Origin of the sequence: Streptomyces venezuelae ATCC 10712 (genome assembly GCF_008639165.1) — a bacterium.
GTDB classification, from domain to species: Bacteria; Actinomycetota; Actinomycetes; order Streptomycetales; family Streptomycetaceae; genus Streptomyces; species Streptomyces venezuelae.
This window is the reverse complement of the sequence record NZ_CP029197.1, coordinates 6,077,513-6,134,839: the sequence shown is the minus strand read 5'-3', so window position 1 is coordinate 6,134,839 and position 57,327 is coordinate 6,077,513. Positions and strand designations below refer to the sequence as shown.

The 57,327-nt window shown below is 70.9% G+C and carries 65 protein-coding genes (2 of these 65 only partly in view); 46 read left to right on the top strand and 19 right to left on the bottom strand.

The features are described from left to right. The 16 genes from DEJ43_RS28350 to DEJ43_RS28275 all read right to left on the bottom strand — a co-directional run. Positions 1–153, bottom strand: partial view of an MSCRAMM family protein gene (locus DEJ43_RS28350; RefSeq protein WP_015036831.1) — the 5' portion only. Its footprint begins 825 nt before the window's first position; the window shows 153 of its 978 coding nt (coding positions 1–153); its start codon is at positions 151–153; its stop codon lies beyond the left edge, outside the window. Positions 154–209: 56 nt separating this feature from the next. Further along, the gene (locus DEJ43_RS28345) at positions 210–1,043 is read right to left on the bottom strand and encodes a hypothetical protein (protein WP_015036830.1); all 834 of its coding nucleotides are present in this window, start codon (positions 1,041–1,043) and stop codon (positions 210–212) included. Between the two features lie 13 nt (positions 1,044–1,056). Then, positions 1,057–1,935 carry an SPDY domain-containing protein gene (locus tag DEJ43_RS28340; protein WP_015036829.1) on the bottom strand — a complete coding sequence of 293 codons (879 nt, stop codon included), beginning with the start codon at positions 1,933–1,935 and terminating at the stop codon, positions 1,057–1,059. Then, entirely contained in the window at positions 1,932–3,437 is a 1,506-nt protein-coding gene (locus DEJ43_RS28335; RefSeq protein WP_015036828.1) for an ATP-grasp domain-containing protein, read from the bottom strand. The genes DEJ43_RS28340 and DEJ43_RS28335 overlap by 4 nt, the downstream gene beginning before the upstream one ends. Next, a complete protein-coding gene (locus DEJ43_RS28330) occupies positions 3,434–4,708 on the bottom strand; it encodes an MFS transporter (RefSeq protein ID WP_015036827.1) in 1,275 nt (424 codons plus the stop codon). Before DEJ43_RS28330 ends, DEJ43_RS28335 begins: the two co-directional genes overlap by 4 nt. A 70-nt stretch (positions 4,709–4,778) precedes the next feature. After that, positions 4,779–5,204 carry a hypothetical protein gene (locus DEJ43_RS28325; RefSeq protein ID WP_015036826.1) on the bottom strand — a complete coding sequence of 142 codons (426 nt, stop codon included), beginning with the start codon at positions 5,202–5,204 and terminating at the stop codon, positions 4,779–4,781. Further along, positions 5,201–6,046 carry a winged helix-turn-helix transcriptional regulator gene (locus DEJ43_RS28320; RefSeq protein ID WP_015036825.1) on the bottom strand — a complete coding sequence of 282 codons (846 nt, stop codon included), beginning with the start codon at positions 6,044–6,046 and terminating at the stop codon, positions 5,201–5,203. Before DEJ43_RS28320 ends, DEJ43_RS28325 begins: the two co-directional genes overlap by 4 nt. A 32-nt stretch (positions 6,047–6,078) precedes the next feature. Next, on the bottom strand, positions 6,079–6,474 hold the full coding sequence (locus DEJ43_RS28315; RefSeq protein WP_015036824.1) for a hypothetical protein: 396 nt from the start codon (positions 6,472–6,474) through the stop codon (positions 6,079–6,081). Continuing rightward, positions 6,475–6,894 carry a hypothetical protein gene (locus DEJ43_RS28310; protein WP_015036823.1) on the bottom strand — a complete coding sequence of 140 codons (420 nt, stop codon included), beginning with the start codon at positions 6,892–6,894 and terminating at the stop codon, positions 6,475–6,477. Further along, positions 6,891–7,331: a hypothetical protein gene (locus DEJ43_RS28305; RefSeq protein WP_015036822.1), complete on the bottom strand. Its 441-nt coding sequence runs from the start codon at positions 7,329–7,331 to the stop codon at positions 6,891–6,893. The genes DEJ43_RS28310 and DEJ43_RS28305 overlap by 4 nt, the downstream gene beginning before the upstream one ends. A 141-nt stretch (positions 7,332–7,472) precedes the next feature. Beyond that, on the bottom strand, positions 7,473–8,180 hold the full coding sequence (locus DEJ43_RS28300; RefSeq protein WP_015036821.1) for a hypothetical protein: 708 nt from the start codon (positions 8,178–8,180) through the stop codon (positions 7,473–7,475). Positions 8,181–8,200: 20 nt separating this feature from the next. Further along, complete coding sequence (locus tag DEJ43_RS28295) at positions 8,201–8,890, bottom strand: hypothetical protein (protein WP_041664278.1); 690 nt, start codon at positions 8,888–8,890, stop codon at positions 8,201–8,203. Between the two features lie 16 nt (positions 8,891–8,906). Further along, positions 8,907–9,290: a hypothetical protein gene (locus tag DEJ43_RS28290; protein ID WP_015036819.1), complete on the bottom strand. Its 384-nt coding sequence runs from the start codon at positions 9,288–9,290 to the stop codon at positions 8,907–8,909. Next, positions 9,287–9,766: a type II toxin-antitoxin system RelE family toxin gene (locus DEJ43_RS28285; protein ID WP_015036818.1), complete on the bottom strand. Its 480-nt coding sequence runs from the start codon at positions 9,764–9,766 to the stop codon at positions 9,287–9,289. Before DEJ43_RS28285 ends, DEJ43_RS28290 begins: the two co-directional genes overlap by 4 nt. Then, the gene (locus tag DEJ43_RS28280) at positions 9,763–10,389 is read right to left on the bottom strand and encodes a DUF4913 domain-containing protein (RefSeq protein ID WP_233447995.1); all 627 of its coding nucleotides are present in this window, start codon (positions 10,387–10,389) and stop codon (positions 9,763–9,765) included. Before DEJ43_RS28280 ends, DEJ43_RS28285 begins: the two co-directional genes overlap by 4 nt. Positions 10,390–10,515: 126 nt before the next feature. After that, positions 10,516–11,271 (bottom strand): DNA-methyltransferase, encoded by a 756-nt coding sequence (locus DEJ43_RS28275; protein ID WP_015036816.1) that lies wholly within the window; start codon positions 11,269–11,271, stop codon positions 10,516–10,518. Positions 11,272–11,774: 503 nt separating this feature from the next. Here DEJ43_RS28275 and DEJ43_RS28270 point away from each other — a divergent pair. The 44 genes from DEJ43_RS28270 to DEJ43_RS28055 all read left to right on the top strand — a co-directional run bounded on the left by DEJ43_RS28270 (position 11,775) and on the right by DEJ43_RS28055 (position 53,633). Next, positions 11,775–12,899, top strand: coding sequence for a C40 family peptidase (locus DEJ43_RS28270; protein ID WP_015036815.1), 1,125 nt, complete (start codon positions 11,775–11,777; stop codon positions 12,897–12,899). A gap of 156 nt (positions 12,900–13,055) precedes the next feature. Continuing rightward, the gene (locus DEJ43_RS28265) at positions 13,056–13,358 is read left to right on the top strand and encodes a DUF6112 family protein (RefSeq protein WP_041662993.1); all 303 of its coding nucleotides are present in this window, start codon (positions 13,056–13,058) and stop codon (positions 13,356–13,358) included. Beyond that, positions 13,358–14,047 carry a hypothetical protein gene (locus DEJ43_RS28260; RefSeq protein WP_015036813.1) on the top strand — a complete coding sequence of 230 codons (690 nt, stop codon included), beginning with the start codon at positions 13,358–13,360 and terminating at the stop codon, positions 14,045–14,047. Before DEJ43_RS28265 ends, DEJ43_RS28260 begins: the two co-directional genes overlap by 1 nt. A gap of 26 nt (positions 14,048–14,073) precedes the next feature. Beyond that, a complete protein-coding gene (locus DEJ43_RS28255) occupies positions 14,074–15,426 on the top strand; it encodes an SCO6881 family protein (RefSeq protein ID WP_015036812.1) in 1,353 nt (450 codons plus the stop codon). A 108-nt stretch (positions 15,427–15,534) separates the two neighbouring features. Then, positions 15,535–16,983: an SCO6880 family protein gene (locus tag DEJ43_RS28250; protein WP_411572298.1), complete on the top strand. Its 1,449-nt coding sequence runs from the start codon at positions 15,535–15,537 to the stop codon at positions 16,981–16,983. A 49-nt stretch (positions 16,984–17,032) separates the two neighbouring features. Continuing rightward, positions 17,033–17,446, top strand: a complete 414-nt coding sequence (locus DEJ43_RS28245; RefSeq protein WP_015036810.1) for a DUF6238 family protein — start codon at positions 17,033–17,035, stop codon at positions 17,444–17,446. A gap of 30 nt (positions 17,447–17,476) precedes the next feature. Next, positions 17,477–18,991, top strand: a complete 1,515-nt coding sequence (locus DEJ43_RS28240) for a VirB4 family type IV secretion system protein (RefSeq protein ID WP_015036809.1) — start codon at positions 17,477–17,479, stop codon at positions 18,989–18,991. Between the two features lie 74 nt (positions 18,992–19,065). Then, positions 19,066–19,848, top strand: a complete 783-nt coding sequence (locus tag DEJ43_RS28235) for a ParB/RepB/Spo0J family partition protein (RefSeq protein WP_015036808.1) — start codon at positions 19,066–19,068, stop codon at positions 19,846–19,848. After that, the gene (locus DEJ43_RS28230; RefSeq protein ID WP_015036807.1) at positions 19,845–20,357 is read left to right on the top strand and encodes a hypothetical protein; all 513 of its coding nucleotides are present in this window, start codon (positions 19,845–19,847) and stop codon (positions 20,355–20,357) included. Before DEJ43_RS28235 ends, DEJ43_RS28230 begins: the two co-directional genes overlap by 4 nt. A gap of 51 nt (positions 20,358–20,408) precedes the next feature. Then, a complete protein-coding gene (locus tag DEJ43_RS28225; RefSeq protein WP_015036806.1) occupies positions 20,409–21,227 on the top strand; it encodes a hypothetical protein in 819 nt (272 codons plus the stop codon). A 143-nt stretch (positions 21,228–21,370) separates the two neighbouring features. Further along, positions 21,371–21,730, top strand: a complete 360-nt coding sequence (locus tag DEJ43_RS28220) for a hypothetical protein (protein ID WP_145953721.1) — start codon at positions 21,371–21,373, stop codon at positions 21,728–21,730. A 21-nt stretch (positions 21,731–21,751) separates the two neighbouring features. Further along, positions 21,752–22,330, top strand: a complete 579-nt coding sequence (locus DEJ43_RS37595) for a hypothetical protein (protein WP_015036804.1) — start codon at positions 21,752–21,754, stop codon at positions 22,328–22,330. Between the two features lie 172 nt (positions 22,331–22,502). After that, positions 22,503–22,784, top strand: a complete 282-nt coding sequence (locus DEJ43_RS28215; RefSeq protein WP_306663886.1) for a hypothetical protein — start codon at positions 22,503–22,505, stop codon at positions 22,782–22,784. Beyond that, on the top strand, positions 22,781–23,509 hold the full coding sequence (locus DEJ43_RS28210) for a hypothetical protein (RefSeq protein WP_015036802.1): 729 nt from the start codon (positions 22,781–22,783) through the stop codon (positions 23,507–23,509). The genes DEJ43_RS28215 and DEJ43_RS28210 overlap by 4 nt, the downstream gene beginning before the upstream one ends. Continuing rightward, entirely contained in the window at positions 23,506–23,925 is a 420-nt protein-coding gene (locus DEJ43_RS28205; protein WP_015036801.1) for a YjeF N-terminal domain-containing protein, read from the top strand. The genes DEJ43_RS28210 and DEJ43_RS28205 overlap by 4 nt, the downstream gene beginning before the upstream one ends. A gap of 103 nt (positions 23,926–24,028) precedes the next feature. Continuing rightward, entirely contained in the window at positions 24,029–24,979 is a 951-nt protein-coding gene (locus DEJ43_RS28200; RefSeq protein ID WP_041662990.1) for a hypothetical protein, read from the top strand. Continuing rightward, entirely contained in the window at positions 24,976–26,151 is a 1,176-nt protein-coding gene (locus tag DEJ43_RS28195; protein WP_015036799.1) for a hypothetical protein, read from the top strand. The genes DEJ43_RS28200 and DEJ43_RS28195 overlap by 4 nt, the downstream gene beginning before the upstream one ends. 63 nt (positions 26,152–26,214) lie before the next feature. Then, positions 26,215–27,486, top strand: a complete 1,272-nt coding sequence (locus DEJ43_RS28190) for an MFS transporter (protein ID WP_233447994.1) — start codon at positions 26,215–26,217, stop codon at positions 27,484–27,486. Between the two features lie 37 nt (positions 27,487–27,523). Further along, positions 27,524–27,745, top strand: a complete 222-nt coding sequence (locus DEJ43_RS28185) for a hypothetical protein (RefSeq protein WP_041664269.1) — start codon at positions 27,524–27,526, stop codon at positions 27,743–27,745. A 193-nt stretch (positions 27,746–27,938) separates the two neighbouring features. Next, complete coding sequence (locus DEJ43_RS28180; RefSeq protein ID WP_041662989.1) at positions 27,939–29,081, top strand: AAA family ATPase; 1,143 nt, start codon at positions 27,939–27,941, stop codon at positions 29,079–29,081. Further along, a complete protein-coding gene (locus DEJ43_RS28175; protein ID WP_015036795.1) occupies positions 29,078–30,877 on the top strand; it encodes a vWA domain-containing protein in 1,800 nt (599 codons plus the stop codon). The genes DEJ43_RS28180 and DEJ43_RS28175 overlap by 4 nt, the downstream gene beginning before the upstream one ends. 224 nt (positions 30,878–31,101) lie before the next feature. Continuing rightward, complete coding sequence (locus DEJ43_RS28170) at positions 31,102–31,566, top strand: hypothetical protein (protein ID WP_041664268.1); 465 nt, start codon at positions 31,102–31,104, stop codon at positions 31,564–31,566. Positions 31,567–31,694: 128 nt separating this feature from the next. After that, positions 31,695–32,114 (top strand): hypothetical protein, encoded by a 420-nt coding sequence (locus tag DEJ43_RS28165; protein ID WP_015036793.1) that lies wholly within the window; start codon positions 31,695–31,697, stop codon positions 32,112–32,114. Next, entirely contained in the window at positions 32,111–32,965 is an 855-nt protein-coding gene (locus DEJ43_RS28160) for a hypothetical protein (protein WP_015036792.1), read from the top strand. Before DEJ43_RS28165 ends, DEJ43_RS28160 begins: the two co-directional genes overlap by 4 nt. 727 nt (positions 32,966–33,692) lie before the next feature. Then, the gene (locus tag DEJ43_RS28150; RefSeq protein WP_041662987.1) at positions 33,693–34,433 is read left to right on the top strand and encodes a hypothetical protein; all 741 of its coding nucleotides are present in this window, start codon (positions 33,693–33,695) and stop codon (positions 34,431–34,433) included. A gap of 40 nt (positions 34,434–34,473) precedes the next feature. Next, positions 34,474–34,875, top strand: a complete 402-nt coding sequence (locus DEJ43_RS28145; RefSeq protein ID WP_078508759.1) for a hypothetical protein — start codon at positions 34,474–34,476, stop codon at positions 34,873–34,875. Continuing rightward, on the top strand, positions 34,760–35,311 hold the full coding sequence (locus DEJ43_RS38715) for a hypothetical protein (RefSeq protein ID WP_015036788.1): 552 nt from the start codon (positions 34,760–34,762) through the stop codon (positions 35,309–35,311). Before DEJ43_RS28145 ends, DEJ43_RS38715 begins: the two co-directional genes overlap by 116 nt. Further along, positions 35,308–36,132, top strand: coding sequence for an SPDY domain-containing protein (locus DEJ43_RS28135; protein ID WP_015036787.1), 825 nt, complete (start codon positions 35,308–35,310; stop codon positions 36,130–36,132). Before DEJ43_RS38715 ends, DEJ43_RS28135 begins: the two co-directional genes overlap by 4 nt. A 26-nt stretch (positions 36,133–36,158) precedes the next feature. Next, positions 36,159–36,977 carry an SPDY domain-containing protein gene (locus DEJ43_RS28130; RefSeq protein ID WP_015036786.1) on the top strand — a complete coding sequence of 273 codons (819 nt, stop codon included), beginning with the start codon at positions 36,159–36,161 and terminating at the stop codon, positions 36,975–36,977. 201 nt (positions 36,978–37,178) lie between these two features. Further along, positions 37,179–37,592 carry a hypothetical protein gene (locus tag DEJ43_RS28125; RefSeq protein WP_015036785.1) on the top strand — a complete coding sequence of 138 codons (414 nt, stop codon included), beginning with the start codon at positions 37,179–37,181 and terminating at the stop codon, positions 37,590–37,592. Next, positions 37,589–38,338: an SPDY domain-containing protein gene (locus DEJ43_RS28120; protein WP_015036784.1), complete on the top strand. Its 750-nt coding sequence runs from the start codon at positions 37,589–37,591 to the stop codon at positions 38,336–38,338. The genes DEJ43_RS28125 and DEJ43_RS28120 overlap by 4 nt, the downstream gene beginning before the upstream one ends. A 34-nt stretch (positions 38,339–38,372) precedes the next feature. After that, the gene (locus DEJ43_RS28115; RefSeq protein ID WP_015036783.1) at positions 38,373–40,169 is read left to right on the top strand and encodes a type IV secretory system conjugative DNA transfer family protein; all 1,797 of its coding nucleotides are present in this window, start codon (positions 38,373–38,375) and stop codon (positions 40,167–40,169) included. Between the two features lie 57 nt (positions 40,170–40,226). Next, a complete protein-coding gene (locus DEJ43_RS28110) occupies positions 40,227–40,799 on the top strand; it encodes a hypothetical protein (RefSeq protein ID WP_015036782.1) in 573 nt (190 codons plus the stop codon). Between the two features lie 2 nt (positions 40,800–40,801). Then, positions 40,802–41,521, top strand: coding sequence for an SPDY domain-containing protein (locus DEJ43_RS28105; protein WP_015036781.1), 720 nt, complete (start codon positions 40,802–40,804; stop codon positions 41,519–41,521). A gap of 173 nt (positions 41,522–41,694) precedes the next feature. Continuing rightward, entirely contained in the window at positions 41,695–42,660 is a 966-nt protein-coding gene (locus DEJ43_RS28100; protein WP_145953720.1) for a hypothetical protein, read from the top strand. Positions 42,661–42,901: 241 nt separating this feature from the next. Then, positions 42,902–43,435: a hypothetical protein gene (locus DEJ43_RS28095; RefSeq protein WP_015036779.1), complete on the top strand. Its 534-nt coding sequence runs from the start codon at positions 42,902–42,904 to the stop codon at positions 43,433–43,435. After that, entirely contained in the window at positions 43,432–43,740 is a 309-nt protein-coding gene (locus DEJ43_RS28090; RefSeq protein ID WP_015036778.1) for a hypothetical protein, read from the top strand. The genes DEJ43_RS28095 and DEJ43_RS28090 overlap by 4 nt, the downstream gene beginning before the upstream one ends. Positions 43,741–43,854: 114 nt before the next feature. Next, complete coding sequence (locus DEJ43_RS28085; RefSeq protein WP_015036777.1) at positions 43,855–44,265, top strand: hypothetical protein; 411 nt, start codon at positions 43,855–43,857, stop codon at positions 44,263–44,265. Positions 44,266–44,424: 159 nt separating this feature from the next. Further along, complete coding sequence (locus DEJ43_RS28080; protein WP_071892506.1) at positions 44,425–45,309, top strand: adenine nucleotide alpha hydrolase family protein; 885 nt, start codon at positions 44,425–44,427, stop codon at positions 45,307–45,309. Next, positions 45,306–46,586 (top strand): DNA cytosine methyltransferase, encoded by a 1,281-nt coding sequence (locus DEJ43_RS28075; protein ID WP_015036775.1) that lies wholly within the window; start codon positions 45,306–45,308, stop codon positions 46,584–46,586. The genes DEJ43_RS28080 and DEJ43_RS28075 overlap by 4 nt, the downstream gene beginning before the upstream one ends. Next, complete coding sequence (locus DEJ43_RS28070; protein ID WP_015036774.1) at positions 46,586–47,731, top strand: DnaB-like helicase N-terminal domain-containing protein; 1,146 nt, start codon at positions 46,586–46,588, stop codon at positions 47,729–47,731. Before DEJ43_RS28075 ends, DEJ43_RS28070 begins: the two co-directional genes overlap by 1 nt. Before the next feature lie 13 nt (positions 47,732–47,744). Then, the gene (locus DEJ43_RS38620) at positions 47,745–49,028 is read left to right on the top strand and encodes a DUF317 domain-containing protein (protein ID WP_015036773.1); all 1,284 of its coding nucleotides are present in this window, start codon (positions 47,745–47,747) and stop codon (positions 49,026–49,028) included. A gap of 551 nt (positions 49,029–49,579) precedes the next feature. Continuing rightward, a complete protein-coding gene (locus tag DEJ43_RS38325) occupies positions 49,580–52,645 on the top strand; it encodes a hypothetical protein (protein ID WP_015036772.1) in 3,066 nt (1,021 codons plus the stop codon). A gap of 178 nt (positions 52,646–52,823) precedes the next feature. Further along, positions 52,824–53,633, top strand: coding sequence for an IS5 family transposase (locus DEJ43_RS28055; RefSeq protein WP_051025940.1), 810 nt, complete (start codon positions 52,824–52,826; stop codon positions 53,631–53,633). A 9-nt stretch (positions 53,634–53,642) separates the two neighbouring features. Here the strand turns inward: DEJ43_RS28055 and DEJ43_RS28050 are convergent, their stop codons facing one another. Further along, complete coding sequence (locus DEJ43_RS28050) at positions 53,643–53,945, bottom strand: WhiB family transcriptional regulator (RefSeq protein WP_015036770.1); 303 nt, start codon at positions 53,943–53,945, stop codon at positions 53,643–53,645. Positions 53,946–54,141: 196 nt separating this feature from the next. On the opposite strand from DEJ43_RS28050, the gene DEJ43_RS28045 reads away from it, so the two are divergent. Both DEJ43_RS28045 and DEJ43_RS28040 read left to right on the top strand, forming a co-directional pair. Then, positions 54,142–54,468, top strand: coding sequence for a DUF6087 family protein (locus DEJ43_RS28045; RefSeq protein ID WP_015036769.1), 327 nt, complete (start codon positions 54,142–54,144; stop codon positions 54,466–54,468). A 94-nt stretch (positions 54,469–54,562) separates the two neighbouring features. Then, positions 54,563–55,390 carry an SDR family oxidoreductase gene (locus DEJ43_RS28040; protein ID WP_015036768.1) on the top strand — a complete coding sequence of 276 codons (828 nt, stop codon included), beginning with the start codon at positions 54,563–54,565 and terminating at the stop codon, positions 55,388–55,390. Between the two features lie 236 nt (positions 55,391–55,626). Here DEJ43_RS28040 and DEJ43_RS28035 read toward each other — a convergent pair whose 3' ends face one another. Together DEJ43_RS28035 and DEJ43_RS28030 are read right to left on the bottom strand one after the other, a co-directional pair. After that, positions 55,627–56,505 carry a DUF5655 domain-containing protein gene (locus tag DEJ43_RS28035; RefSeq protein ID WP_015036767.1) on the bottom strand — a complete coding sequence of 293 codons (879 nt, stop codon included), beginning with the start codon at positions 56,503–56,505 and terminating at the stop codon, positions 55,627–55,629. Positions 56,506–57,320: 815 nt separating this feature from the next. Then, positions 57,321–57,327, bottom strand: partial view of a bifunctional 2-methylcitrate synthase/citrate synthase gene (locus DEJ43_RS28030; protein ID WP_015036765.1) — the 3' end only. The gene runs 1,127 nt beyond the window's last position; 7 of the gene's 1,134 nt are visible here — the last part of the coding sequence; its start codon lies off the right edge, out of view; the stop codon is at positions 57,321–57,323.

The following is a 57,327-nucleotide window of genomic DNA, read 5'->3' as shown; positions in this document are numbered from 1 at the left end:
GAGGAGGGCGCCGTCCGGGTCCTTCTTGGTGATCTCGACGGCGCCCGGGGGAATTTCGGGCGCGTTGGCGAAGGCGGTCGGGGCCCAGATCAGAGAGCTGGTCGCCAGGGTGGTCGCGGCGAGGGTGGCCGCGGTACGGCGGGTGGCACGCATGAAGAAGAGGTTCTCCTCGGTCAGGTGTGTGGTGGGGGTCGCGTCGGAGGCGGAGGTCAGTGAGTGCGGGCAGCCGGCGTCGGGCCGGAGGCCCGGACGGCTCGTAAGGGTGGTGGGCTCGCCCGCAGCGGTGTGGAGGTGGCCGCGTGCCGTCGGGAGGCGGCCTGGACGAGGGAGCGCTGCCGGTCCATCGGCAGGCTGGCGATATGTTCGAGGGCTTCGCCTGTGTCGGGGCCGAGGCGGCGGCCGGTGAGCTGGGTGACAGCCGCAGCTTCCGCGAGCATGCCCTGGTCCAGCGGGAGTCCGAGCACGTCCATCACGTAGTAGCGGGCGTTGCACAGGGTCTGGGTGACGGGCAGGTCGTCGTGGGTGCCGCTCTCGGCGAGGTCAAGCACGGCCTGGGTCGCTTCGTGGAGGCGGGTGAGCACGACGGTGTCGGTCGCCCAGAGCGTCGAGTGCCAGCGATCGGTCCACGGGCCGGGTCCGGCGAAACTCCGGGGCGCGGTGAGGACAGGGCAGGAGACCTGAACGAAGGTGACGATCGCGGACCGCAGGCCGGTGAGGTCGGCTCCAGCCCAGGGAGGCAGGCCGTCCTGGTGCCAGTCGCGTATGACGCCGCGCCCGTCACCGGACCTTCGTTCGGCGTCGCGGCGGGTGAACGTGCCGTGCTCGCTGAAGCGGAGGTGTGCGGTGTCCAGGGTGCCGCGCTCGGCGTCGATGACGGCCAGGCGCAGGCCGTCGTACTGACGGTCCATGATCGTGCGGGCGAACTCGATACGCAGGCGGATCGACGAGTCCGTCGGGTTCGCGTAGTAGACGTCGCCGACGACGGTGCCGAACGGAAGAGGAAGGTCGAGCCGGTCGAAGAATTCCTGCGCGTACAGGGGCAAGAGGCTCCTTGGGTCAGCGGCTGGCCGAGCGGCCGGCGGGCGGTGCCGCGGTCGCCGGTGGCCGGGTAGCGGTGCTCCAACGCGGGACGCTGCGCGTGGTGATCGCCGGGGGCTGGCGCTGGACACGCTGGACATCGAGCGGGGTCGGTGCGGGGGGCTTCGGCGAGGTGAGCGGGGTGAGGTTCGCCAGCGCGGCGAGTTCGGGGGCGAGCGCGTCGCGATAGCGCAGGACCGGGGTCGGGTCGAGCAGGGCCTGCGCGGTGGCCGCGATCAGGTGGGCGGGTGTGCGGGAGGTGAAGCGGGCTTCGGCTCGGTGCCATCCGGAGGGTCCGGCCCACAGCAGGACCGTCTCCTCGTCGAGGTCGTCGCTGCCGACGTCGATGGATACTCCCGCGGTGCCGTCCGGGGCCGTGATCTCGACGTGCGGGCCGTGGACACGGCTGGGGCGGCCCCCAGCCCCGAGGGTTGTCGACCCCGGAAGCCGCTGGGTCTTCCAGCCCGCGTCGAGCAGCGGCTGTACTCGTGTTGCCCAGTACGGGGAGGGGGTTTCGATGAAGGGTTCCTGGTCCTTGCGCGCATCCCAGTCGCGTTCGAGGGCGGTGGTGAAGGCGGCGACGATCTCGGCGGGGAACTCGTTGTTGAAGGCCGCCGACCAGCGGGTCGGGGACGAGGCGTCCTCGCTGGCGGAGATCTTGTAGACGTCGAAGTCGTCGCCGTACCAGCCGATGCGGATGCGCTGGTCGGGCGAGGTGATCAGCATCTGGCAGGGGCCGTCCTCCAGGTGGACGGTGGGCCAGTGCTTCACGGGGACGAAGCCCGCGTCGCCGCACCAGTCGGCCCCCGCGAGGTAGCGCGGGGAGACATACACGTCCCCTTCGGGGATGTACGTCATGCGGCGCCTTCCGTCCCAGGGCCGCCGGGCCGGACGGTGAGGGTGATGTGCTGCGCGGTCTCGGCGAGGCGTTCCTCGACCTTGGCGGCGTCATAGCCGGTGACGACGTAGAGGCCGGCGCGGGCGACGTCGACGTCGCCTTCCGGGGGCAGGACAATCCGATCGCCGACGGCGCCGATCCACTGGACGAGGTCGAGCCACCGGGTCCGTTCGGCGAAGGCGCGGTCGATGGAGCGGTGGGTGAGGGTGCCGGAGGTCTCCGGGTAGAGCAGGGTGACCCCGGCGGCGCGCAGGCGGGAGTGCTCCAGGCGGGGGCTGGTGCCGCAGGCGAGGTCGGCGGCGATGTGGGGCAGGTCGAGGCCGGTGGCGAGGCGGACGAGGTGGCCGATGAGGTCGCCGCCGATCCTCGCGTTGACCTCAATGATCCGCGGGCCGGTGGGGGTGAGGCGCATCTCGACGTGCTGAATGCCGTGGTCGATGCCGAGCGCACGGATGGCGGCGGCGGCGATCGGGGCTACCTCGTCGAGCAGCGTGTCGGTGGCGTCGACGGTGTGGCCGACCTCTTCGAAGTACGGCTCGAAGCCGAGCTTCTTGCGAGTGACGGCGACCGCGTGGGTGTGACCGTTCTGCGTGACGCACTCGACGCTGATCTCGGGGCCGTAGAGGTACTCCTCGACCAGGACATCGGTGTTCTGGCCTCCGGCCAGGGCAGCGCCAGCTGCGGCGAAGTCGAATGCGTGGGCGAGGTCTTCGCTGGTGTCGACGCGGATGACGCCGACGCTTCCGGCCTGGCCGGCGGGCTTGAGGACGATCGGGTATCCGATGTCCTCGGCCAGGATGGTGGCCTCCAGCAGGTCGCGGACGCGGCCGGAGCGTGCCGAGGGAACCTGGTGGGCGGCGAAGAGTTGGCGGGTGGCGTGCTTGTTGCGGCAGTTCTCCATCACGGCCGGCGGATTGGTGCGCAGTCCGAGGTCCTCGGCGAGCTGCGCGGTGTGGACGAGCAGGTTCTCGTTCCAGGTCAGGACGCCCGCGATGGTTCGGCGGGCACTGATCGCCTGTCCGGCGACGAGGAGCTGGTCACGCTGGTACGGGTCGGCGACTTCGTGATCGACGACGTGCTCGGCTTCCCAGGTGAGCGGCTTCGGGGTGATGACAGCGACGTCGTAGGCGGCGGCGACCTGCTCCAGGCAGTAGCCGCGGTACACCTCGTCGCCGGGGGCGACGACGAGGACCGTGGGGCGGCTGGTGGTCTGCTGCAGGGAGGTCGGGGGGACGGTCACGGGGAGGTCCTTGTCTTCACGGGTGGTCGGGTGGTGGCGGGTGGCGGCGTCGAGAAGGCGGCGGAGGTCGGTGGCGAGGCCGCCGGGGGCCAGGAGGTGGCCGGCGAGCGTGGTCGCCTCGGCGGAGGTGCGAGCGGCGAGGCGGTCGGTGAGTCCGCGGACGAGGGAGGCTGCGGCGAGGGCCTGGTCGGCGCTGAACCGCGACAGGTGCGGGGTGGTCATGGGGTGGTGGCTGCTCCGGGCTGGGTGGTACGGGGGCTGCGCATGGCGGGCTCGCGTCGCAGGCGCCAGAACGCGCACGCGAGACCGGCGGCCTGAAGGCCGGCGCAGGCGGTCAGCACGTGGCCGAGCGCGGCGGCCGGGGTGAGGGCGACGACGATTCCTGCGAGCGGGAACGGCGTGAGCATCGCGAGGATCGTGACGGCGAGGGTGGCGCCGAAGACGGGCTCGGGGATGAGGTGGGAGCGCAGGGTGCGCAGGACGACGGTCATGCCGCCTTCGCCGGCCATGAGGACGGCGGTCAGGACGAGGAAGCTGGTGTAGTCGCCGGCCTGGGAGACGGCGAGCCCGGCCAGGGCGGCGACGGCGGCGCTTGCCGCGCCCGCTGGCCACAGGCCGAGGCGGTCGATCGCGAACCGGCAGAGGGCGACGGCGAGCAGGGAGGCTGCTGCGGCGGCTGACCAGATCAGGCCGACGGCGGCGCTCGACTGGCCGAGGTGCTGCACGACGATGACCGGGGCGGCGGCCTGCAGGACGCCGGTCGCCATGTTGGAGACGGTCAGGCCGGTGATGAGCCAGGCCAGTGCCGGGATGGAGACCAGGGTCTTCCAGCCGGTGCGCAGTCCGGCGAGTGCGGGCGCCGGTGGCGGGACGAGGCGCGATTCGCGGTGCCAGGGGGCGAGCAGGGCCCCGAGCAGTGAGCAGGCGGCCATCGTCAGCAGGGTGCCGGTGACGCCGACGGCGTGCAGGAGGAACCCCGCGAACGCAGGTCCGGCGAGGGTGGCGGTCTGGTCGATGCCGAGGAGTACGGACTGCACCCGGTGGGCGCGGTCGCCGGCGTCTTTGCTTGCGGTCGCGCCGGCGGTCTCGGCGGCGATGTAGGAGAACTCCGTGACGACTCCGGTGATCGCGGCGAGCGCCATCACCGTGATGGTGGCTCCCGTGCCGCCTGCCTGGGTGGGCAGGATGAACGCGGCGGCCACGACGACCAGGGCGCGCAGGACCGAGGCGATGCGGAAGACCCGCTTGGTGCCGTGCCGGTCCACCACCTGTCCGGCGAGCGAGAACGCAGCGAGGCGGGGCAGCCACTCCAGGGCGAAGGCGATGCCGGTGAGGGTGGCCGACTGGGTGGTGGCCAGCACGATCAGCGGGATGCCGTACGTGGACATCGCGAAGGCGCCGGCGTCGGCCGTACGAGGGAGGTAGATCCGCCGCAGCAGGGAGAGCTGGGGCGGCAGAGCGTGCCGGGGGCCGGCGATCACGAAGTCGGTCATGTGCTTTCGTCGGAGATCAGGAGCGGCGCCCGCCGCAGGCGGGTGGAAGACGAAGAAGGAGGAGGGGCGGCTACCGTGCGCCGCGGCGGGGCGCCGGAAGGCGGGAAGGTCCCGGGGGCGGCTTGGGCGAGCCGTTCAAGTCGGCGTAGCTGTTGGTGAGCAGCCGCAGGAGCTGGATGCCTTCGCCGCGGCGGGCGACGAGCGCGTCGATCTCGCTGCCGAGGGACTGCAGGAGGCCGTCGGTGGAGCCGAGTCGGTAGCGGTCACGGCCCTGCGTCACGGACTGGAGCTGGCTGATAGCCATGTCCGCCCGCTGCAGCAGCGTCTGTTGCAGCTCGTCGACGTTGTCCGCGGTCTCGCGGATCAGGTCAGCGACGGTGGCGAGAGCGGTGCCGGGCTCGTGGGAGCGGAGGACGAGGCCGCGGGCGGCAAGGGCGTCGCGGACGGTCTTCGTCCCCAGGGCCACCACCGGCCGCGGCTCGGCGGCCTCGCTCACCGGCGTACGCCTCCCGCCGGAGGCACCGGTGCCTTGACCGGGCGGGCCACCGGCGGGTGGGAGAAGAGATCGCCGGATTTCCACGATGCCACGGCAGGGGCCGTCCTCAGCACGGCGCCGGCAACCGCCGTCTGCGAGGTGCGCTGGGTCGGCACCGCGGCCGGCCGGGCCGGGGCACGGCGGGCGGTGGGCTGGCCGGTTGCCCAGGCGGTGAGCGCCTCGTAGGCGGGGGTCAGGCCCCGGCCCGCGGCGGTGAGCACGAACTTCCCTTCGTGGTCCCGCGTCACGAGGCGCTTGTCCGACAGGTGCTTGAGCGGGTGGTAGACGGCCGTGGGGTGAGCGTCGACGAGTACGGAAGAGGCAAGGGAAGCGCCGGTGGTGGCACCGCGGTCTCGGAGCGCCCACAGGATCGTGGTGGCGTGCCGTCGCGAGATCAGGTGGAGGGCGTCCTCAATCTCCTCGCCCTTGGCCGCCGGACGGGTCGTGCTCTTCTTGGTGACGGGGTCCTTCACGGTGGGTCGCTCCAGGTGCTTGCTCCCCCACGCGGCGAAGTGGTCGAGCACGGGCAGCAGAGCGATACCCCGGTCGGTGAGCGTGTAGATGACGTGGCGGCGGGTGTGCTCGGTGCGCCGTACCAGGCCGGCGGCCTGCAGATCGCGGACCTTCGGGTGGAGCTGGCCATCGGCCATCCACGGCATCCGCGCCTTGAGGTCGGAGTAGCGGGCGGGCTCTGTGAGGCTCATCAGCACCCAGGCGTTCCACCTCGGCGAGATCGCCTCCAGGGCTTGGACCACCAGGTCGATGTCACGGTGCGCGGGGGCGGGCAGGCCGGATGCGGGCATGGGAGTACTCCTGAGGCGTGGTGGTGGGGTGTTCAGCGGGTTCGCGCGGTGGTCGCGGCCGGGGCAGGCGTCTTGGCGACGGGCGTGGCGGCGGGGGCCGGGGCACGGTAGAGGCTCTGGATCACGGCGAGGGTGAAGCGGGCCTGGTTGTCGCGGGTGGCGACCGATTCGGCGATCCGGCGGCTGCAGTCGAGCAGGTGGCCGGGGGTGGCGGGGCCGATGTCACGGCCCTGGTCGGCGAGCTGCAGAAGCCGTTCGCGCTGGAACTGAATGTTCTTCTCTGCCAGTTCGACGGTGGTCAGTGCGTCGAGGAGGGTGACGAGCATGTTCGGCCGGTCGGTGGTGGCGATAGCGGCGAGCTCGGCCCGGGGCCTGCCGTAGAGGGATTCGATCCGCTCGGCGAGTTGGTCGGCTACGGGGTGGGGCAATCAACGTCCCTTTGCCTGTGCGGCCGTTGTCGTCCCCGCGGGTACGGCTCGGGCAGTGATCGCCGGTTGGTTGAACGTCACTGCGCGTTGGTGCTCCGGCGGTGGTTCGGATCGCAGGAGCTTGTCGAGGACCGTCAGGTAGCCGCGCCGGGCGCAGAGTGCGGCCTGCATCCACTGGGCGTCCATCCGCAGGTCGTCCTCGGACAGCTCGTCCATCGGTCGGTCCGGAGCGCTGCGGTCGTGGACGCGGTCGCGGACCCGGGCCACGTGCTGCTCGGCCACCGCCAGGAACGCGCGTAGTTCCAGGGCTTCGCGCAGGTGCCGGGTGTGCTCGGGGGCGGCGAGGAGCTGGTCGAGCGGGGCCCCGAAGACCTCGGCGAAGCGCTCGTCCCGGCTACTCGGCTTGATGGTGGTGCTCATCGGCGGGTCCTTGCGGATACGGGGGCGGGCTGCGGGACCGGGGTGGTGGTGAGTACGGGTCCGGTTCTCCGGGCGGCGCGGCTGGTGGCCGGCTGCTCGGGCAGGGGGTAGTCCTCAAGGAGGTGTCGCACGGTCAGCGCCCGGCCGTCGCGGATGGTCAGCGCGGTGTCGACGCGCTGCGCGAGCGTCATGACCTGTTCGTCCAACTCGCCGGCGGGGGCGGACTGCAGAGCGCCGAGCAGCTCGTCCTCGGCCGAGGTGAGCAGTCGCTGGGCCTCTTCGAGGTCGTCGTACCAGCGGACGACCGCGCTGGGCAGGAACGAGATCGTGCCGCGGGCGGCGGCCACGGCGTCGCGCAGCTCGTCCACGGGGATGCCGAAGCGGTCCTCGATCTCGCGGGCGACAGCGCGCAGGACATCGTCGGGTTCGTCGGTCACGGGCAGACTCCTCTCCTTGACGTGGACAGGGGGGAAGGTCCGGGAGCTGTCGCTCCGGGCGGGTGATCTCAAGGATCCGGAGAATCCCCGGTTCACCTAACCGGCGATTTGCTGGTACCTTTCGCCGCTCCCGCCGGGTGGTCACCGCTTCCTGCCCCGGGCGGTCGTCGGGCCGGCAGGCTTCGCCGGGGGCTGCGGGGCGGTGGTGGCCCGGGGCCTGGGCAGCGGTGTGCTGCGGTCGTCCAGCCAGGTGAGCGCCGCGTCCGCGGTGTCGAAGGCGCCCTCGCGGAGCTGGTGGGTGTAGGCCCGCAGGTCGGTGGTTTCCAGCAGGATCCGGTAGGGCTGCGGCCCGGTGCGGTCTGCGGCTTCCAGGAGGACGACGGTCTCCTGGGTCGGGTATCCCTCGGCGGTGTAACTCATCACGATCGAGAACTGGTTGCCGTGGTCGCGGAAGCGCTGCTCCAGCCCGGTGGTCATCGTGTCGGCGGGGTTGGTGCCGATGTCCTCGGGTCGTTTGATGGCGGAGGCCGGGCAGTGGCGCTGGATGAGCCAGGACTGGGCGAGTGCGTACAGCGGAAGGCGCGCGCTGGCGAAGGTGAAGGTCCGGGCCTCGGTGTCGCGGGTGAGGTGAAGGGCGAGGAGCTGTGGTTCGCCGGGCAGCCCGTACATGGCGGAGGTGTCGTGGAAGACGAAGAAGCTCTGTCGGCCGTCGGGTGTGTGGTGCTGAGCCAGCGTGTTCAGGTCGGTCTCGCACGGGGCGATGCGGTCGCAGAACTCCCGTTCTACCGCTGCTGAGGCCGGTCGGTAGCCCTGAAGACGAAGGGCGGGTTCGTAGCCGGAATAGGACAAGGGTCTCCTGGGACTTCGGTTCAGCGCGTGCGGGTGGCGGCGTCGGGCCAGGCACCGGGGCGGGGTGCGGGGCGGCTCGTGACACGGCTGGAGGGGCGAGCGGCGAGGGCAGCGCGGCCTGCGTCGGTGAGGGCGACCGGCTGTCCGGCGTGCAGCGGGTGGTTGGTGTCGCGGTGGACGAGCCCGGCCGTCTCCAGCCGGGCGAAGTCATGCTGGCCGATCCTGGTGCCGGAGGCTGTCACGACGGAGAGCCGCTGGGTGAGCAGGTGCTCGCGGAGCTTGGCGCCCTGGCCGATCGCCAGGAGCAGGGCGATGTCGTGGGCTTTCAGGTCGGTGTGGCCGGCCGGAGTGCGGGCGGCGTCCGCTTCGACGGGCTCGAGGACGTCGGACAGCTCCGTCTCGCGAGCGCCGCGGATGCGCACAGCCTCCTGGAGCTGCTTGACCGTTCGGTCGATGCGGTCGAAGAGCGCGGAGTCCATGGGGTACTCGCCGCTGGCGAGGCGCTGGAGGAGCACGCGGTAGAAGGTGACGGACTGCTCGGCGCTGGACAGGGATCGGTGGGCGGCGGCAACGCTCTCGATCTGCTCGTCGAGCAGGCCGCGGTCGTGGTCGCTCCAGAGCCGGTCGACGGTGTAGCCGACAGCCAGCTCGACGCGGTGGTCGAGGGACGTCAGCGCCTTGCGGACGGGCGTCGCCGTGGACCGGGGCACGTTCGCGCGGCCCCGGTCACTGCCGCCGGCAGCCACGCCGCCCCGCAGCGTCCTCGTCACCGGTGCGGTCGACGGCTTCGTAGCAGTCCGGGGAGCAGCTGTCGGGGTCCTCCTCGCAGGAGGACTCCTCCGCGGGAGCGCAGCAGCAGGGGGCGGACAGCAGGACGGCGAGTTCCTGACCGGCTGCGATGCGGTCAATGAGGATCTCGGTGCAGGCGTGGAAGCCATCCGGCGTGATGTCCGGGTGCGGATTGGTCAGGGTCTCCAGCAGGCGGCGTTCCAGCTGCTGGACCTCGATGTAGGTCTCCAGCAGGGCGCGGTGGTGGGGGTTCTCCGGCTCGGCCGGGAGCTCCAGGAGGTTGTCGCCGAAGTGGTCGAGGAAGTTCGGGAAGGCTGTCAACGTATGGCTTTCGTGGTGAGGACGGTGGGCTGGGCGGAGCGGGGAAGGCCGGGGGGCGGGCCGGGCTTCGGGATCTCGCGGTAGGCGTCGATCTGGGGGGAGCGGGTGCGTGCGGCGTGCGCGCGGGCGCCGACCGGACGGTGGTCGATGCCGAGGCGCCGTGCCACGGTGTCGTAGATGTCGTGGTTGGCCCGGGGGCGGACGGCCACGACGTGGATCTCCATGGGGTAGGCCGAGGTCGGCGGGGCCGGCCGCAGCGCGTAGACGATCCGCCAGGCGGCCTGGCGATCGACGTAGAGCTTGCGCAGTCCGGCGAGTTCGGCCGTGAGCTTGCCCCCGTGCCGGTCGGCGTTGACGACCTCCTGGAGCAGCGCGAGCGACAGGTCGCGGATGTCGCTGGGGGCCTGGAGCAGGTCGGTGAGGGCTCGCGGGTCGAAGGTGAGGCCGAAGGCGGGCGGCCGGCCCTCGGCGCTCACTCCTCCGCCTGCGCCGTCTCAGCGTCGCGGGCTACGGCGCGCACGGAGCGGCCGGGGCCGCGAAGGAGGCGGTGGGACGGCCGCTCGGGGTCCGTCTGGCAGGCGGACAGTGGACCGCCGGCGGCCCGGATGGCGGCCATGCAGTGGGTGAGGAAATCCCGGTGCCACACGAAGGGACCGGCCGGTCCGGCCTCGGGGTCCTTGTGCTGCAGGTAGGCCATCCACAGGGCGTGGAGCCAGGCTACGACGTCGAGGTGTTCCTGCCACTGGTCGCACCACGGGGAGGCGGTGGTGACCTCGCTCCCGTAGGTGGGCATGAGGAAGTCCTCCACCCAGTCGGTGAGCAGGTCCAGCTCGCTCTCGTACTCCTCGCCGTCCAGCTCCAAAATCGGACGCGGCTCCGGCGGCATCATCGCCGCGGCCGGCATCGTCGGCAGGCCGAAGCCGGGCAGCGATGCCGGTCCCGGTGCGGCGGCGAGGTGGTCGAGCTGCCGCGCCTGCTCGGCAGAGCGGTCGAGCAGCTTGCGGACAGTGGCCTGGATGCTGTCCAGGTCACCTTCCGGAAGGCGCACCGGGTCGAATTCCCCGGCGGCGCCGAATTCCTCCAGAGGGTCAGGCTCCAAGGAAATCTCCTCCTCCGGCGCACGCGGCAGCCGGAAATTCAATAGCGGGTGACGGGACGGCAGGGCGCGAATGCGCGCAGGCGCGGATAACGAGCCGCCATTAACTCGCGGTTGCGCGCATCCGGGTCAGGCCGTCAGGGTGAGGTTGTCCTGCCCGAGGGTCTGGTGGAGCGTTTCGGTGAGGCGGTCGGAGGCGATCTCGGCGTAGTGCCGGGTCTTCTCGACGCCGATGAAGTCGCGGCCCTCCAGGAGCGCGGCCACGCCGGTGGAGCCGGAGCCGCAGGTGAAGTCGAGGACGGTGCCGCCGGGCGGGGAGATCTTCACCAGCTCGCGCATCACCTCGACCGGCTTCTGAGTGATGTGCTGCCGGGCCTTGCCCGACGGCTGCGAAGCCGAGTAAAGGCCCGGGAGGTAGACGGGGTTGCGGGAGCCGTCGATCGCACCGTTCGACGCCCACACGATGAACTCACACGACTGCTTGAACCGGCCCTTCTGCGGGCGGGCCTGCGGCTTGTGCCAGGCCAGGACGCCGCGCCACAGCCAGCCAGCCGCCTGAATCGCATCGGTGGTGACCGGCAGCTGCCGCCAGTCGGTGAACAGCAGCGCCGTCCCGCCGGGCTTCGTCAGCCGGTGTGCCTCGGTCATGATCTGCGTCAGCCAGAAGCCGTACGAGCGCTGGTCCATGTTCTCGCCGGGGAAGTCCGCCAGCTCATGGCCGGCGTCGGCGGAGGTGTACTTCTGGCGGGCGGTACGGGAGGTGCGTTCCTTCGCGGTCCGCCCGCCGGAGTTGTACGGCGGGTCGGTGATGACCGCGTCCACGCAGTCGTCCGGAAGGCCGGCCAGGACGCCGAGCGCGTCTCCGTGGTGAAGGGAAAAAGGCAAAGGGGTACCCCGATTCGGGTCACGGAAGAAAATGAGAGTCCCGCCTCGCGCTGAATGCGGGCGCCGCGGCGGCGAATGCAGGCCCGGAAGGCCGGCATGCCGAAGGAGAGCGGCGGGCAAGCGGGGGAAGCCACACTGTAGGACACGATTCCCGGTTGACCCCTGCGAGGCGAGAAATTAGGTCAACCGGGAATCGGCACCTACAGTCTGACCACCGCCAGGCCCCAGCTGCCGAACGGCCACCCCTCCCCCTGCCCTTCTGGAGGCACAGCCTTGTCCTGACCCCGCTCCCGACGCCCCGAGGACGCCCGACCGGCGAGAGGCAACTCGCCCCGCGGCTACTCCTCCCAGGCTTCCCGATCACCTCATCCCGGCCCTCGCGCCCTTCTCACCTCGGACCAGCGCGGCCGGACTTCACCTCAAGGACCACTCGTGACACAGCCGTACCCTCCCCTGCCCCGAACACCGAGTAGAGCCCTCATCTCCTCCGGGGGCGCAGCGGATTGAAGGGCATAGCCGCAGCCGTCGGCGTCGTCGTCCTCTCTCCGCTCCTCCTGGCCGGCGCAGCCGCCACGGCGGCTGCCGCCAGCAGCTCCGCTTCCCGCGCCACTCAGTGCGACGTCGGCAACACGGTCGACGCCAACGCCGTCGCCCAGCAGGTCGCAGGCATCCTCGGCGGCTCCGGCGCCACCCCCGGCATCCAGATCGAGGGCCTGGAACTACCCGCCGAGCAGATCCCTCACGCCAAGACGATCATCGCCACCGGGATCGCCATGAAGGTCCCCGAGCGCGGCCAAGTCGTCGCCCTCGCGACCGCGATACAGGAATCCCGCCTGCGCAATCTCCGCTACGGCGACCGCGACAGCCTGGGCCTGTTCCAGCAGCGGCCGAGCATGGGCTGGGGCACCGCCGAGGAGATCCTCGACCCCGTCCACGCCTCCACCCGCTTCTACGAGGGACTCCTCAAGGTCGCGGGCTGGCAGCAGATGACGATCACCCAGGCCGCCCAGGCCGTCCAGATCTCCGGCTATCCCGACGCGTACGCCCAGTGGGAGTCGCTCGCCCGTGCTCTGCAGGAGGCGATCGTCAAGACCCTCCCTCAGGGCGCAGGCGACAGCGGGGCTCCGGGCGGCCCGGCGGGTGGCGGCTGCCGACCCGGCGAGGACGGATCGCGGTGGGGCGAGATCCCCCAGGGCACCGTCCCCGCGGGCTACAAGATTCCCGCCGACGCCTCCCCGAAGGCCCGCACGGCGATCGAGTGGGCGATGCACCAGCTCGGCACCCCGTATCAGTGGGGCGGTACCTGCAAGGACTCCCACGGGCCGGATCCGATGGGTCGCTGCGACTGCAGCTCCCTGATGCAGGTCGCCTATTCGAAGGCCGGCGTCACCCTGACCCGCACCACGTACACCCAGGTCAAGGAGGGCGTCCCGGTCCCGGCGAACGCGCTCAAGCCCGGTGACCTGCTCTTCTCCCGCGGCACCGCCGCCGTCCCCGAGCACGTCGGGATGTACATGGGCGCGGGTCTCGTGATCAACGCGCCGAAGACCGGGCGCCCCGTGCGGATCGAGAAGGTCGCCGACTGGCAGATCCTCGCCGTCCGCCGCATCCCCGCCCTCGCCTCCTAGCGCTCCCCGCCCGCTTCCCGGGCCACGGGCCGCTTCCCCCGGCCGCCGCGAGCCGCATGCCGCCGCGCGCCTTCCCCTCTTCCTCTTTCCCGCTGGGCCATCTGGCCTGCGCTCGCAAGGAGTTCGACCATCCCCACCCTCGCTCACCTCCAGCAGATAGCCGACCGCGTCACGTACCTGGCCTACGACCCCGGCGTCTCCCCGAAGGGCGGCTTCCTGCCGGGCCTGGACCTGCTGCGCAACGTCGTCAGCTCCATCAACATGGCCGCGATCATCGCCGTCGTCGGCGCACTCGCCGTCTCCCTCGGCGTGTGGGCCTGGGGCCACCACACCGGTGGTCACCAGGCCGAGGCCAACGGGAAGAAGGGTGCCCTCGTGTCCGCGGGCGCCGCGCTCGGTCTCGGTGCCGCAAACGGGATCATCGCGTTCTTCTCCACGCTCGGCACGCAGGTCCGCTGATGGGCAAGCGCTCCCGCCCACGCGTCCGCGCCGCCACCGCGCACTGGTCCACCGGCCGGCGCGTCGCCGTCCTCGCCGCGGTCCTGGCCCTGCTCCTGGCCGGCGCCAGTCTTGCCGCCTACCTCACGACCGGCGGCGGCCGGGGCGAGGCGCCCTCCGGCAAGCCGTCCGCCAGCGGTCCGACCGCCCGTCCGGGCACGACGGCACCCGTCGCGGAGGCTGCGACGGGGACGGTCTCCCCGCCGCTGCGGCTATCCGATCCTCTCGCCTACGGCCGCGCCGCGGCGGTGATGCTCTGGTCCTACGACACCCGGGCCACCACCCGCGACCAGCAGCTCGCCGGCATGCACGCCTGGATGACGACCGAGACGAAGTACACCGACTGGACCTCCATCCAGGCCCAGGTCCCCGACCCTCTGCTGTGGTCGCGGATGCACGACCAGGGCCAGCACGCCACCGCGACCGTCTCCCAGGCGCACTTCCCCTCGGCGTTCAAGCAGGCCCTGGCCGAGAACCCGGCCGCCCTGACCGAGGCGTACATCTACGCCGTCACCGTCGCCGGCAAGCAGGCAATCGCCTGGAAGGACGGTGGAGGCGGCGCCGAGGACCGCTCGGTCACCCTCGCCGTGCAGTGCCGGCCCAGCGCCGACTGCGCCCTGGTCGCCATCGCGCCGAACACCGCCCCCTGAACCGCAACAGATAGGAGGAGTCCGTCGTGGACTTCTGCGCTCTTCCGGTCGCGGGCAAGCTCTGCGACGCCGCCGACGCGATCGACTTCGTCTCCGACCCGGGCAAGGCGATCACCGAAGGCATCGGCAACTGGATCGCCAAATCCTGCGGCGAACTCGCCGCCGCAGCCGCCGACCTGGCCGCCGAGGCCGTCAACACCACCACCAAGATCGACCTCGGCGCCGGATGGTTCCGCGACAACTACGAGATGCTGCTGCCGATCGGGCTGACCATCCTCGTCGCCACCTTCTGCGCCCAGCTCGTCCGGGCCGCGATGAAGCGCGACGGACAGGCACTCGGCCAGGCGTTCACCGGCACCGCCAGCGGCGTGATCTTCTGCTTCGCCGCCATCGCCCTGACCACGGTCGCGATCGAAGTCGTCGACGCCCTGTCCGACTCGCTGTTCGCGGCAGCCGGCACCTCCATCGACGACGCCGTCCGCCGCATGGTGAAGGTCTCGCAGATCGCCGCGATCTCCCCACTCGGCTGGCTGGTGGCCGCCCTCGCAGCCCTCGGCGCCGCCGTCGGCGCCGTCATGTACTGGTGCGTCATGATGGTCCGCAAGGTCGGCATCCTCGTGCTCGTGACCCTAGCGGTCTTCGCCGGAGCGGGCGGCGGATGGGAGGCCGCCCGCCGCTGGCGGCGCGGCTGGATCGAGGCGACCGCCACCCTGATCGTCTCCAAGCTGCTGATGACCGTGGTCTTCCTCCTCGGCATCTCCGCCATGGGCAAGACCGACGCGAACGGCGGAATCGCCGCGCTCGCCGACGTCATGGCCGGCATCGTCATCATGCTCTTGGTGATGCTCTGCCCCTACGCGACCTTTAAGTTCGTGCACTGGGCAGCGGAGTCCACCGACGGTGAGACCCTGCACCGCTCCGGCGGAGCCGGAGCCCAGCTCGCCAAGCAGCACGCCGAGAACGCGACCCGCAAGGCGGCAGCCGCAGCAGCCACCGCAGGAACCGGCGGCGCTGCCGCCGGGGCCGGAGCTGCATCGCCGCAGGGCCCGGCCGCAGGCAGCGGTGGATTCCCCGGCGACATCGCCTCCAGCCCTTCCGGAAGCGGTGGCGGCACCGGAGCATCACCGGCCATGGACAAGGTCCAGAGCGGCCTGAACGAGGCGGTCAGCTCCATGCCGACCAGCCCGGCGGCCCAGGACTCGGGCAACTCCGTCGGGGCCGGCAACAGCGCCCCCGGCGGCCCTCCCGCGGGTGCCACACCGCGCAGCACGCAGGACGGAGCGCCCCCGAGCGCCGGCGTCGTCGGTGCCGCGCAGGGCTCCGAGTCCGGCACGGGCGGCAGCCCGTTCACGACGCCGCAGTCCCCCGCCGGTTCCTGACACCCGACACTCCCCTGGTTCCCGGGACGGGACACGAACGCTGTGTCCCGTCCCGGGGGCCGCCTCCTTCGGAAAGCCCTTGCCTTGTCTGACCTCACGATCACCCCAATGACGGTGAAGTTCCCGACCAGGTCCCGCCGCGGGATCCTGCTCGGCCTCTCGCTGCCCCAGCTCGTCCTCACCTCCGCAGCGCTCGCGCTGCTCCTGGTCACCGTCGTGACCACCGGCCTGCCCGGCGCCCTGATCCTCACTCCGCTGTGGGCGGGGATCGCCGCCCTCGTCGCCGTCCGCCGCCGGGGCCGGTCCCTGATCGACTGGGCGCCGATCGTCGCCCGCTACGCGCAGCGCCGCCGCACCGGGCAGACCCTGTGGCTCGCCCGTCCGGTGTCCCGCCCGCGCGCCGAAGGAACCCTGCACCTGCCGGGAACAGCCGCTTCGATCAAGGTGGTCACCCCGGCCGACGGACAGGCCGCCGCTCTGCACGATCCCCACCAGCAGACCCTCACCGCGGTCGCCCGGGTGACCAGCCGTGCATTCGCCCTGCTGGACCCCGCCACCCAGAACTCTCACGTCCAGGCGTGGGGGCGGGCCCTGGCCGGGATCGCGCGCACCGGGCACGTCGCCACCGTCCAGGTCCTGGAGCGGACCGTCCCCGACTCCGGCGACACCCTGACCCGGCACTGGAACACCCACGGCCGGCCCGGTACCCAGCTCGCAGGCCAGGTCTACAGCGATCTCGTCGCCTCCGCCGGCCCGGCAGCCGCCCCGCACGAGACGTACCTGGCCATCTCCCTCGACTTGAAGGCCGCCAAGCGCCTGATCAGCCAGGCCGGCGGCGGGCTGCCCGGCGCCTTCACCGTCCTCGGCCAGGCCACCTCCTCCCTCACCCAGGCAGCCCGCACCGCCGGTCTGACCGTGAACGGCTGGCTGAACGCGCGGGAAGTCGCCGCCGTCATCCGCACCGCCTACGACCCCAAGGCCCTGGCCGCGCTGCAGCAGTGGTCGGACACCGGCCGCGCCGAAGCCGACCCCGCCGCCGCCGGCCCCGTCGTCCAGGTCGAGGAACACGACCGGCTCATCACCGACACTGCCCGCCACACCACCTACTGGGTCGAGAACTGGCCGCGCACCGAAGTCCTCGCGGGCTTCCTCCACCAGCTGCTGTTCACCGCCGGAGTGCGCCGCTCCTTCTCCCTCATCTATGTCCCCCAGGGCTTCGAGTCCGCGATCCGCGACGTCCAGCGCACCAAGGCGACGATCATCGCCGACGCCAACGAGCGCGCCCGCCGCGGACAGGTCGACTCCGAGGCCGACGTCGTCGAGTACGGCGACGTCAAGGAACGCGAGAGGCAGCTCATCGCCGGCCACGCCGACGTCGCCATGACTGGCCTGCTCACCGTCTCCGCCGACACCGACCAGGCCCTGGACGCAGCCTGCGCTCAGATCGAGACTGCCGCCGTCACCGCCCAGGTCGACCTGCGCCGCCTCGACTACCAGCAGCCCGACGCGTTCGCCCTCGCCGCACTCCCCCTCGCCCGCACCGCCCAGGACAAGTAGGGCTTCGCCGCCTGATCCATCCAGGCCACCGCAGAAAGACCCCACGCTCTTGGCCACCATCACCGCGACCGACCCGACGGACGCCCACCCGTACCTGCGGGCCGCGACCGCCGGCATCCGCCACCACGCCCGGTCCATCGGCCGGGGCACCCCGGCCGACCGGCGACACCTCGACAACCTGCACGAGCACGTCACCCGCCTGCACCTGCTCCTCGACCAGCTCGCCGAGACCGTGCGCCCCGAACACCCCACGTCAGGACGGCATCTGGCCACCGCGCACCTGCGGCTCTGGCAGGCCACCGCCAGCCTCCACGACGCCTTCCACACCCTGCCCGCCGCCCCCGCCTGCACCCCCGACCGGCTCCCCGACGGCCCGCTCGTCCTCACCATCTGCCAGCGCCACCTCGCCTCCGGCCACGCCGTCCGTCGCAAGACCACCCCGGCCGACCACGGCACCGCCTGAGCCACCTCGCGCAGAAACGATCCCCCAGCCATGTCCCGACACCGCCCCGGACGGCGGGCTCGCCGCGCCTCGGCCAGCCCCCTGTTCACCCCGCACGGCGCCGACCGCACCGCCCGGCGCGCAGCCCGCAAGCAGCTCGCCGAAGCCCGCGCCAAAGCGCAGGCCGCCGCCGTGGAGACCGCCGGCGCCACGGCGGCAGAGGCAGAGATGCCCGCGCCGCTCTACGCTCCCGCCGGCCGCCCCGGCACTGCCTCCGCCCGCGGCAAACGCCTGCGCCTGCCCGCCCACCGCATGACCACCGCCACCGCTTCCGGTGCCTACCCCTTCCTCGCCGAAGGCGGCCTCGGCGCCGAGGGCATCTACATCGGCCGCGACGTCCACGCCGAAGGGTCCTTCGTCTTCGACCCCTTCTCCCTGTACGGAAAAGTCGAGGGCTTCACCAACCCGAACATTCTTCTGGCCGGGGTCATCGGTCAGGGCAAGAGCGCCCTCGCGAAGTCCTTCGCGCTCCGCTCGGTCGCCTTCGGCTACCGCGTCTACGTCCCGTGTGATCCGAAGGGCGAATGGACGCCGGTCGCCACCGCGCTCGGCGGCACTTCCATCGCCCTCGGCCCCGGGCTCCCGGGACGGCTCAACCCCCTCGACGCGGCCCCTAAGCCTCCGTCCATCTCGGACGCGGACTGGGCCGGCGAGGTCCGCAAACGCCGCCTGCTCCTCCTCGGTTCCCTCGCCCGCACCGTCCTCGGCCGCGACCTGCTGCCCATGGAGCACACCGCCCTCGACATCGCCCTGGACGGAGTCGTCCAGGCCGCCACCGCCGCCGGCCGAGCCCCGCTGCTCGGCGACATCGCCCACACCCTCGCCCAGCCCCACCTCCTCGACGCCGCCGCCGGCACCGTCTCCGGCCACCTCGGCGACGCCGCCCGCGACCTCTCCCACGCCCTGCGCCGCCTCGTCCACGGCGACCTCGCCGGCATGTTCGACGCCCCCTCCACGGTGGCCTTCGACCCGACAAGCCCGATGCTCTCCATCGACCTGTCCCGGCTCGGGGGATCCGGCGACGACACCGCGCTGGTACTGGCCATGACCTGCGCCTCGGCGTGGATGGAAGCGGCCCTCACCGACCCCGACGGCGGGAGGCGCTGGATCGTCTACGACGAGGCGTGGAGGCTGATGCGCCACCCCGGCCTCCTCCAGCGCATGCAGGCCCAGTGGAAGCTGAGCCGCGGCCTCGGCATCGCCAACCTCATGGTCATCCACCGGCTGTCCGACCTGCTCACCGCAGGCGACGCCGGATCCCAGGGCCGAGCCCTCGCCAAAGGACTCCTGGCCGACTGCTCCACCCGCATCATCTACCGCCAGGAAACCGACCAAATCCAGGCCGCCGCCACCCTCCTCGGCCTCACCGCCGTCGAGACCGAGGCCATTTCCCACCTCACCCGCGGACGCGGCCTGTGGCGCGTCGCCGGCCGGAGCTTCGTCGTCCAGCACCTCCTCCACCCCACCGAGAAGTCGCTCTTCGACACCGACGCCCGCATGCACTGAGTGCCCAACCGACCAACACTGCACATCGACAGGACAACACCATCGACCTACACCCGACCACCGCACTCTTCCCCATGCTCGATGAGGAAGAGCTCCACGCCCTCGCGGAGGACATCCGCGAGCACGGCCTTCGTCAGCCTGTCGTCTTGGACGCCACAGGCCGAATCCTTGACGGCAAGAACCGTCTGCGCGCCTGCGAGATCGCCGGTGTCGAACCCGAGTACATCACGTACGAAGGAGACGATGCCCGAGCCTACGTGCTGTCTGTCAACAGCCGTCGGCGTCACCTGACCAAGGGGCAGCTCGCGATGATCGCGGCCTCGGCATGTTCAGTTTCTGAACATGCCGGGCGTTCAGAGACTGAACAGACCGCGCGTTCAGTTTCTGAACAGACCGGCCTCTCCATCGGGCGGATCGGACAGGCCAGGACCGTGCTGCGTCACGCACCGGACCTCGTGGACGGTGTCATCTCCGGTGCGGTCTCCCTGGACGACGCCTACAAGGCCGCCCGTGAGGCCAAGGCCCAGGCAGATTCAGCAGAATCGCAGCTCGCCCGCTTGCGCGTCGAGGACCCTCAGCTCGCTGATCGTGTGGTCGAGGGCGAACTGACTGTCCAGGGTGCCTGGGCGGAGCGGAAAGCCCGACTCGAAGAGGACCTGCGGCAGCGCCGGGTCGCCACCAACCTGCTCTGCGAGGTTCTCCCCGCCCTCGCCCAGATACGCGGCAGCCGCACCTTCGCCCAGTACGACCCCGAACTCGCCCCGCCCGGCCGCGCCGTCACCCGCGAAGTGATCGAGCACGCCGCAACCGCCCTGGCCGAAATCGCCGCCGTCTGGAAGGACCGCGACCTCCCGTGAAGTACTCCTCCGACCCCCAGCTACGCCAGCTCGCCCTCGAAGCCGCCCAGCACGTCACCACCGACGCCGGCCGTATGCACAAGGACGACTTCCTCGACGACCTGTATGCCCGGATCCGAGAGCGCGACGACCTGGAGGGCGCAGTCCTGAGGAAGGCCGCCCAGGGCCTGATGCGGGACCTCGGCGAGCGCCGCAGCCCTCGCCGCAACAAGAGGACCGGCGGCCTGTACCACCCCGAGAGCATCATCAAGCTCGGTAACGGGATCTGGGTGTGGATGAAGCACACCACCCCGACGGACATGACGCAGTGGGGCCTGATCTCCTCGCGGAACACCGTCCGCACCATCACCGCCGCCGCGGACACCCAGCAGTACATCCACGAGCGCACCGACGCCTTCCGCTCCCACCCCGGAATCTCCAGCCTCCACCCGCTGGAGGAAGCCGTCTTCCAGTACCAGCAGGACACCCTCGACGACGCCGACTGGTACCGCGACCACGAGGACCTGTAGGCGCCCCAGCCTCGTACCTCGACTGGCCACGCCCACGACATATCGGAGACCATGCTGCGGAATTCACCCCCACTCGAAGCCTTCGCCCTGGAGATCGCAGATCGGCTCCCGGGTGACTGGACAAGCGCCTATCACCGTCACCCCTCCTACCGCGATCAGTTCCCGACCGCCGACCGGCTGTGGGACAACGGTCACGTCGACTGGGCTGCCGGCGAGTTCGTCCTCGGCCACGACGCGGTCCTCACCGGCCCGGCCGGACAAGAGCTCTACATCATCGACCGGCCCCTCAGACCCCAGCAGTTCCTCGTCGCCGCGCTGGAGCCACCTGGCTTCCTGCCGCACCACTTCCATGGCGTACCCCAGCCGAACGGCATCGTGATCGGCACCGATCCCGTCCGTGCCGCCGCCGCGATCACCCGCCGACTCCTCCCCCGATACGCCCGGGCCGCGGAGGCCGTGCGCGAGCAAGCGCGACGACGGCCTGCCCCTCCGGCCCACCGACAGGCACCAGCAGAGACCAGCGCGGTCACGCTCGTCCGCTACGAGGACGGGCTCCTCGGCGCCCCGTACGGACACGTCCCCGCTGAAGCCCGAGACACCCTGTACCTGACCGGATTCCAGTACGTCCCGAATCAGAGTGCGTTCCTCCTGCGTTCTGAGTCCGGGCCCGTCGCCACGGCCGTACGTATCCAGGTCCTCGCCGACCGGCTGGCCAAGCTCGGGATCGGGCTCAACTACCGCCATCCCGCAGCGGTATCGGGCACCGCCGTGGTCACGACGGGCCGCACCAACGCGCCCCAGGCGAGCCGGGTTGCTACCGGGGCGGCTCTGCACTCCGCCGCCCCGCGCTCGTCGGGCCGCGCGCGGTAACCCAGGCCATGCCGCTACAGAAAGGGAGCTCCCTGCCTTCCCGAACCGACTCTGCCGACCACGGTCCGGCGACGGCCGGGGTGCACGGCTCGAGCCTCGACCGCGCCGATCTGCCCGACGCTCGCTTCCCCTACGGCAGCCTGTTGAACGCCCTGAGCAGCGCCGTCCTCGCGGGCACGGACGTGCGGGATGCCGCCGCGGTACTGCACCAACTCGTCGACGGCACCGGCGGCCTGCTCACCCGGCTCGCGGAACTCCTCGATGCCACAGCCGACCGGGCCCGCGCGTACGACCGCGACGACGGGGACGACGACGCTTTCTACCTGGCGAAGGACCTCGCCGACGCCGCCGTCCAGGTACGGCGGCTCGGTGAAGACCTCCACGTCGTCCCCGAGCGCATGGCCGGCCTTTCCCCGCCCCCGCCGACGCGCCACCCCCCTCGCCCAGCAGGCGCGCCCCGGCCGCCCGTGTCCTCCGCGCCCCAGCCCAGGTACGCCCCGTAATCCCTTCTCCCTGGAGCCTTCTTGGGATCCCCTGCCTTCATCGCCCGCCCCGACCCGGACGGCGGCTACACCGGCGTTCACCTCCAGTACGACAGCAGCCCTCCGAACATGGTGCCGCTGCTCCTCGCCGCCTACCGCTTCCGCTTCGGCCGGGACCTCGAAGCCCTCAGCCGATACCTGGTGGACGACGTCGTCTTCGCCTGGGAGGAGATCGGAACCGACCTCCTCGACGGATCGCCCCCGGGCCTGCTCCAGCGGCTGACCGGCGGCGAGCAGTGGCCCAGCCGCGAGATGACCGGCGTCGTGAACCTCGACGGGACGCCCGCCGAGCGGGATGTCATCACCCAGCACAGCTCCGAAGGTCATCACTGGGGGTACGTCCTTCATCCGGCCGGCATCGAGGTCATCAGCCGCCAGATGGACGCTCACGGCCCGGTCATCTCCTGGGACACCGACCCCCGGACCCACTTCAGCGAGGCGATGGCGCTGTGGATGCCCGGCACTCCGCCGCCGATGTCCCTGCCACGCGATCTGCCCAAGCTCACTCCCGTTCCGCCAGCAGCTCCTGCACGGACCACCACTCGACCACCACGCCGCTGACCCCTCTCTTCAAGGAGTCCTCCTGAATCAGCACTTCACCTTCGGCCGGCACCCCGACCACGGGTTCGTCGCTTCCGCCACCGCCCATACACCGCCTCATCTGGCGCACTGGTACCTGACCGCCGAGCAGTTCGAGCCCGTCCCCGAGCAGCCGGGGCTGTACCGGCTGGCCATGCCGGAGTACGACGGAGTGCGCCGTGCGCGGCAAGCCGTCCATGACCTGCGCCAGCGGGGCTTCGACGTCTACGCCGACTACACCCTCGACCCGTCCCAGAGCGCCGGTCCGCCCCGGGTCCAGCCCCGGGCCGGGCTGGAGGAGCGCCGCTCCCGGATCGCGCAGGCCGCCGGAATCCGCTCGGCGCAGTACCGGCCGAGCGTCTCCGCCCAGGCCGCGCCGGCACCCTCACGGCCGGTGGGCTCCGTCCCGGTCTCGGGCCAGGGGCGTGGCCGGTGACCGATGACCTGATCACGATCGTCCGCGGTCGGGGCGGCGAGGTGGAGGCGGAGGGGCCGATGGACGGCCTGGCTTCCGAGCTGCTCGCGCGTGCGGGGTTCGTCAAGGAGTACACGCTGCGCGGCATCTGGCACCGTCTCCCCTTCGACATGGGCGTGGAGTGGGAGAACGAGCACGCCTCCCTGGCCGCGGAGATGCTGCGCGCCGCCCGCTACCCCGTTCGCCTCGACGCGGCTCTGTCGCCGGCGTCCGTCCCGTCGGCTGACGGTGTGGACGTCCCGCCGTCCGTGGCGGCGGCGGCCCAGACTCTGAAGGCTCGGGCGGCGGGCGGGACGGACCTCCAGCAGCCGCACGAGTCGGGACGAGCTCTGGCCGCTCTGGCCCAGGGCGAGGACAGTCTCCTGCGGCCCGCCGCCGACGTGCTCCTTGCCGTCGCCACTGCCGTCTCGAGCCTCCCCGGCCCGGCTCACGACCGCGACGCCCGGCGTCTGGCCGAGCTCAGCGGTGTCCTACGGGTCGTGGAAACCGAGGTCGACCGCATCGCCCTTCGCCTGCGCGCCGCACCCGACGTCACCTCGTCCGCAGGCCGTACGAAGCAGGCCGCCGTCGAGGTCCCGGCGAAGTTGCAGAGCCTCATCCACCGGCTCGGCCACGCCCGAGTACGCGAGTACGAGGCCCATCTCCCTGTACCGGCAGCACCTGGTGAACCGGGACGAAGCCGGTGACCGTCGCCGATCAGACTCCGGCTGGCACGGAGCTACGCCGCCGCGCCCGTACACAGACGCTCCGCTACCTGGCCGCCCTCGCGCTGCCGGATCCCGCCGAGTCCGTCCGGGCCTGGACACAGCACCTGGGCGACGAGCGGTGCGCCGCCGAGGTCCACGTCATCGTCGACGCCTTGACCGGCACCGCGACCAGCCCGCTCCTCGCCCTCCGTGACGCACTGCGCACCACAGGGGCCTGGTGCCGCGAGCACGGTCAGCCCGTCCTCGCCGAGCGGTACTTGCGCGCCGCCGACCTCCTCGACGTCGCCGACCGTCAGCTCTACCAGCTCGGCATCGACCACCTCACCGCCTTCCACTGCGAACCCTGCCCGCCCGGGCACCAACACCGAGAGGACCCTGCACCTGAACTCCCGTGAACCAGCCGCGGGCTCCGTCACCCGGATCACTCTGTTCTCCAGTGACCGCGATGGCATCGTCGGCCTCGTCGACGGTGACGCCTGGCAGTGGGCCCGCACCGCCATGGAGCTGTCCGGGTTCGATAAGAACGACTCCGGCGACATGGTCCTGCCGCTGTCCGATCTCGCCCTTGCCCGCCAGGCCCTGATCACCCTCGGCGCCGTCGCCGAGCGGACTCTCGGTCTGCAGCTCACGCCCAGCAACGAGCGGTACATCGGGGACATCGCGCTCGACGTGGCCGAGCACCTGCCCGGACAGTGGACCGCGAGAGTCGAGAACTACTCGCTCCGTGTCTGGCAGGAGGACCTCGCAGGCGGCCTGTGGAGCACCGGGCCCATCGCCCAGACTCTGGCGGCCAACCGGGTACGGCAGGCCGCCATCCTGAAGCGCGACGACGGAACGGAACTCGCCGTCGTCAAGGACCCCCACCTCGACACGTACCACGTCGGCGCCCTCCGGCCCGGCCACGTCCCGGGCCCGACGAACGCCACCGCCCCACCCGGCGTGACGGTGCAGCCGACCGCCTCGGCCGCCGCCCACGTCATTCGCACCGGGCTCCTCCCGGCCTACACCCGCTCGGTCCTGCAGGCGCACGCCGCCGATCTGTCGGACGATCTCACCTGGGCACGGGAGACCTACGAGGCCGGCACCATCCCCGACCCCGCCCCGGCCGACCTCGTCGATGCCTACGTCCGGTTCACCGCCTCCGCGCCGCTCGTCATCGCGGCGATCCGGACCCTGGGCGCCCCCACCGAGTACGAGGCCGACTTCCTCCACCGGGTGGAGGTCATCGTCACGGCGCCGGCCGATGAGACCGGGCCGAAGCCGGTCACGGCGCACCCCGACCCGCTCGGCTGGTGGCTCGTGGAAGGCGGCGACGAGCTCGTCGCCCTCTCCCTGTGCACCCTCGCCAGCGTGCCCCTGCCCCTCGAACAGGGGCGCCGCGCTGGGAGCCGAACGCTGGCTCTGGCACCTGCGCCTGCCCTGTCGGAGCCCACGGTGAGACGCCGGTGACGCAACCTCGCAACAACTCTGGCGAGTCCGGCTCGCCCGCTGTCCGTGCGGCGCTCGACGCACTGGCGGCCTACGCCAAACGGTTCGCCTCCATCCAGGCACGCGGGGACGACGCGGTCGCTCGTGTGCGGGCAAGCACCGGGTGGCCCGAGCACGTCGCCGTGGAGCGAGCGATCGTGGCGGAACAACACCGGGATCAGGAGATGGAGTTCGCTGCGCTCCTGCCCCATACGGTCCTTCTCATCGACCGGGCCCGTACCGCCATGGAGTTCCAGCCATCCGCCCGGCACGTAGCCGGGTGGAACCTGCTCGTGGACGACCTCGAAGCCGCAGCAGATCATGCCCGCCACCTCTCCGAGCAGTCGATCGCCGACCGGTCGACCTCGCGGCAGTGCCACGTCACCTGGGCCGACCGGGCACGGTTCCTGCGCGACCTCGCCGTACAGGTGGGCCCGCCGCCTCCCGGACCCGAACTGCCCGCTGCAGAAGAGGCACGGTGGACCGCCCACGCGCACGATGTCCGCCGTCGCCACATGATGTACCTGTACGAAAGCAGGTACGACGCGGCTGGTCGGCAGATCACCGTCGTCGAGGTCCCTGACCTCGACCAGCCCACCGAGGACTGCATCCTCATCGTCGCCGGAGACGTCGACAGCGCCACGATGCGCGTCCTGGGCCGCTACGACACGCTCGACCAGGCGCAGGGCGACCTGCCTGCGGCCATTCAGCCCGGCGTGCTGCATCCCCGCGGAAAGTTTCCCCGCAGCGCGGGGAAGGTTCCGCCGTTGGCCGACCTCATCGAGCAGATCGCCAGCGCCACGCAGAGCCAGGAGATCGCCGAGGTTCTCGACTACGTCGTAAGCGACGGCGCCGGCCCTCGCCACCTCTCCCAGCTCTCCGGCCTCCTGGCCGAATGCGCCGACTTCGCGCTCGCCACCGAGACCGTCACCGGTCGGGATCTGTCAGTGCGATTGCGGGGGCTCATGGTCCAGACCGACGTCCTGGACCGGCAGCTCCGCCATGCGCTCATCGCCTTCCAGGACACGATCGCCGTCCTGCCGCCGCACCGCACCCCGCAGCCACGGCACCTCATACCCCCGCCCGCCGTGCGGTCCACCCCGCCGCCTCCGCCTGCCAAGGCCGCCCCGCCCCGCGTCCCGCGCCGCCTCTGACTCCAGCACGAGGCCGCGGGCGAGCCTCGGCCACCTCCCGGAAAGTCTCCGCCCTCCTTGCTCTTGGCCGAACGCCCCCTCGCCTCACCGCCCGTGACCTACCGGGCCGTTCTCGGCACGCGCCACGTCCTGCGCCTGCTCGCCGGCACCCTGACCGGCCGGATGCCCAGCGGCATGGTCGCCGTCTCCCTGGTTCTGTGGGTCACGCGTGGCGGAGGGTCCCTGGCGACGGCCAGCGCACTTGCCGCCATCTACGGGCTGACCGCCAGCGTCACCCAGCCGGTGAAGGGCAGGCTCATGGACCGGCATGGGCAGACCCGTGTGAGCGCGCCCGCCGCCATCGTCTCCAGCAGCAGCCTGCTCGCCCTGCCCGTCATCGGTCCAGGCGGCAGCACGTGGCTGATCGGAGCCGCGGTCGCGCTCGCCGGCCTCTCCGCCCCGCCGCTGGAATCCGGTCTGAGGTCACTGTGGCCGAGTGTCGTGACCGACCTGGGGCAGCGAAAGGTCATCCAGGCCCTCGACACCGGCGCCCAGGGCTTGATGTATGTCGCCGGCCCACTCCTGGCCACCTGGCTCGCCACCACGTTCGGAGCCGACGCCGCACTGGCCGCGGCCTCCGCACTCGTACTCGTCGGCACCGCCACCGTCCTCACCTCCGCGCCCTCGCGCACCTGGCGCCCCCACCGAGAGGAAGCGGTCGAGTCCGCCCGGCCATTGAAACGACACCGGCTCGTGAGCGGCGGCATGGTGCTGCTGTGCATGGGGCTCGCTGCACTCGGGGTGTCCTTGGGCGGGCTGGGAGTCTGGGCTGCGGCCATCGCCGAAACCAATCAAGCCGCCTGGCTGACCGGCGTACTGCCCGCCGCGTTCTCCACCGGATCATTCCTCGGCGGCCTGCTCTTCGCACGCCTCGCCCGTCGCGCCGCGCCCGCCACCCAACTCAGCTGTACATCCGCCCTGTTCACAGTCGGGTGGCTGGCGCTGTTGACCCAGCCGGGCCCGCACGCGGCGATCGTCGCCGCCGCCCTACCGGGGCTCTTCCTCACCATGGTCATCACCTGCGGCTTCGAGACGATCGATGCCCTCGCCCCCGCCTCGCGGACCACCGAGGCGTACTCGTGGCTGATCCTCGCCGTCGGCACCGGCCAGGCCGCGGGCACCGTCCTCGCCGGCACCCTCGCCGACCACATCCTCGGCCTGTCCGCGCTCCCCGCCGCGGGCGCCGCCATCGCCACCACCGTCTTCGTACTCTCCCGGCCCGTGCTCGGCCCCCGCCGCCAGCCGGGCCGGCACCGCCGCACCGCCACCCCACCACGTCCCCGCCACCGCCGATAGGACTCCCACCTTGCCCGAATCACCAGCCGAGCCGTTCATCCCGATCCGGCACAGCATCACCGGCGAGATCACCACCACCGGCTACAACGCCGCCGCCCGGCGGATCCTGCTCCAGGACGGCTTCGAAGAGACGCCAAGCTGCGCCTGCCACGCGACGGAACCCGGTACGGAGCAGGCGCAAGGTCCTGCTCCGCAGCCAGCGAGCTGCTCGTCGCCGGCCATCCGCTGCACCTGTACCGAGCCCCCGGTCGGCCGGTGAGTGCCGACGTACGCCTCGGTTGGCCCGGTCGCCGATGCCGGAACAGTCCGTGATCCGCTCCGAGAGCGGCCAGCCCCTCCAGCGCATCGCCCACCCCTCACGCTCCCGTATCTGTTGAAGGACCCTCGTTTTGACCACACCCGGAACGCCTACCAGTCCAGCACGGACCAAGGGCGGCGAACTACGGGCCAAGGTGGCCCGGCTGCTGGCCGATCGGCCGGCGGACAAGCTCACCATCGGGGACATGGCCCGGCAGCTGGGCCACTCCCACGGCGCCGTCCGCAACGCCGCGCTCACCCTGGTGCGACGCGGCGAAGCCGACCAAAGCGGAACGGGACAGCCGGAATTCCGAGCGAACGCGAAGACCGCTGCAGCCGCGCAGACCGCTGTGATCAGCCCACCGGGCACCCACGCTTCCCGGGCCCAGACGACCACGGCCCGCACGACCACTCCCGCGGCAGCAGCGCCCCGGCAGACCGGCCCGATCCGCCGCGCGGGGGGCCAGCTCTACCACCCCCGGGAACTGGCCGACTTGCCCGACGTCGAGGCATTGAATCGCCTGCGCGACGCCGACGTGCCGGTGCTGCTCTACGGCCCTCCGGGAACCGGCAAGACGAGTCTGGTCGAGGCAGCGTTCCCGGACCTGCTCACCGTCGCCGGTGACGGCGACACCACGGTCGGCGACCTGATCGGCGAGTACACGCAGGCCGACGCGGGAGGCTACGTCTTCCAGTACGGGCCGCTGGTCACCGCGATGACCGAGGGCCGCGCCCTGCTGATCGACGATGCCACCTTGATCTCACCGAAGGTCCTGGCGGCGCTGTACCCAGCGATGGACGGGCGCAGGCAGATCCAGGTCAAGGCCCACAAGGGCGAGACCATCAAGGCCGAGCCGGGCTTCTACGTGGTGGCGGGCCACAATCCCGGCGTCCACGGAGCGGTCCTGACGGAGGCACTGTCGTCCCGGTTCAGCGTGCAGATCCAGATCGGCACGGACTACGACCTCGCCCTGGCGCTGAAGATCGACGCCCGGGTGGTCCGGGTCGCCCGACACCTCTCCCGCCAAGTCGAACTCGGCGAGCTGGGCTGGGCCCCACAGCTGCGCGAGCTGCTCAGCTACCAGAAGACCGAGGCCGTCCTCGGCACCAACGCCGCGCTCGCGAACCTCGTCGGCATCGCCCCTGAGGAGGATCGCGACGCCGTCGCCGACGCCGTCATCAAGGCCGTCGGCGTCAAGAAGATCGCGCCCCTCACCCTCGGCAAGCAGCTGTCCGCCTCAGCCCTCCGGCGCCCCCCGGGCGTCACCAGCTCCGCGCACCAGGGCCGCTCGCGATGAGCGCCCACCACCACGTCCAGTCCCCCGCCACCACGCCGGAGGACGACGCCGACCTCGCGCGATGGGACGACGACGGCGCCCCACCCGCGCAACCCCGTTCCTCCCCCGGCGCGTGGCTTCGCGTGGGAGCCGAGCTCGGCGACCGGCTGGTCGCCCTCTCCGGCCGCCAGGACCTCCTCGTCACCTGCCGCCCCGGCACCCGCAGCGGCGCACCGGCCGCGTTCTTCCCCACTCTGGGTGAGGTCGAGTTCGACGCCGGCCTGTTCGCTCCGCTCCAGCCCCACGAGATCCACCCGCGGATCGTGGGCGACGAGGAGCGGTATCCCGCCGCCTGGGGAGTGTTCGTCCACGAGGCCGCGCACGCGGCCCACTCCGTCTGGACGGCGCCTGCCGGAGCGAACCCCCGTCTCGTCGAGGCCGCGCTCCTGCTGGAGGAGAGCCGTGTCGAAGGCGCACACCTGACCAGGCGGCCCACGGACCGCACGTACCTGCGCACCAGCGCCCGTACCCTGGTCATGCCCGACGTCGCCCACCCCACCCTTCAGGGCGTCGAGCACGCCGCCGCCGTGGCGGCCCTGATCCTCGGCCGCCGTGACGTCGGCATCCTGGACGCCGGCGAGACCCAGGCCGTCTCCGATCTGTGCGAAAAGGTGCTGGGCGCAGACCTGCTGGCCACGCTCACCCGCATCTGGACCGCGGCCCACCAGTGCGCCGACCACGACGCCACGACCATGCTCGCGCACGCTCAGGACTGGTGCGACGCTCTGGACATCGCGGCCCCCGCCCTGCCCGTGCCGGAGGGCCTTCCCGATCTGCTGTCCGGAGCCGTGGGGGTCGTCATGGACAGCGCGGCAGCCACCGACGCCGCCGACCTCGCGGCACAGGCCGCAGCGACCAGCGCCATGGCCACCCGGTCAAGGGCCCAGGCCAACGACCGCGCCCAGCAAGCCAGTCGGCGACGCCAGGCCGCCGCCACCGCCAAGTCGGTCTTCAACTCCGGCGGCGCCACCGTCAACCCCGACGGCACACCTGCGCCCCACAGCAACCCGGTCACCGGCAGCCGCCGGCCCACCTCCGCCGAGCAGAGTTCCGCCTCGCGCCTGAGCCGAGCCCTGCGTGCCGCCGCCTACCGCGAACGCACCGAGGAGAGGACCACCAGCCCCACCCCGCCCGGCCGCCTCAACATGCGCGCAGCCCTCGCCCGCGACGCTCAACGCGCGGCCGGGTCGGTCCCCACCGCGGAACCGTTCACCCACACCCGCCGCCGGAACTCCCCCACCCCACCGCTGCGCGTGGGCATCGCCGTCGACGTCTCCGGCTCCATGCGTGCCGCCTGCGCACCCGTCGCGTCCGCCGCCTGGATCGTGGCACGCGCAGCAGCCCTGACCGACCCCGACTCCCGTACCGCCACCATCGCCTACGACAGGCACCTGACCGCATTGACCCGACCCACCCACCGAGCACCAGAGCGCGTGACCCAGTTCCACGCCAATGGCGGCAGCCACAACCTCGCCAACGCCCTGGACGCGCTCGACCACGGCCTGGAACTCAGCCGCCCCGGCGCCGGCCGCCTTCTCGTGATCGTCACCGACGCCCAGTACACCCCCGACGAAACTGCTGAAGCCGTCACCCGCGTCAAGCAGCTCACGAACGCCGGCTGCGCCGTACTCCAGCTCACCCTCACCGCGAAGTCCCGCCACCTGCCGGGGACCACCCTGCTGCACCTGCCCCAGCCCTCCAGCGCTCCCGCCGCCATCGCCACGGCGGCCACAACCGCCATCCGCAGGACACGCTGAGACGACCCAGAGGCGGAAGCGTCCCCGAGACCACCGCCAAGCACCCCGGACCACCTCCGTCCCCGCCCGAATCGCGCTTCTGATGCACGACCCTCCGCAACGACGCAGGCCACCACCCCAACCGCCAACGAAAGACACGCGACTTGAAGCCCCAGACCAGCAACCCGACCTCGAACGTAACGCCCAGCAACCGGAATTCCCCGGGAGTCAAGACCGCCTGGACCGTGATCCACAGCTGTGGACACGAGGTACTGCACAACCTCTCCGACCGGGCGGCCGACCGCCGGTCGGGGTTCGCCCGCTGGCTCGCCGGCCGAGAGTGCACCGACTGCTGGAAGGCCGCCCGCGACGCCGACACCGTCGCGAAGGACCAGTGGCTCGCCGCCCGCCGCGCGGAGGAACAGGCCGCGGCCGTCGAGTGGGCCGAGCGGTTCGACATGCCCCCGCTGGAGGGGTCCGAGCGGGCCCTGGCCTGGGGCGAGCGCTCCCGGTTCCAGCTCGTCACCGCCGCATACACGGCCCTGGTCAGCGAAGGCACCTGGGACGAGGCGGACTGGGCCGTCCTGGAGGACAAGATCCGTTCGATCAGCCGCGCCGGGTGGTGGATCGACCAGCGCGACGCCGACGGCGCCGATCTCCCCGACGCTGCCACGAGCGCCGACGTCGGCACCGAGAACCCGCACCGCTGACCGCCTGCGCACCGACGGGAAATCGCACATATATAGCGCACGTTCGCCGGTTAGCCTAACCGGCCGATTTCCAGACCATGGAGTCCTGCCCCCAACGCCACCTGCGGCTTTCTGCGGAAGGACCCACCGTGCCCGAACCCACCCGCCCCGTGTTCGCCCCCGTCGACACGATCACCTCCGACCGCGACATCACCCACGCCCACTTCGCCCCCGGCGACCAGATCGTAGTGATCAAGGGCGTAGCCGACGGCGAACTGTGGGGCGAGTCGATGACCGTCGTGGCGCCCTCCTGGCACACCCCGACCGACGAGGACGGGTGGCGGGTACGCAACCCGCTCGGCGGCTCGCAGTCGTTCATCACCGCCCACCCCCGTTACCTCGTCCACCTCTCCAAGCGGTGCCCCGACTGCCTGATCTACCTGCGGGCCCTGGAGGACTTCCTCCTCCCGAAGGTCGTCGGCGCGCAGGAGGTCGACCTCGGCTGGTACCGGGTGACCAACCTCGGCCAGCTCGTCCATGCGGCCGACGCAAAGGCGGCCGGCCGGTGATCATCCGCATCCACGAGCGGGCCGCCGATGCCGGACCGGTCCTGGCCGATGCTCTCGGGAAACCGCTCACGTACGAGACGGCTCTCGCCACAGAAATCGTCGTCGCTCACGTGCCGGGTTCGGACGCGTTCTCGGCCGACGACGATCCGGCGTCGTGGACCTCGGTGGACTGGGCGGAGCACGTCAACGAAACCCTGACCGAGCATCCCTTCACCGTGGGCCCTGGGCAGGACCGGCGGGCGGTCTTCCACCTGACCGTCCGCCTGGCGCCCGACGACCGGGCGTTGAACGGGCCGGAGTGGTCCGAGGTCGCCTTCAGGATCGCCCGCGCCGCCGGCATCGAGATCCCCGGCGACGACCAGGGCTGCCGGTCGGTCGCCCTCCAGGCCCAGCCCGGCCAGGTCGACCTGATCGCCAACCTCATCCGGCTCGACGGCACCTGGCAGCGCCAGCCCTCCGGCCTTCCTCGCCGTCTCGCGTTCGAGGCACGCCGGCTGGAGAGCGACCTCGGCCTCATCACCCCCGGCGCCCTCGCCGCTACGCCGTCTCTCCCGGACACGGCGAGGGAGACGGCCGCGCGGCTCACACCGCTCACGGACGTGACAGGTCCGCTCGCCAGCGCCCGCCGCGTCATCGAGATCCAGTCCCAGCTCCTCGTCGGGCATCCGCACGCGCGCCTCCGCGCGGCCGGGCACCGACTCGAGTGGACGGCCCGGCGCCTGCACGACCTGGACCGAGATCTCACCACCACCGTCGCCGAACTCAGCCACCCGCCTGCCGCATCCGCACCTGCGCCTGCACCCGGCGCCCCCTTCCCTCGCACGGCAGCCAGAGCCGGATCGCGGCCATGACGTAGAGGAAGTACCCGCTTGGCGCTCAGCGACCGCCACATCGAACTGCGCCGCGATCCGCACTCCGGCGAAGTCCTCGCCCACGGAGGCGATCCGGAAGCCCACAGCATCCTGCAACGCGCCGGCTTCGTCCACATCCTCCGCCGACACGAGCAGTACCACCGCCTCCCCACCGGCCTCGACCAGGCCGCCGAGGAAACCCTCGCCACCGCCGCGGTGTCCGCACTCCGCTCGGTCGGCTACTGGGTCGCCTGCGACGCCACCTTCGACACCGACCAGCGCACCTCCCACTATCTGCCCCTCGGGGCGCAGGTCGCCGCCCTCTCCGACCAGCTGCGGCGGGCCTCCACCACCCAGGACGCAGCAGCCGTCCTGACCGAGCTGACCGCCTCCCACGACGGCGTCCTCGCCGGTCTCGCCCAGGTCCTGGCCTCCGCTGGCGAGTTCCTCGAAACCCTCGACCAGGACTCCGACCGGCAGACCGCCGCCACCGTGCGCGGCCTGAGCGGACACCACCTCGCGGTCATCACCGCCCAGCTCCACCAGCTGCGCAACGCACTCACCGACCGGCACGAGGACCCCCCGCACGCCGCCCCTGCCCCGGCGAAGTCGCGGACCACGAACGCGAAGCGTCCGTCCACTGCCCCTGCCCCGTCCCCGCCCTGCCGCCCCGGCCGGCCGCCCCGCCACCGGCCCGGCGCCGTTGACCCACGCACCAAGGACTGCCTTGCACGACACCGACCCCAGCGACCTCGAATCCTTCGCCACCATCCTCGCCGGCGAACTGCCCGGCCGGTGGACCAGCCAGTACCACCCCGACCACGGCGGTACCGACTACGACCACATCACCACCGCTGTGTGGGACATGGACCAGACAGCCCACGCCATCGCCTCCCACGCCGTGACACACTGCGCGGTCCTCACCCGAACCGACGACAACACCCGCCTGCTCGTCATCGACCACCTCGGCCAGGCCGAAGGCTTCCTCGTCGCCGCCCTGGCCCCCGCCGACCTCCCCGACGCCGCGTACGCGGGAGTCCGCGAACCCGACGGTCTCGCCGTCCCCGCCGACCCGTTCCACGCAGCCGAGGCCACCACCCTGCACCTGCTCCCCCGCTACGCGGACGCCCTGGCACACGCCCGCCGCAATACCGCCGCACTCGACGCCCCGCTTCCCGAGCAGGTCGACCTCACCTGGGCCGACGACGCCCTGACCACCCCGGTCCCCGACTCCGTGGCGTTGGCCCGGCTCCTGACCGACCACGGCTTCGTCCACGACACCCGTCAGGACCTGCTCGTGCTGCCCGGCGATGACACCGCCCTCCAGGCCCGGTACGTCCGGGCCGTCGGAGCCCTGCTCGCCGAACTCGGTGTCGGCGTCGGGATGCGGCACCCCGCACCGCCAGCACCCGCCACGACCCGGCCGCTGCCCGCCCGGCCGACGACCTCCGCCGCGCGCAGCCGATGATCTCTGCCGCCGACCCCAACCCCGCCCCTTGGAGCATGTCTTGAACCTCGCGGACGACAACAACACGGACGTGGAGATCTACCGCAAGGCCGACCACCCCGATCGCCTCCACATCGTCACCAGGACAGGCGCCCCCGAGGAACTCCTCGCCCGGCTCGATGCGTCCGGTCTGGAGCGTCGGCAAGAGGTGACCGAAGGGCCCGTCTACACCTGGCACGAGACCCCCGGCGGTCTGGGCCAGAGAGCCCAGCGGCAGCTCGCCACCCGCGCGATCCTCCCGCTCCTGATCGCAGGGTTCAACGTCAACATCGACCCCGAGGAACTCGATGTCACCGCCTGGGCCCAGAGCATGCTGGCCCACCGCGCCTCGCAGAAGCCGAACGCGGATCCCTCCCAGCCTCCGCCGCCCCCGGCCGCCGGCCCGCCGGGCCCCCGGCGCTGACCACGCCCCGGCTCGCACCGATCCCCGCTACTGGAGCCACGCCCTGAACCAACAGCCCACCCCCCGTACCTACGGCGCCTACCAGGCCCGCAGCATCGCCGCCCGGCTCGACCACCTCAACGAGTACCTGACCCGGCCCGGCACTCCACCGGACACCGTCGCCGTCCTGGCCGACGTCTTCGACCCCGAGCACGGCGCCCTTGGCGCGTTCACCACTCTGGCCGCGACCGCCAGCCGCTTTGCCCAACAGCAGGCCACGCAGGGACTGCTGCCGCCGGAGGTGTGGCTCGCCCTGGGGCGCGCCGCCAACGAGCTCAACGACATCGGCCTCGACCTCGACGAGCACCTCGACACCCTGGCCGCCGCCCGCACCCCCTCCACCACGCCCGTCAAGCCGCCCGTGCCGGTTCCCCTCGTCGTACGGAGGCACCGGTGAGCCCTCGACAGCACCCCAACTGGGGGGCCGGTGACCAGGCCGAGCAGCACTACCTCGTCGAGCCCCGGCATCTGGCCGGCGGCGGCGACATCCGGCACGTGACCGAGTTCCTACGCGCCTCCGGCTGGACGGACCGCTCCGTCACCGGCGGGCCGCTCGTCTTCGACCGCGCCGACCACCTGGTACGCGTCGTCTACGACCCCATCGAACACCCCAACGGACAGCACCCTGGCGGCTGGCACATCCAGGGCCAGGCCACCGCGACCGAGGCCGCCTGGCGGGTCACCTTCACCCGGCAGACGCCGGTGGAGATCGTCGCCGGGTTCACCGACGCCCTCACCCGAGACCGATCTGCCCATGCCCCCAACCCGTGGTCGCCGCTCCAGCAGCAGCAGTGGGAGACCGAGCGCGACCAGCACTTCACCGCCATCAGCCCCGACCGCAACGCCTGGCTGCAGTTCCACCAGAACGAGCCAGGTCAGGCACACTGGTGGGCCGGGGCCCGCACCGAGCACGGCCGGACCTGGGACGCGGTCTTCTCCTCCACAACCCCGATGCACCTGATCGAGAACTTCTCCGCCGCGCTCGCCGACCCTCAACCGGCCATGCGGCCCCGCGGACACGTCCCGCCCTCGAAGTGGATCCAGGTCACCTCCGTATCCGTACGGCCCTCGGAGCTCAGCGCCTGGCAGCAGGCCCGGATCACCGCCGCCCGCGCCACCACCTGGGGGCGTAACTCCTGGGCCGCCGCCCGCGCCCGCACGCGTAAGCCCGCTCCCGCCCGCCCGTACGCAGCGAGCGGCGGAGCCCGTACCCGATGAATGCCACCTGAAGGAGCAGCTCCTCCGTGATCGACTCGCGTCAGCTGGATGCCTTCAACGACGACTACCTGAGCAAGCTCGGCTCGCCGGTCTCACCCCGCTACCTGGCCGGCCCCGGCGATCCCCGGCACATCACCCACGCTCTGTACGCCGCCGGTTGGACCGTGCACTCCGATCCCCTGCACCCGGTCATCCGCATGAAGAGCCCCGACCGTGAGCACGAGCTCGTCTTCAAGCCATCCCCTCACCACTTCCACGGCTGGTGGAAGGTCCACAGCACGCTCGGAGACAACTGGTACGCCTCGTTCAGCGGCGACGCCCCCGTGGAGATCATCGCCGGACTCACCGACGCTCTCGTGCGCCCCACGCCAGACAGCGCCTCCGATGACCTGGCCAGCATCCTCGCCGAGCAGGGCTGGAAGCACACAGCCGACGGCGACGGCGGGCACAAGATCGTCTCCCCCGACCGCACCACCGTGGCCGAGCGACGCGTCTCGCCCTCCATGGGCCTGTGCGGCTGGGAAGTAGAGGTCGCCCGGAACTGGGGGCCCTACGGCCCCGAGGGATTCCTGTGGCGAGTGGCCCTGGACTCGCGCGCCCCTGGCCACGTGCTGAACGCGATGGCCACCGCGCTCTGCGACCCGGCTCCCGTGCTGCGTCCCCGCTTCGAGATCGATGAAAGCCCCCACCTTCACGTAGGCCGGGAAGTCGGGATCGGCACCCGCATCGTCACCGCACACCGCAATCGCCTCGCCCAGGCCAGCGGCTACCGGCCCGCGCCCCCCACGATCACCACCCCCACGGGCCCCATTTCACCGGCAGCCGCCCCCGCACGCCGCCGCTGACCCGCAGTCGGCTAGCCTCCCCCACCCCGCACCGAAGGATCCGCCCTGAGCACGCCCTCCCACTCCCACCCCCTCCTGCTCGCACAGCTGAAGACCTTTCTGACGGAGAGCGAGACCATCCTCGCCGCCTGGGACACCTACTCCGACGAGCGCTCTGATGCCGAAGGCCGTCCGATCGACGAAGTCGCCTACGGCTGGCGCATGGTCCAGCGTGACTCCGAGACCTGGCGAGCATTCCTACCCGTCCGGCCCGGCGCCCGTCGGCTCCTCGCCACAGCCTCCGTCCAGTTGCAGCACCTCCCCGCGGGCGACATCTCGCCCCAATGGGCGTACCGGCTACGCGAGCTGAACCGGGCCCTCGACCGGCTGGACGAACTGCGCCGCGAGCACGCCGAGGTCCGCGAAGCCCACCGCGCCGCTCCTGACTCGCCGGAGAAGTTCGTCGACTCCGTCGCCGAGCGCAACGAGGAGGCATGGGGCTACCTCGACACGTGGGCCACCGTCGGCCACACCCTCCTCGACATCCACGCTGCCGCCCATGAGGCGCCCGCCCGGTGGATACCTGTCCCGACTCCAGCTCCGGCGCCCGCCCGCCCGGCGGGGAGGCGCTGGTGAAGACCCCGAAGGTCGCGCAGGCGCTCGTCTCCCCCCGCTACTTCGCTGGCCCGGGCGACCCGGCGTGGGTGACCGCGGCTCTGCACGCCGGCGCCGGATGGAGCCACGGGCAGGACCCGCTCATGCCCCGCGTCATCCTGACCAGCCCGGACCACAAGTCCATGCTCCGCCTGGAACCGGCCCTCAACGAGCCGTGGTGGCACCTCTCCCACCGTGACGGCCGCACTGGTGCGTGGCAGGCGTCGTTCGACGGCGCCACCCCCGTCGAGCTGATCTCCGCGGTCACCGACGCGCTCAGCCACCCCGACTACAACGCCGCAGCGATGGCCGAGCCGTACAGGGTGCTCACGCGGGCTGGATGGGACGTCGCCTCCACCAGCGACTTCCGCTCCCCGGACAGCCGTGTCCGAGGGGAGCGCCACAACTACTCCGGCAGCACCGACTGGCGCATCACCGCCAACCTCTACACGGACGACCCCGTGTGGAAGGCCAGGTTCTCCGGCGCCACGCCCCGGGTGCTCGTGGCCGCCTTCCTCGCGGCTCTCGCCGACCCCGAGCCGGTGCGCCGTTCCTCCGAGCAGACCCACGGCCTCTCCCTCCACCGGGTCACCCTGCAGTGGCAGGAACAGCCGGCGGAGAGCGTGGCCCGGGTGCTGCCGGAGCGGATCGAGCAACTCGCCGCCCGCCGCGCGAGCCCGCCGCCCGCGCCACCGACGCCCCCACCGCCGCGCCGCCACACCCGCTGACGCACCCCGCCCGCACCGTCCAAGGACCCTCCGCTTGCGATCCGCCCCCTCCTCCAGCTCCGACGGCTACGACCTAGCCCTGAAAGTGCTCCTCGCCGCCCTCGCCGTCGGCCTTCCAGCCGGCTCCATCGCCTGGCTGAGCAGCAACATCGCCGCCTGGGCGGCAGGCACCGGCCCTTGGGTTCCCTACCGCCCAGGAGACGCCCTCCTTCGCCCCGAACAGCTCTGGCCAGCAGCGGGAGAAACGTCCCTGCTCCTGACCACGCGCGTCATCCCCGTCCTGCTGACCTTGCTCCTCGCCGTCGCAGCCGGCCTCCTGTGGATGCGGTACAAGAACCGGGCCGGCGGCAGCAGGAAGAAGACCGTCGCCGGGATGGCGACGGCCCGCGACATCCAGCCGCTGCTCGCCAAGGCCGTTGAAGCCAAGGCCCGCTCCCTGCGCCCGAGCCTGAAAAACGCCAAGCACATCGCCCCCCGCGACGCCGGCATCCTGGTCGGCAACCTCGCCGGGACCCGCCACGAGGTCCGCATGGGCTTCGAGGACGTGGCCGTCGCGATCATGGCCCCGCGCTCCGGAAAGACCACCAGCCTGGCCATCCCGTCAATCCTGGCCGCCCCTGGGCCCGTCCTGCTCACGTCCAACAAGGCGGCTGGTGACGCCTATACGGCGTGCTTCGACGCCCGCTGCCAGGTCGGGCGGGTGTGGTCGATGGACCCTCAGCAGATCGCCCACGCCGAGCGGACGATGTGGTGGAACCCGCTCGCCGACGCCAAGACTCTCGACGGCGCGGGACGGCTCGCCGGACACTTCCTCGCCGCGAGCGTCGACGCGAGTCAGCAGGGCGACTTCTGGTCGAAGGCTGGATCCAACATCCTGGCGCAGCTCTTCTTGGCTGCCGCACTGGACGAGCGGCCGATCACGGACGTGATGGGATGGCTCGCCTTCCCGGCGGACCGCACCCCGCTGGACATCCTGCGAGACCACAAGTTCACCGCGGTCGCTTCCCAGCTGAAGGGGACCGTGGAAGGCCCGCCGGAAACCCGTGACGGGATCTACGAGACCGCGAGGCAGTACGCCGCCGCCCTGCTCAACCAGGACATCGCGGCCTGGGTCACCCCACAGAGCAGCGTCGCCGAGTTCCGCCCCGCCGACTTCGTCACCTCCACCGACTCCCTGTTCCTGCTGTCGAAGGACGGCGGAGGCGGCGCGAGCGCGCTGATCGCCGCGTGCGCGGACTCGGTGATGCGGGCCGCGACCGCCCAGGCCGAGCGCGCCGGCGGGCGACTGGACCCGCCGATGCTCGCGATCCTCGACGAGGCCGCAAATGTCTGCAAGATCAGCGATCTCCCCGACCTGTACTCGCACCTCGGCAGCCGCGGGATCATCCCGATCACCATCCTGCAGTCCTACCGCCAGGGCCAGAAGGTGTGGGGCGACGCGGGCATGGACGCCATGTGGAGCGCGGCCACCGTGAAGATCATCGGTTCCGGCATCGATGATCCGGACTTCGCCGACAAGCTGAGCCGGATGGTCGGAGACCACGACGTCGAGACCACTTCCACCTCGACCTCCGAGTCCGGGAAGTCCACCTCGGTGTCGATGCGGCAGGAACGGATCCTGCCCGCCGACGCGATCCGCGCACTGCACAAGGGCTCTGCCCTGTGCCTGGCCACCGGTATGAGGGTCGCCATGCTGGCCCTCCGCCCCTGGTACGCCGAGCCCGGCTCCGACGAACTCGCAGCCGCCTCTGCCCGCGCGTCGAAGGCCATCACCGCCCGCGCCATCGCCAAACAGCAGCCGTCCCAAAGCGACTTCGACCAGGCCGCGTAAGGAACTCCCCCCTGACCGGCCCAGCCCTGTCCGCACATCCCCTCTTCGTGGAGACCAGTGAAGATCATCGACCTCGCCGAACAGACCCGTCTCCTCGGGCTCCTGCCGGGCGAGCTGGGCGACCTGCGCACCGAGATCGACGGCGTCCGGGCCGGCGAGATTGCCCGGCCCGTACGGGAGATCGCGCCCATCGCCGTACGCACCCACCAGCTGGCGATCAGGTGCCTGCAGCAGCTCGACGCCCTTTCGACCAGCCAGTACGCCGTCATGAAGAACGGGCACGAGAACCTCGCCTACATGTCGGAGGCAGCCCTGCGGATCTCCGTCGCCGCCTCCCTGTGCGCGTACGGCATCACCGGCCGCACCGAAGCCCTCCTCTACGAGGACGGCGACCGGACGGCGGATACCAGCCGCAGCTACCTCTCCGCGGCAACGGAAGAAATCGATCGCGCCGCTGGCACCTACCGGGGGCTCGCCCAGAACCTCTCCCGGCGTCTGGCCTCCGCCGCCGCCCGTGCCGAGGACCAGCTCCTGATCGACCGGGCCACCTCCGCGACGCCTCGGCCAGCCCTGAGCGCGGCGCCATCCGCGCCCACACGGGCCGATGCCTTCTCGACCCGGAGCAGGTAGTCATGGAGAGCACTTCCACAGACCGCTTCTTCGTGTCGCCCCGGCACCTGGCCGGCACGGGTGACCGCCTCACGGATGTCCTCGGCCCCCTGATCCACCTGTTCGGATGGGACCACGTCCACGATCCGGCATCCGGCCGCATCAGCGTGGACAGCCCAGGTCACGACCTGCTGCTGGACTTCGCACCGACCCACGCCCACGGGACATGGTGGACGATCGCACACCACGATCCCCTCTGGAAGATCACCGCGACCCGCCTCACCCCGCTCGAACCCCTTGCCGCCATCACCCAGGCCCTGCCCCAGCTCCTTGGCGACACGAGGCATGCCGACCGGATCCCCCTCACCGCCCGATCGGTCCCCGAGATCGCCGACCTGAACGGATGGACCACGGACGGGGCCTCGTTCACCTCCCCCGACGGGCACTGCACCATGCACCACGAACCGGGCGGGCCCTGGCGCGTGGAGCACTCCGTGTACGACGGCTTCGGCACCCACTGGTCGCTCCGAGCCGAAGGCGACCTCCCCGAAGAGCTGGCCGCCCAGTTCCTCACCTTCCTGGCTACGCCTGACCCGGTCGAGCGCGCCCATGGCGACATCCCGTTCCTCGCTCTCAGCGAGGCGAGGCTGACGCCGCTCAACGGGAAGCAGCCGCTGGGCGCGCACGTCACACACGCGCTCGGCGGGCTGGGCGACGCCGCCTCGCGGGGGCGAAGCCGATGACGCAGCCCGGTGACACGCTCGACCAGACACCGCTCGCCGCTCACGTCCTCGAGCTGGCCGCCACATTCGGCAGGCCGTCAGGCCCCGCCCTGAGCCCACGGCCGACAGCAACGGCCACGAACTCCTCCGACCGAACCGGCACCGGGGTCCAGGGGCCAGATGAAAGAACGCACATGAACGACTCCTCCTCCAGCGAAGCGCCCGGTCCCATCGCCCAGTCGACGCCTGCGGGCCGACGCACGGCCTGGCCGAAGGAGCGGCGACGAGACCGCTACATGTGGGAACTGGCCCGCGGGCAGATCTCCGCGTTCGGTGAGGCCAAGCCACTGGCGTCCTGGGCCGAAGACCCCCGCTGCGCGGTCAACCGCGAAGCCCTGCGGACCCGGCTCGCTCTCGGGTGGCTGCCCGAGGACGCCATCACCCGGCAGCGCCACGATAAGCCCGTACTGGAACACACCTTCCAGGAACGGACTTTGACCCTGCGTGGCTGGGCGGACCAGTCCGGGATCAAGTACCACACGCTCTACAACCGGATCGCGAAGTTCGGGATGACCTTCGAGGAAGCTCTGCTCAAGGGAGCCGACGGCCCGGACTTCACCATGTACATCACCGCCTTCGGCGAGACCAAGCCGCTGTGCCACTGGGGCGTCGACCCGCGTGCCAACTGCAGCACTACCACCATCCGACGGCGCCTCACCCAGGGCTGGGATCCCGAACAAGCCATCGTCGAGGAGCCACAGAACCGCTCGACCCTGGGCACCGGCATTCCCCATAGGGCCTACGGCCTCAGCATGGGGCTGGAGGACTGGGCCCGGCACACCCAGATCCCCGTCGGCACCCTGCGCTACGCCATGGACCAGCACGAACTTCCCTTGGAATCCGCACTTCATGCCCTGGGCTGGAGCCCTCAGTCGGAGCCTGCCGCGGTGCACGACCTGATCACCATCACCGCCGACCAGCTGCTCCCGGGCGACCGCGTGCTTGGCATCACCACAGAAGGCTCCCCCGCACCCGTACTCACCGTACGTAGGCCGCCAGCCGACCAGCGCCCGCAGCCGGGCGTGCCCACCTCGCTGCCCTCAGCGCAGGCGCTCCCACGTCTCGCACGCCCTTCCTCCGCTGCCGGCCTTCGCCGCTGACCCGGCCAGCGCGGGCCCGGGAAGGCCCCCTGCCGGTCAGGATCAGCCACTTCCACCCGCGCAGCCCTCAACCACACCCCTCTTCGGGATGGCCCGCTGACGGACCCGTACCGAGCCACCCCTTCTTACGAACTGCCCTCTTCTAAAAGGAGGTTCTCCCACGTCCCCCGACATTCCGACGGCGCACGACGTCGCTCGCGCACTCGCCGACCAGATCCGCCCCGGCGCCGCGCCCCGTGACGTGACGGTGCACTTCGGCGTCCGCCGGCAGGCGGCAGCCGACTACAACCACCGCTCCCGCGGCGGCCCAGTCACGGGCTTCGCCCAAGTCATTCACGCCACGCTCTTCGGACTGCCCGCAGACGACGATCCGCTGCCGACCGCGCTGGACGAACTCCTCCAGGCCACCCACATCGCGACAGCACGCGACCAGCAGATCGCCATTCTGCGGCAGGTCGCCGAGCAGATGCGCAACGCCGCGGAAATCATCCAGCGCTACCAGTACCGGGCCCATTGGGACCAGCTCCCCGACAACGCCGCCGAACAACTCCGCGAGGCCCTCGACCAGGCCCAGCTCATCGCCACGACCCTCGATCGGGTCGCCCCGGCCTTCGAAGCCGAGCCTGCGGGAACCCCGCCCGCCAGCCCGGCCACCGCCGACTCCGAAGCCCGCAGCCGGACAGAGCCGATCAGCCTCACCACCAGCCGCTCCGGGCCCGACCCCACCCCGCTGCCGATGCCTCCCGTCGCAGGCGGGACGGGACGACAGCGATGACGAGCACACACGAAGCGGATCGAGAGTGGGTGGCGGACGCTCCTCCTGCCTCGGTCCTCACCCTCGCCAGCCAGACCACACGATTCCGCGACCGCCTCGCCGCCCTGCAGTTCGGTGAGTCCAGCGCCCCGGCCAGGGCCCTGGATCTCGCCGAGCGCGCCGGCGCCCTCCGCCAGGCCGCGGAATCGGTGGCGGCCGAGCTCGGCACGGTCCGGATCTACAGGAGCCCGGCCCTCGGTGACACGTTCAGCCGCCTGCGGCTCCTGGCCGCCCAGGCTCAGCTGGCCGACGAGCATCTGACGTAGGTCAGTGTCTACCTCGGCGAGCTGGCACCTGAGGAGCGCGCGGCGCCGCCGTACCCGCCCGGACATGTTCTTGACACCCTCCTCGACGCCGGTCGCCATCTACGCCAAGCGGACATGCTGACCGCGCTGGGTGCGCCCGACGCGGTGGGCGCCGCCACCGGTCTCGCCGTCGCCCTCCGCTCCAAGAGGGCCGACGTCAGCAGGCCGCAGCCGATGTCGCCCGCGCAGTACGCCGCGCTGCACGCGGCGGCGTCCGGGTACGTCACGGTCGAAGCCCACGGGACCGGGGAGTGGGCTTCGACCCGACACGACCGGATCTCGATCACGATGGCGACCGTCCGGTCCCTGGAATCTCGCGGCTGGGTCCTGCGCGAAGCGCGCCGCCCCGTACCCGGTTCTCGGTCGGTCCGCCTCCACCTGACCGACACCGGATGCTTCGCCCTCGCATCGCGCCTCGGCAGGGCCCCTGCAGACACGCGTCCTCGGACGACGGCTGTCCAGCCCGTTCGGGCACGCACCCGCTGACCGAGGAGGGCCCCTTCCAACGCCCGGTTGCCCCGCCTCGCCTCCCTGGCTCCTCACCCCGCACCGGCCCTCCCCCGCCCCTACATCACGGCTCTCTTTCACCTCGCCCAAGGAATTTCCATTTCTCGCTCGCCCTCCCCCACCCCCCAGTTCCGCGCCCTGTCCCTCGGTGCCGGAGTTCAGTCCAGCACCCTCCTCGCGCTCTCAGCGGAAGGAATCCTACCCAAGATCGACTATGCGATATTCGCCGACACAGGCTGGGAACCCGAATCCGTCTACCGCCACCTCGACCGCCTCGAAGAAGAGATAGCAACCCCTGCCGGGATACCGATCCTTCGCGTCTCCTCGGGCAATATTCGCGACGACGCCCTTAACCCCGATCACCGCTTCGCTTCGATGCCGCTCCACATCCTGAACAGGGACGGTCGACCTGGGATGACCAGGCGCCAGTGCACCGGGGAATACAAGGTCAAGCCCATCAAGAAGACGATCCGGAAGCTCCTCTACCCGTACCCGACCCGTGTACCGAAGGGTGTTTTCGTCGAGCAGTGGATCGGCATATCCACCGATGAATTCCACCGCGCCAAGGACGCCGACGTCCAGTACATGCGGAACCTGCACCCGCTCATCGAGATGGACTGGTCCCGCTCTGACTGCGTCCGCTATCTCACCTCTCTCGGCCTCGCCGACACCCCGAAGTCCAGCTGCCTCGGCTGCCCATTCCACGGCAATGCCCAGTGGCGGCACATACGCGACGCCTCCCCTGCCGAATGGGAAGACGTCGTGGAATTCGACGCCGCCATCCGCCAGGGAAACGCACGGGCCAACGCCACCGGGAACAAGCTGCTCGGCGAAGCCTTCCTCCACCGTTCTCGCGTCCCCCTCGACCAGGCCCCGATCGACCATGTCACCGCCGCGGAACGTGCGGCACTGGGCGACGAGGCGGCCTCAGCGCTGGAAGACGGGGTCGTCAACGGCTGCTCTCCCTGGTCGTGCCGCGGCGAAGCCGACCCGGTCCAGGACGACTTCGGGCTGACGGCGTGATCACGGGCCGCGATCTCGTGATCGACCTGTTCGCCGGCCCGGGCGGTTGGAGCGTCCCTCTGCGCCGCTTCGGAATCCGGGACGTCGGACTGGAGTGGGACGAGTGGGCGTGCAAGACACGGGCCGCCGCCGGCCTGCTCACCATCCGTACGGACGTCGCGATGTATCCGGCCGGGATCTTCGCCGGGCGCACGCGCGGCTTCATCGCCTCCCCGCCGTGCCAGGCGTGGAGCATGGCGGGGAAGCGTCTGGGGCTGGTCGACCAGCCGCTGGTGCACCAGGCGGTCGCCGATCTCGCCGCCGGCCGCGACACCCGCGAGAAGCTCCTCGGCGCCTGCCGGGACGAGCGCTCCCTCCTGGCGGCCGAGCCGATGCGCTACCTCCGCGCCCTCGCCTCGGCCGGCGAGCCGGACTGGGTGGCGATGGAGGAGGTCCCCGACGTCCTCCCCCTATGGAAGCAGTACGCCGCGATCCTGCGGTCCTGGGGCTTCTCCGCCTGGACCGGAATCCTCAACTCGGCTGACTACGGTGTCCCGCAGACGCGCAAGCGAGCGATCCTCCTCGCCTCGCGCGTCCGAACTGCCGAACCCCCGCCGCCGACGCACGCCCGCTTCGCTGAGCCGGAGACCCTCTTCGGACCCGGCCGCGAACGGTGGGTGTCCATGGCCGAGGCACTCGGCTGGGGCGCCACCGATCGCCCCGTGCCGACCGTCTGCGCCGGTGGTGGACCCGGCGGTGGCCCCGAGCCCTTCCCTTCCGGCGCCCGGAAGACCCTGGCCGACGCGCGCGACCGCGGGACATGGACGGAGCCCCCGGCGCTATCGGACATCGTCCTCAAGCCCCAGACTCGCGGCGCGGGTTGGACGGCCAGGCACGGAACTCGCGGCAACAGCCCAGCCTCCGGACCGGCCCCGACGTGCACCAGCAAGGCCACCCACTGGACCTGGGCCCTGCGCAGCAACAACCAGCCCAACGCAACCGTCAGAAGCATCGAAGAGCCTGCGGGCACGCTGTTCTTCGGTCACCGGGCCAACGAATGCACCTGGGTCGCCCACCCGGACCACGTCCAGGCCCAGGAGACGCCGGCGCCGATCCGGATCACGGCCGCCGAGGCCGGCACCCTGCAGACCTTCCCTGCCGACTACCCCTGGCAGGGAACCAAAGGCGCCAGGTTCTCCCAAATCGGCAACGCCGTCCCGCCCCGGCTCGCCGCATACCTCCTCGCCCCGCACCTCGACCGCACGCTCACCGCTGACGACTTCACGCTGGCCGCCTGATGCACCCCACCCCCGACACCGATGCCGAGGATCTGTACGAACCGACCGAGCGCCCCCCGCTCCACTACGCGGAGCAGGCCCTGCTCGGCGCCGTCCTCCTCCAGCCAGCGCTCCTACCGGCCGTGGAAGACCTCAGCCCCTCGTTCTTCGACAGCCCCGTCCACGGCGCCGTCTTCGCCGCGATGCGGGAGGTCCCCACGCCGGAGGAAATGACCAGCAGCACCGGGCTCACCTGGCTCACGGCGGTCCTGGCCAAGGCCCGGCCGCAGGCGCCGGGCCTGACCCCCTCCTACATGCACACCCTCATCTCCGCCTGCCCCCAGCCCCAGCACGTGGCCGCGTACGCCGCCGTCATCCACGCCGAGCACGCCCGGCACACCATCGGCCTCTACGCCGAGCAACTCGCGCAGGCCGCCACGGACACCGCCGTGCCGGACAGGCCCCGCCACGCTCTCTCCGCCGCCGACACCCTCGCCAGGCACCTCGATCGCCTGGCCGAACGGTTCCCCTCCCACGCCCGCCCTCTGCCCCGCACCCCTCTGCCGCCGACCCCTCGGCCGGCCGAGGGGGACGAAGACCGGGAGGGCGAGCAGTGGTTGCTCGCCTGCTCCGTGTCCCGGCCGGAGCGGGTCCGGGAGATGCGCTGGCTGACCGCTGACGACTTCCTCGACCCTCTCCACGCCGGCCTGTGGCAGGCCGTGACCGCACTGGCCCACCGCGGAGATCCCGTGGACCCGGTCACGATGCTGTGGGAGGCCCAGCAGCGCGGCCTCCTGGCCACCGGTATCGCCCCGGCTGCCGTGATCGCCCTGCTGTCGGAGCCCGTCGGCTCCGCGGACTACTGGGGGGAGCGGCTGCTCGAACGGAACCTGCTCGCCCGAGCCCTCCTCGCGGCCCGGCAAATCACTGCGTACGCCTCGGACCCGGCCAATACCGTGCACCAGCTCGTCACCGGCAGCCGCCGCGCACTCGCCGACCTGCACACCGTCCGCAGCCGCTGGCAGAACGCCACTCGACCGCTACCGGCTTCTCTCCCATCCGCTGAATCCACCAGCCCACGAGCCGGTCCTCGCGGTCCCCTCACCACCCAGCGCGCCCCAGTCCCTCCCCCGGCCCGGCAGCCGACCGCCGGCCGAGTCCCCTAGCCGAAGGACCCCGATGCCCCACGCCCCTGCCAACGCCCAGATCCACTTCGCCCTCCAGCCCGACCACCACCCGGGTGTCATCGCCACCACCAGCGGCCCCACGGCCGACGCCGCCCGCTCCCACCTCCACGACCTCGGCTGGAGCAGCACCAGCCCCACCACCATGGTGCTCGCCCGCATCGACCGCGACGAGCCCCACTACGCCGACACCGCGGCCGAACAGCTGAAGCGATACGGCTTCACCGTCGACATCGCACCCGGCCTCCAGGACGAGATCAACACCGAGTGGGAATGGAGCAACTACCCCTTCCCCTGGTGCACGATGGAAGAAGTCCGCGAGGTGAGCGCTGAAGCCCAGCGCATCCATGACGACATCGCCGACGGCCGTCTCGTCGTCCACCTGCACGCCGACGACGGACAGAACACCGTCGCCGTCGCCAGCTACACCACCGGCGTCCGGCGCCACGTCCACCTCCACGGCGAGAACCATGTCCGGCAGGTCACCTCCACGTTCAAGAGCGAGACGGAGGCCATCGCCGAGTTCCACCGGCTGTACTCCGTCGCCGTCCGCCCCGGCCCCGCCCCGCTGACCGACCTCGAACGCACCGTCCATCAAGTCCTTACGGGAGCAGCGCAGGCCGATCACCGGAGGACCGTGGCACCCACAGCCGAGCCACCTACCGCGAGACCTGGCGAGCACGAATCATTCCTCCAGGCCCTCTTCGACGGCCTCCCGCAGTGGGAGAGGTATCGGCCGTTCGACGAAACGACCATCGCCGTCCACGAATCCCTTCTCTCCCGGGCCGAGTTCGATCACGAGGCCCGCCACCGCACCGACGTCGCCTGGATGATCGCCGAATACAACGGCCCAGTCGGCGAACGCCTGTGGCACACCACGATCACCGCCGGCACTCCCACCCTCCTGATCGCGGCGATCCTGCAGTACCTCGACGCTCCTCCGGTCTGGTCCGGCGAAGGCCCGCACGAGATCCTGCGGGCCGCAGGCTGGCACCCCGCGAGCCACCCCGCCCACACCAGCTGGACCGCGAAGGACCGCTCGATCACCTTCGAGCACGCCCCACATTCAACGACCGGCCGCTGGACCGTCCACGGCGGCGACAGCCTCGACCGCGCAGCATGGACGATACGTCTCTCCGCCTGTGCCTCCGAGGACCTCCTGGCCGAGCTGGCCTCGACCGCCGTAGCGCTCGCCCCCACACCTCGTGCGAAGGCTCTTCCGGCGACCGCCGTTCGGCTCCCGGCCGCCGGCCCTCAGCCTCGCGCGTATCGCCGTTGAACGGCACGTCCTGCACCTGGACGCGCCCACAAGGGCGTCCCAGCAGCTGCCACCGACGGCGCCCCTCCTCCAACAGGATCCGCTCCAGCCCTCACAGACTTACTGCTCGTTTCAGAAAGAGTTTCGGAGCTTCCGGAGTCATGTGCTGCCAACCCGGATCAAGCACAGGCTGGTCTCCTCCATGGGCAACAACGGGCTTTGGCGCGTGGTTACTCCGCTCCTCAGTTCGCACCGGAGGGCAGAGGCCGCCGCGCCGTACGCACTGCGGCCTTGATCCGTGCGATCCCTGTGCTCCGAGACCAGGAAGGCCGTGCGGTCAGCGTCATGAAGCCCGTCAGGTGGGAGGGCATCCCCCTCAACTCCATGCTGTGGAAGCGTTATTGACCTCTCGGGCGCCCTTTTCTGGCCATTTCCGGAAGAGCTTGCTGCTGCTGTGAACAAACTGTGTAGCTTTCGAGCGTTACGGAAGGCGTCGTTGCCTTTGCGCCAGACGCCGTGGGGCCTGGCAGCCCTGGCGACTGCCCTTCTCTCCTTCTGAGACGGGACACTTGATGAGCACTCCGAGCACCGGAACACCCGCGACCACCTCGGCGAGTACGCCTGCCGCGTCCGAAGCGGACAAGACGATGCTCGACGGCCCGACGCCCAAGGACCTGCTCCCCACCACCGGCAACTACCCGACGGAGATCGTCCGGTACCGCTCGGTGGTGCTCACCGACATCCCCGGGGCGAAGCCGGCACGCGCCCTGACCGGTGCCATCGACCTCGGCGAGGAGAACCTGCCGTTCTACGACCGCCCGGCCGAGGGCATGATCGTCACCACTGAGCAGAGCTGGTCGGCCCAGGGCGTCACGCTCGGCAGGCTGCTGCACAGCCTCGCGCTCGCGCCCGGCGAGAGCACCAGGGTCGCGGTCGTCGACTGGCAGCGCACCACCCGGGCCACCGGCACCGAGACGGCGTCCGAGGCCGAGGCGCTGTCCGGGACCACCGAGCAGAATCGGTCGATCAGCGAGGTCGCGAACGCGATCGCCCGCGAGGAGCAGTACGGCGACTCCCAGGGATTCCAGGCCAGCCAGTCGTCCAGCTCCGGCGGCAGCGTCGGCGTCGCGCTCTTCGGTATCGGCGGCGGCGGCAACTGGAGCAAGTCGTCGAACGCGGGCATCGCGACGTCGGTGTCGCGCTCCACGGGCGTGAAGACGGTCGCGGCGGAGGCGACGCAGCGGATCAGCGCGCGGACCCAGCAGCTTGCGACCGCGGCCCGCAGCCGGAACATGACGGTCGTGCGCGAGACGACGCAGACGGAGAAGGACCAGGTCTTCACCCGGGTCGTTACCAACTACAACCACATGCACGCGATGTCGGTGCAGTACTACGAGGTCGTCCAGGTCTACAACGTGACGACCAGACCGACCAAGCTGGAACGCTGTCTGTTCATCCCGCTGCAGGAGCTCACCTTCACCCACACCAGCCTCCAGCGGTACAAGGAGGTGCTCGCGTCGGTGGCACCGGTCGACTGGGCGGCAAAGATCCGCGCGGCCAACCCGTTCGACACCACCGTGCGCAAGCTCGACGCGTGCTCGGCACCGGAGATGCCGGATCGCCAGGAGTTCGACGGGGTGGAGCTGACCGACATCGCCGCTTCGGCGATGGGCGTGTATGGGGTGCGCAAGGCCGACGGCAGCCCGGTCCGGTTCGACCCGGCAACCCAGCGGTGGAACCCCTTACCCACCACGGGTCTGGGCGGCGGTCTGATCGGCATCGCACCGGCCAAGGACAGCGTCTGGGCGCTCAGGACCGACAAAGCAGTCATGCAGTTCGACGGAACGACCTGGCGAATGGATCCAGCAAGTGGCTGGGGGCTGCGCATCGCCTGCGGCACGGACGGCACGCTCTTCGTCGTCGGCACCAACAACCTCATCCACCAGCGCGGCCCGAGCTCATGGGTGAATCTGGGTATCACGGCCGACGACATCGCCGTCACCGGCAAGGACAAGGTGTGGTACTCCCGGCAGGGTGTCGTCTACGAGCGCAGCGGCACCGACGGGATTCGGCGGAACGGACCGGGCGTGCAGCGCCTGTCCGCCACGTCCGACGGTGCGCTCTGGGCCGTCGTCCAGTCCCAGTCCAGCGGCGAGACGGCACCCCTGCTGGTGGAGTCCGGTGCGACGACCGTGATCCGTCCCGCGACCAACGGCCTCCAGAGCATTACCGGACTGGCGCAGATCGCCTCGGCCGGCGCGGACTACTGGGTCCTCATGAGCAACGGGACCGTGCGCCGGATCATGGGACGAGAAACACAGACACCCTTCGACGACCAGCCGAAGGCGGACTCTTCTTACGCGTCCCGGATCGACGTCTGGTCCGACACCGACGGCATCCGCGGCGTCCAGGTCGTCTTCCCGAGCCACACCTTCGGCTGCGGCGACATCGGCGGCGCCGGCGCACAGCAGGCGTCCTACACCTTCGGCGGCGCCGACAAGCTGATCTCCTACGAAGCCTGGTCCGGCAAGGCAGCCCGCGGCAGCCTCGCCGGGCTGCGCCTGAAGATGACCTCGGGCGTGGCGAACTTCGGCGTCGCCGCGACCACCACCGTCGCACCCGACCTGTCCGAGGACGCCGGCGGCGCCTCGACCATCTGCGGGCTGTTCGGCTCGACGGTGAAGTCCGGCAGCCGCACCTACGTCGCGTCGCTCGGGTTCCACGTGCGGGGCGGGAACGTGCCCCAGGCGGTCCTGGACCACCTGAACGACAACAGCCGGCACTACAGCCAGGCCGTGTGGGCCAACGCCGACGAGCTGACGCTCAGCCGCATCCTCGCCAACTACTCCTACACCCCCGCGGGCTCGACCGCCGCGCCGGTACCGCTCGGCACTCTGCTGGACCCGAAGCCGATCGCCGCCACCGGCAACTACCTCGGCTTCCGCTGGAACTTCGCCAGCGAAGAAGAACGGGAGGAGTGGACCGACTCCCGCAAGGCGGGCGACAACACGTTCGGGGCACCGGCGACCAACACGATCGCGATCGCCACCAACGGCGTCTTCGCCGAGGCCGTCCTCGGCCGGTCCAACTCGGCCGAGAAGATCGACCTCACCCGCTTCTGGAACTGGAAGGACTCGCCCATCCAGATCACCCCCGCCGACATCGCCCCCATCTCCACCGCCTCACGCGCACAGAACCTCGACACCACCGCGGCCGGCATGGGCGCCTCCCAGGCCAAGTTCACCCCGCTGGTGGCGATGCCCGACCCGAACGGCCTGCAGGCGGTCCAGGCCATGACCACGGCCAACCTGTTCCGCGACATGAGCGGCCTCACCCAGATGAGCCAGATCCTCAGCAAGGGCATCGAGGCAGCAGCCACCAACGACAAGGAAGCCGGCGTCCGCGCCCAGGAAGCCCTCAAGACCGCCACCGAACACCTCCAGAAGATGGCCCAGATCGCGGTCGACGCCGCCGGCAAGGCGGCACCGCTCGTCACCGGCGGAGCCGGAGGCGGCAACCTCAGCGCCCTCGGCGGCATGCTCAACCAGGGCGGCAAGACCGACACGCCCCAGCCCACCCCCGCGCCGGCGTCCGGGGCCACCCCCGCGTCCGGCGGGAACTCCGGCACGAAAGCCTGACCACCGCGCCGAGTGGGTCCGGGTCACCGCCCCGACCCACACGGCGCCCCCCAGGGCAGCGGCAGCCGTCACGGGACCGTCCGGAGGCGGATTTCCCGCATCCCTTCGCCCAGGCCGCCCCCTTCCGGATGAGTTGAACCCGGGCCCGTCCGATGATCTTGACCGGCAGGATGGCCAGGTGCGTGCTGCTCTTGTTTCGGACGACCTGTGGGAGCGGGTGGCTCCGCTACTGCCACCTGCCCCCGTGCGGCGCCACCGCCACCCCGGACGACTTCGCGTTCCAGACAGGACAGCTCTCGCCGGCATTCTGTACATTCTGTGGACCGGTGCTTCCTGGCGCGACATCCCCGCCGAGACCGTGGGCTGCTCCGGAGTCACGGCCTGGCGCCGATTGCGGGACTGGACCGAAGCCGGAGTCTGGCCGCGCCTGCATGCCGCCCTGCTGACTGAACTGCGCCGCACAGATTCTCTGGACCTGGACGACTGCGCCGTGGACGGCTCGCACGTCCGAGCCCTCAAAGGGGGAGACCATGTCGGCCCCTCACCAGTCGACCGGGCCCGCCCCGGCTCCAAGCACCATCTGATCGTTGACCGGCGCGGCATCCCACTCGCCGTCATTATCACCGGCGGCAACCGCCACGATGTGACCCAGCTCTTGCCGCTCCTGGACGCCATCCCGCCGATCCGAGGCATGCGCGGACGCCCTCGCCGCAAGCCCCGGCGGCTATACGCCGACCGTGGCTACGATTTCGACAAGTACCGCCGCCTCCTGTGGAAGCGTGGCATCAAGCCGATGATCGCCCGACGCGGCGTCGCCCACGGCTCCGGACTGGGCAAGGTGCGCTGGGTGGTTGAACGCGCCTTCGCCTGGCTGCACCAGTTCAAACGACTCCGAACCCGCTACGAACGACGCGCTGACCTCCACCAAGGTCTGCTCGAACTTGCCTGCAGCATCATCTGCCTCCGACGGCTCCGAGCGGCATTCTGAAACGGTCAGTTAGGCGGAACGGAGCCCAGAAGGGGTCAGCACTGCGTCGTGCTCGCGGCGAGCTGCTCTGAGGAGATCGGCCCAAGACCGTACGGTGGGCCGGCGTTTCAGCAGCGCCCGCCGCTCCCGTTCCGTCATACCACCCCACACGCCGTGCTCGATCCGCTCGTCGAGAGCGTGAGCAAGGCACTCGGCGCGCACAGGACACCCTGCGCACAGGGCCTTTGCGCGGTTCTGGGCTGCACCCTCGACGAAGAGGTCGTCCGCGTTCCCCGCCCGGCACAGCCCAAGCGACGCCCAGTTTCCATGCATCGGATCCCCCCGACCCCTCCCTGAGGCGCTTCCCTCACGGCTGCCCTGATTTCTGAAACAGGCACGCTACGGAGGCACATGCAGGAGGTCTACACCCCGCCTCACACTTCCCCCCATCGAGTGACCGCACCACACGTCATCACTCATCCGAGGGACAGGGTGGCGGCCCAGGCCTGAACTCGGCCACGATGCCTGGATGCAGGAAGACGAACCACTGGAACAGTGGGCGCGCCGACGCGCCGAGCGCAGGGCCGCCTCGATGGGCAAGCAGCGCGCGGTGCCGCTCGGCAACGGTCCTCACCGCGGAGCCCACGTCGACCCGGCCGCGCCGAGAGCGATCGAAGAGTGGACGGGCACGGAGTGGCAGGTGGTCGGCATTGCCGAGAACCTGGCCGCTGCCCAGTCGCTTCTGTTTCCGCCTCCGCCCGCGCAGGCGAAGCCTGCGGAGTGGGACCGGCCATCGATGGGCAAAGGCCGGGGTCGACACCGAAAGCCGACCTCGGCGGAGGAGCGGGACCAGTAGGCGACCCAGCGCCCGGCGGCCGGCATGCGCGCACCAGCATCACTTCGCGAAGGTCGCTGCGGGACCAAGCGGTCGAGCCCCTAGCGTGGGCGGCATGAAGATGCTGATCATCGGTGGCAGCGGGTTCTTGGGGACAGAGCTACTGCGTCAAGCACGAGGGCAGGGCTGGGCGGCAGATGCCTCGTACCATTCCCGCCCCGGCGTCACACAGAATGGCGCCTGGCACCAGCTCGACGTACGAAGTCGCGCGCAGGTGGAAGCTCTCCTGGCTACGGTGGCACCTTGCGCAGTCATCAACGTGAGCAGTGGCGGAGCGGACTGGGCGGTCACCGCGGACGGCTCCGTGCACGTCGCCATGGCTGCCGCGAGGCTCGGAATCCGCCTGGTGCACGTCTCCTCCGATGCCGTCTTCTCCGGTCTCGGCAGGGCGCGGTACGACGAGACCTGCACCCCCGACCCGATTACCCCGTACGGGGCCGCGAAGGCCGCCGGCGAGACCGCGGTACGGATTCTGTGCCCGGATGCGGCTGTCGTCCGCACCTCTCTAATCATCGGCGACGGCGATTCTGAACATGAACGTGTGGTGCACGAGCTAGCTGCCAACGAGCGTCAAGGTGCTCTGTTCACGGACGACATCCGCTGCCCCATCCATGTCGCCGATCTCGCGTCCGGCTTGTGGAAACTCGCGGCCTCCGGTCGTGCCGGCGTCTTTCACCTCGCCGGCGCCGACGCACTCAGCCGCTACTCGCTGGGCGTGCTCATTGCCCGCCGGGACGGCATCTCGCCCTCCTTGCTGCCCGCAGGGCGCCGCGCGGACCTTCGGCTGCCGGGTGCCCTGGACGTGCGCCTCGACAGCCACGCCACACAAGACCGACTCGGCATCAGACTCCGCGGCGCGCGGGAATTCCTAGGCGAGAGGTGACAACAGCGAACCGCCCAGCAGGTGCCGACGATCCAACTGGTCCCCCTATTGAGTGGCGGCATGGTCTCGACGCGCGGCGAAAGATACCCGAGATTCCCCGGTTAGCCTAACCGGGGAATCTCAGGATGATGGTTTCTCCACCGCCACTTCCTGCCCACCCGTCGAAAGGCTGCCTCACGAAGAAGAACCAACTCAAATCTCACGACTCGAAGGTCGTTACGCGTTGGCTTGGCTGTTCACGCCGCCGCATAACTGGCGCGGAACAGGTCAAGGGCACGTTCCAGGTCTCGCTCCGTCCGCAGTCGTACCTCAAGGTCGCCTGTTCCGTGGTGCCCCAAGCCCCGCACGTTTCTGATGAAATCGGGGACGAGGTCGACCTCTGCGGGGTCGAGCGAGAGGTACACGTGGACCTTGGTTCGCTGCGGCGGGCAAATGCTTGCGAAATTCTGCAGCCGTCGATAGGCGCTGTAGTGCTTGCGCCGTACCTTGGTGATGCCGTCGCCGAGGCCGAGAAGGGTCTCGTCCGCCGCTGCTGCCAGCTCGACGATCGACTTGCACCCCGCCCCCACCGGCTCGGTGCGCTGCTTCCGCCTGCGATGCGTCGAACGCCCGGTGGCAGCGGCCAGAGTCTCCAGTCCGATGAGGCGGGTGCCGAAGAAGCGGTAGCGGACCAGGTCGATGCTGCGCCAGTGCTCACGCACTGCGTGAAGGTCGTAACGGGTGTAGTCGCCGGCCACGCAGATCAACCTGGGCTCGCTCCACAGCACCCGGGCCGCAGCGTCCGACCCGAGCCTGTCGCGGACCAGTTGCTCAAACTCGCTGCGATGGTCCACGAGCCAGCTCAAGTAGAAAAGTCCCTGGTTGATCACGCCTGGATCCGTGCCGCGCTTGTACTCGACAACGACGGGAGCCCCGTTCGCGTCGAGGCCGAGCGAATCGATTCGGCCGGCGTGGACGGGTCCTGTGCCGTACTCGGACGCCAAGAACCGGACCCCCAACAGCGCCTCCATGTTCGCCTCTACGAGGCGCTGCACGTCTGCTTCGGCCTCAGCAAGCCGTGGTGCGAACTCGCTCACGTTCCCGTCCTCTGTCTGGAACAACCGCAGCTCCAACACCTCCCCTCTCCGTGGATGCACCCAACGCTCAGCATCGCAGGCATATTTCCTCACCGGGAGGTGATTACAGAGCGTGGCAGCTCACCGTCGGCCGTGGGTGCAGCGGGAGGCGGCGCACCATGGGTATCCGCACAGCAGAAAGCCGCCCTTCCAGCCCGGATGTCATTCCGGTCGGGAGGGCGGCTTTCTGATGCTGACGTCACGTCAGCAAACAAGCCGGGCGTGCGTCAGGCGTGCGTCAAACGTGCGTCACGTGCGTCAGATATGCGTCAGATATCGCACGTAACGCACGTAACGCACATAATGCACACCCAGCAAACCCGCAGGTCAACGGCCCTTTTTGGCAGGTTCAAGGATCGCGACGCACTCCACGTGGTGGGTCATCATGAAACACATGGAGCACAAAACAGGTTGAGAGAATCCGCAGGTCAGCGACTCGCAAGGCATAAATAGGACTCAAGATCAATGTGTGTTACGTGCACTGTGGGCGCTACGGGCGGCCTTGACGCACACCAGAGAGTGTTGACGGGGATCCGAAGACACGGCGTCGCGCCTTGATGTCGGCGGGCAAGACTCTTCCCGGACGTCGACCGCGCGTGGAATCGGAGGCCCAGGTACAGGCGAGAGAGGGGCGGCTGTCCGTCGCGGCCCGGAAGGGGCGCGGGCGGCGGCGCGTTCTGCAGCCTCTTCCACCTCTGGGCGGCGGCCCTCAGCACCGCAGCGCCGCCCGACAGACCCACGTGCGGAATGAGGCGGTCGTGGCCCCGGAATCTGCATGTTCGGTCGGTAGTGGCTGGGCTCCCCTCTGACCCCGGTCAGGGG

Coding starts and splice junctions, on each gene's coding strand:
- DEJ43_RS28340 (WP_015036829.1), bottom strand. CDS start 1,935: ATGACGTACATCCCCGAAGGGGACGTGTATGTCTCCCCGCGCTACCTC.
- DEJ43_RS28335 (WP_015036828.1), bottom strand. CDS start 3,437: ATGACCACCCCGCACCTGTCGCGGTTCAGCGCCGACCAGGCCCTCGCC.
- DEJ43_RS28330 (WP_015036827.1), bottom strand. CDS start 4,708: ATGACCGACTTCGTGATCGCCGGCCCCCGGCACGCTCTGCCGCCCCAG.
- DEJ43_RS28320 (WP_015036825.1), bottom strand. CDS start 6,046: ATGCCCGCATCCGGCCTGCCCGCCCCCGCGCACCGTGACATCGACCTG.
- DEJ43_RS28310 (WP_015036823.1), bottom strand. CDS start 6,894: ATGAGCACCACCATCAAGCCGAGTAGCCGGGACGAGCGCTTCGCCGAG.
- DEJ43_RS28260 (WP_015036813.1), top strand. CDS start 13,358: ATGGGCAAGCGCTCCCGCCCACGCGTCCGCGCCGCCACCGCGCACTGG.
- DEJ43_RS28250 (WP_411572298.1), top strand. CDS start 15,535: ATGACGGTGAAGTTCCCGACCAGGTCCCGCCGCGGGATCCTGCTCGGC.
- DEJ43_RS28240 (WP_015036809.1), top strand. CDS start 17,477: ATGTCCCGACACCGCCCCGGACGGCGGGCTCGCCGCGCCTCGGCCAGC.
- DEJ43_RS28235 (WP_015036808.1), top strand. CDS start 19,066: ATGCTCGATGAGGAAGAGCTCCACGCCCTCGCGGAGGACATCCGCGAG.
- DEJ43_RS28225 (WP_015036806.1), top strand. CDS start 20,409: ATGCTGCGGAATTCACCCCCACTCGAAGCCTTCGCCCTGGAGATCGCA.
- DEJ43_RS28215 (WP_306663886.1), top strand. CDS start 22,503: ATGCCGGAGTACGACGGAGTGCGCCGTGCGCGGCAAGCCGTCCATGAC.
- DEJ43_RS28200 (WP_041662990.1), top strand. CDS start 24,029: ATGGAGCTGTCCGGGTTCGATAAGAACGACTCCGGCGACATGGTCCTG.
- DEJ43_RS28175 (WP_015036795.1), top strand. CDS start 29,078: ATGAGCGCCCACCACCACGTCCAGTCCCCCGCCACCACGCCGGAGGAC.
- DEJ43_RS38715 (WP_015036788.1), top strand. CDS start 34,760: ATGTCACCGCCTGGGCCCAGAGCATGCTGGCCCACCGCGCCTCGCAGA.
- DEJ43_RS28125 (WP_015036785.1), top strand. CDS start 37,179: ATGGTCCAGCGTGACTCCGAGACCTGGCGAGCATTCCTACCCGTCCGG.
- DEJ43_RS28105 (WP_015036781.1), top strand. CDS start 40,802: ATGGAGAGCACTTCCACAGACCGCTTCTTCGTGTCGCCCCGGCACCTG.
- DEJ43_RS28100 (WP_145953720.1), top strand. CDS start 41,695: ATGAACGACTCCTCCTCCAGCGAAGCGCCCGGTCCCATCGCCCAGTCG.
- DEJ43_RS28090 (WP_015036778.1), top strand. CDS start 43,432: ATGACGAGCACACACGAAGCGGATCGAGAGTGGGTGGCGGACGCTCCT.
- DEJ43_RS28085 (WP_015036777.1), top strand. CDS start 43,855: ATGCTGACCGCGCTGGGTGCGCCCGACGCGGTGGGCGCCGCCACCGGT.
- DEJ43_RS28070 (WP_015036774.1), top strand. CDS start 46,586: ATGCACCCCACCCCCGACACCGATGCCGAGGATCTGTACGAACCGACC.
- DEJ43_RS38620 (WP_015036773.1), top strand. CDS start 47,745: ATGCCCCACGCCCCTGCCAACGCCCAGATCCACTTCGCCCTCCAGCCC.
- DEJ43_RS38325 (WP_015036772.1), top strand. CDS start 49,580: ATGAGCACTCCGAGCACCGGAACACCCGCGACCACCTCGGCGAGTACG.
- DEJ43_RS28050 (WP_015036770.1), bottom strand. CDS start 53,945: ATGCATGGAAACTGGGCGTCGCTTGGGCTGTGCCGGGCGGGGAACGCG.
- DEJ43_RS28045 (WP_015036769.1), top strand. CDS start 54,142: ATGCAGGAAGACGAACCACTGGAACAGTGGGCGCGCCGACGCGCCGAG.
- DEJ43_RS28040 (WP_015036768.1), top strand. CDS start 54,563: ATGAAGATGCTGATCATCGGTGGCAGCGGGTTCTTGGGGACAGAGCTA.